The sequence below is a fragment of the Halalkalibacter sp. AB-rgal2 genome, assembly GCF_041821005.1.
Taxonomy (GTDB): Bacteria; Bacillota; Bacilli; order Bacillales; family Bacillaceae_D; genus Halalkalibacter.
The window spans coordinates 1-57,671 of sequence record NZ_JBGUAV010000027.1; the positions used below are offsets into that span (position 1 = coordinate 1).

At 37.6% G+C, this 57,671-nt stretch carries 50 protein-coding genes and 1 pseudogene (1 of these 51 running past the window's edge); 42 read left to right on the top strand and 9 right to left on the bottom strand.

The window, feature by feature from the left end; genetic code table 11:
• Positions 1–184: 184 nt before the first annotated feature.
• The 7 genes and pseudogenes from ACERJO_RS17180 (at position 185) to ACERJO_RS17210 (ending at position 6,451) form a co-directional block, all read left to right on the top strand.
• Positions 185–1,282 carry a GerAB/ArcD/ProY family transporter gene (locus ACERJO_RS17180; protein ID WP_373648271.1) on the top strand — a complete coding sequence of 366 codons (1,098 nt, stop codon included), beginning with the start codon at positions 185–187 and terminating at the stop codon, positions 1,280–1,282.
• Positions 1,266–2,783, top strand: coding sequence for a spore germination protein (locus ACERJO_RS17185; protein WP_373648272.1), 1,518 nt, complete (start codon positions 1,266–1,268; stop codon positions 2,781–2,783). Before ACERJO_RS17180 ends, ACERJO_RS17185 begins: the two co-directional genes overlap by 17 nt.
• Positions 2,784–2,785: 2 nt before the next feature.
• Positions 2,786–3,940: a Ger(x)C family spore germination protein gene (locus ACERJO_RS17190; protein ID WP_373648273.1), complete on the top strand. Its 1,155-nt coding sequence runs from the start codon at positions 2,786–2,788 to the stop codon at positions 3,938–3,940.
• Between the two features lie 201 nt (positions 3,941–4,141).
• Positions 4,142–4,463 (top strand): annotated as a pseudogene (locus ACERJO_RS17195) (YibE/F family protein); the annotation flags it as partial.
• Positions 4,464–4,644: 181 nt separating this feature from the next.
• Complete coding sequence (sufU, locus tag ACERJO_RS17200) at positions 4,645–5,067, top strand: Fe-S cluster assembly sulfur transfer protein SufU (protein WP_373648274.1); 423 nt, start codon at positions 4,645–4,647, stop codon at positions 5,065–5,067.
• A gap of 15 nt (positions 5,068–5,082) precedes the next feature.
• Entirely contained in the window at positions 5,083–6,012 is a 930-nt protein-coding gene (locus ACERJO_RS17205; RefSeq protein ID WP_373648275.1) for a CobW family GTP-binding protein, read from the top strand.
• A gap of 52 nt (positions 6,013–6,064) precedes the next feature.
• Positions 6,065–6,451, top strand: a complete 387-nt coding sequence (locus ACERJO_RS17210) for a (2Fe-2S) ferredoxin domain-containing protein (RefSeq protein WP_247106418.1) — start codon at positions 6,065–6,067, stop codon at positions 6,449–6,451.
• Between the two features lie 501 nt (positions 6,452–6,952).
• Here ACERJO_RS17210 and ACERJO_RS17215 read toward each other — a convergent pair.
• On the bottom strand, positions 6,953–8,134 hold the full coding sequence (locus ACERJO_RS17215) for a GTP-binding protein (RefSeq protein ID WP_373648276.1): 1,182 nt from the start codon (positions 8,132–8,134) through the stop codon (positions 6,953–6,955).
• Positions 8,135–8,294: 160 nt separating this feature from the next.
• Between ACERJO_RS17215 and ACERJO_RS17220 the strand changes: the two genes are divergently transcribed.
• The 10 genes from ACERJO_RS17220 to ACERJO_RS17265 all read left to right on the top strand — a co-directional run bounded on the left by ACERJO_RS17220 (position 8,295) and on the right by ACERJO_RS17265 (position 20,946).
• Entirely contained in the window at positions 8,295–9,500 is a 1,206-nt protein-coding gene (locus ACERJO_RS17220) for a GTP-binding protein (RefSeq protein ID WP_373648277.1), read from the top strand.
• Between the two features lie 13 nt (positions 9,501–9,513).
• The gene (gene dcd / locus ACERJO_RS17225; RefSeq protein WP_247106422.1) at positions 9,514–10,050 is read left to right on the top strand and encodes a dCTP deaminase; all 537 of its coding nucleotides are present in this window, start codon (positions 9,514–9,516) and stop codon (positions 10,048–10,050) included.
• Between the two features lie 865 nt (positions 10,051–10,915).
• Positions 10,916–12,955: a methyl-accepting chemotaxis protein gene (locus ACERJO_RS17230; RefSeq protein WP_373648278.1), complete on the top strand. Its 2,040-nt coding sequence runs from the start codon at positions 10,916–10,918 to the stop codon at positions 12,953–12,955.
• Between the two features lie 116 nt (positions 12,956–13,071).
• Positions 13,072–14,319 (top strand): MFS transporter, encoded by a 1,248-nt coding sequence (locus tag ACERJO_RS17235; RefSeq protein WP_373648279.1) that lies wholly within the window; start codon positions 13,072–13,074, stop codon positions 14,317–14,319.
• Positions 14,320–14,465: 146 nt separating this feature from the next.
• Positions 14,466–16,751 (top strand): glycoside hydrolase family 95 protein, encoded by a 2,286-nt coding sequence (locus tag ACERJO_RS17240; protein ID WP_373648280.1) that lies wholly within the window; start codon positions 14,466–14,468, stop codon positions 16,749–16,751.
• A 138-nt stretch (positions 16,752–16,889) separates the two neighbouring features.
• Positions 16,890–17,783 carry a fumarylacetoacetate hydrolase family protein gene (locus ACERJO_RS17245; RefSeq protein ID WP_247106429.1) on the top strand — a complete coding sequence of 298 codons (894 nt, stop codon included), beginning with the start codon at positions 16,890–16,892 and terminating at the stop codon, positions 17,781–17,783.
• Between the two features lie 262 nt (positions 17,784–18,045).
• Positions 18,046–18,552: a DUF2243 domain-containing protein gene (locus tag ACERJO_RS17250; protein ID WP_247106430.1), complete on the top strand. Its 507-nt coding sequence runs from the start codon at positions 18,046–18,048 to the stop codon at positions 18,550–18,552.
• Positions 18,552–19,367, top strand: coding sequence for a cytochrome c oxidase assembly protein (locus ACERJO_RS17255; protein WP_373648281.1), 816 nt, complete (start codon positions 18,552–18,554; stop codon positions 19,365–19,367). The genes ACERJO_RS17250 and ACERJO_RS17255 overlap by 1 nt, the downstream gene beginning before the upstream one ends.
• Positions 19,368–19,477: 110 nt before the next feature.
• The gene (locus ACERJO_RS17260; RefSeq protein ID WP_247106435.1) at positions 19,478–20,122 is read left to right on the top strand and encodes a helix-turn-helix transcriptional regulator; all 645 of its coding nucleotides are present in this window, start codon (positions 19,478–19,480) and stop codon (positions 20,120–20,122) included.
• 11 nt (positions 20,123–20,133) lie between these two features.
• Positions 20,134–20,946 carry a pyruvate, water dikinase regulatory protein gene (locus tag ACERJO_RS17265; protein ID WP_373648282.1) on the top strand — a complete coding sequence of 271 codons (813 nt, stop codon included), beginning with the start codon at positions 20,134–20,136 and terminating at the stop codon, positions 20,944–20,946.
• Between the two features lie 85 nt (positions 20,947–21,031).
• Here the strand turns inward: ACERJO_RS17265 and ACERJO_RS17270 are convergent, their stop codons facing one another.
• Complete coding sequence (locus tag ACERJO_RS17270; protein WP_373648283.1) at positions 21,032–21,169, bottom strand: hypothetical protein; 138 nt, start codon at positions 21,167–21,169, stop codon at positions 21,032–21,034.
• Positions 21,170–21,314: 145 nt separating this feature from the next.
• Here ACERJO_RS17270 and pdxR point away from each other — a divergent pair, with 145 nt between their 5' ends.
• The 3 genes from pdxR (at position 21,315) to ACERJO_RS17285 (ending at position 25,787) form a co-directional block, all read left to right on the top strand.
• Positions 21,315–22,775 carry a MocR-like pyridoxine biosynthesis transcription factor PdxR gene (pdxR, locus tag ACERJO_RS17275; protein ID WP_373648284.1) on the top strand — a complete coding sequence of 487 codons (1,461 nt, stop codon included), beginning with the start codon at positions 21,315–21,317 and terminating at the stop codon, positions 22,773–22,775.
• Positions 22,776–23,304: 529 nt separating this feature from the next.
• Positions 23,305–23,859 (top strand): glycerol-3-phosphate responsive antiterminator, encoded by a 555-nt coding sequence (locus ACERJO_RS17280; RefSeq protein WP_373648285.1) that lies wholly within the window; start codon positions 23,305–23,307, stop codon positions 23,857–23,859.
• A 275-nt stretch (positions 23,860–24,134) separates the two neighbouring features.
• Positions 24,135–25,787, top strand: coding sequence for a glycerol-3-phosphate dehydrogenase/oxidase (locus ACERJO_RS17285; protein WP_373648286.1), 1,653 nt, complete (start codon positions 24,135–24,137; stop codon positions 25,785–25,787).
• Between the two features lie 168 nt (positions 25,788–25,955).
• Here ACERJO_RS17285 and ACERJO_RS17290 read toward each other — a convergent pair whose 3' ends face one another.
• Positions 25,956–27,620, bottom strand: coding sequence for an L-lactate permease (locus ACERJO_RS17290; protein WP_373648287.1), 1,665 nt, complete (start codon positions 27,618–27,620; stop codon positions 25,956–25,958).
• Between the two features lie 184 nt (positions 27,621–27,804).
• Positions 27,805–28,608 (bottom strand): UTP--glucose-1-phosphate uridylyltransferase, encoded by an 804-nt coding sequence (locus ACERJO_RS17295; protein WP_373648288.1) that lies wholly within the window; start codon positions 28,606–28,608, stop codon positions 27,805–27,807.
• Between the two features lie 641 nt (positions 28,609–29,249).
• Here ACERJO_RS17295 and ACERJO_RS17300 point away from each other — a divergent pair.
• The 18 genes from ACERJO_RS17300 to ACERJO_RS17385 all read left to right on the top strand — a co-directional run bounded on the left by ACERJO_RS17300 (position 29,250) and on the right by ACERJO_RS17385 (position 49,706).
• Positions 29,250–31,331: a flagellar assembly protein A gene (locus ACERJO_RS17300; protein WP_373648289.1), complete on the top strand. Its 2,082-nt coding sequence runs from the start codon at positions 29,250–29,252 to the stop codon at positions 31,329–31,331.
• A 484-nt stretch (positions 31,332–31,815) separates the two neighbouring features.
• Positions 31,816–33,885 (top strand): bifunctional aldolase/short-chain dehydrogenase, encoded by a 2,070-nt coding sequence (locus ACERJO_RS17305; RefSeq protein ID WP_373648290.1) that lies wholly within the window; start codon positions 31,816–31,818, stop codon positions 33,883–33,885.
• 154 nt (positions 33,886–34,039) lie between these two features.
• The gene (rhaB, locus tag ACERJO_RS17310; protein ID WP_373648291.1) at positions 34,040–35,467 is read left to right on the top strand and encodes a rhamnulokinase; all 1,428 of its coding nucleotides are present in this window, start codon (positions 34,040–34,042) and stop codon (positions 35,465–35,467) included.
• On the top strand, positions 35,464–36,720 hold the full coding sequence (gene rhaA, locus ACERJO_RS17315) for an L-rhamnose isomerase (protein ID WP_373648292.1): 1,257 nt from the start codon (positions 35,464–35,466) through the stop codon (positions 36,718–36,720). Before rhaB ends, rhaA begins: the two co-directional genes overlap by 4 nt.
• 126 nt (positions 36,721–36,846) lie before the next feature.
• Positions 36,847–37,566 (top strand): (Fe-S)-binding protein, encoded by a 720-nt coding sequence (locus ACERJO_RS17320; protein WP_373648293.1) that lies wholly within the window; start codon positions 36,847–36,849, stop codon positions 37,564–37,566.
• A gap of 14 nt (positions 37,567–37,580) precedes the next feature.
• Entirely contained in the window at positions 37,581–39,008 is a 1,428-nt protein-coding gene (locus tag ACERJO_RS17325) for a LutB/LldF family L-lactate oxidation iron-sulfur protein (protein ID WP_373648294.1), read from the top strand.
• Entirely contained in the window at positions 39,008–39,718 is a 711-nt protein-coding gene (locus ACERJO_RS17330) for a LutC/YkgG family protein (RefSeq protein ID WP_373648295.1), read from the top strand. The genes ACERJO_RS17325 and ACERJO_RS17330 overlap by 1 nt, the downstream gene beginning before the upstream one ends.
• Before the next feature lie 272 nt (positions 39,719–39,990).
• Positions 39,991–40,779 carry an ABC transporter ATP-binding protein gene (locus ACERJO_RS17335; RefSeq protein WP_373648296.1) on the top strand — a complete coding sequence of 263 codons (789 nt, stop codon included), beginning with the start codon at positions 39,991–39,993 and terminating at the stop codon, positions 40,777–40,779.
• A gap of 72 nt (positions 40,780–40,851) precedes the next feature.
• Positions 40,852–41,169, top strand: a complete 318-nt coding sequence (locus ACERJO_RS17340) for a hypothetical protein (RefSeq protein ID WP_247106454.1) — start codon at positions 40,852–40,854, stop codon at positions 41,167–41,169.
• Positions 41,170–41,386: 217 nt separating this feature from the next.
• The gene (locus tag ACERJO_RS17345; protein WP_373648297.1) at positions 41,387–41,542 is read left to right on the top strand and encodes a DUF4025 domain-containing protein; all 156 of its coding nucleotides are present in this window, start codon (positions 41,387–41,389) and stop codon (positions 41,540–41,542) included.
• A 17-nt stretch (positions 41,543–41,559) separates the two neighbouring features.
• A complete protein-coding gene (locus ACERJO_RS17350; RefSeq protein ID WP_247106456.1) occupies positions 41,560–41,865 on the top strand; it encodes a YtxH domain-containing protein in 306 nt (101 codons plus the stop codon).
• Positions 41,866–42,045: 180 nt separating this feature from the next.
• Positions 42,046–43,137, top strand: coding sequence for a mechanosensitive ion channel family protein (locus ACERJO_RS17355; protein ID WP_373648298.1), 1,092 nt, complete (start codon positions 42,046–42,048; stop codon positions 43,135–43,137).
• A gap of 236 nt (positions 43,138–43,373) precedes the next feature.
• Entirely contained in the window at positions 43,374–44,876 is a 1,503-nt protein-coding gene (locus tag ACERJO_RS17360; RefSeq protein WP_373648299.1) for a glycine betaine uptake BCCT transporter, read from the top strand.
• 248 nt (positions 44,877–45,124) lie between these two features.
• The gene (locus ACERJO_RS17365; RefSeq protein WP_373648300.1) at positions 45,125–45,676 is read left to right on the top strand and encodes a DUF4309 domain-containing protein; all 552 of its coding nucleotides are present in this window, start codon (positions 45,125–45,127) and stop codon (positions 45,674–45,676) included.
• Positions 45,677–46,213: 537 nt separating this feature from the next.
• A complete protein-coding gene (dapD, locus tag ACERJO_RS17370; RefSeq protein WP_247106463.1) occupies positions 46,214–46,936 on the top strand; it encodes a 2,3,4,5-tetrahydropyridine-2,6-dicarboxylate N-acetyltransferase in 723 nt (240 codons plus the stop codon).
• 140 nt (positions 46,937–47,076) lie between these two features.
• Entirely contained in the window at positions 47,077–48,246 is a 1,170-nt protein-coding gene (locus tag ACERJO_RS17375; RefSeq protein WP_247106483.1) for an aspartate aminotransferase family protein, read from the top strand.
• Between the two features lie 2 nt (positions 48,247–48,248).
• On the top strand, positions 48,249–49,370 hold the full coding sequence (locus tag ACERJO_RS17380) for an N-acetyldiaminopimelate deacetylase (protein WP_247106465.1): 1,122 nt from the start codon (positions 48,249–48,251) through the stop codon (positions 49,368–49,370).
• Between the two features lie 90 nt (positions 49,371–49,460).
• On the top strand, positions 49,461–49,706 hold the full coding sequence (locus tag ACERJO_RS17385; protein WP_247106467.1) for a YkuS family protein: 246 nt from the start codon (positions 49,461–49,463) through the stop codon (positions 49,704–49,706).
• A 238-nt stretch (positions 49,707–49,944) separates the two neighbouring features.
• Here ACERJO_RS17385 and ACERJO_RS17390 read toward each other — a convergent pair whose 3' ends face one another.
• Positions 49,945–50,781 (bottom strand): mechanosensitive ion channel family protein, encoded by an 837-nt coding sequence (locus ACERJO_RS17390; protein WP_247106468.1) that lies wholly within the window; start codon positions 50,779–50,781, stop codon positions 49,945–49,947.
• A 119-nt stretch (positions 50,782–50,900) separates the two neighbouring features.
• On the opposite strand from ACERJO_RS17390, the gene ACERJO_RS17395 reads away from it, so the two are divergent.
• Together ACERJO_RS17395 and ACERJO_RS17400 are read left to right on the top strand one after the other, a co-directional pair.
• Positions 50,901–52,127, top strand: coding sequence for a peptidoglycan recognition protein family protein (locus ACERJO_RS17395; protein ID WP_247106470.1), 1,227 nt, complete (start codon positions 50,901–50,903; stop codon positions 52,125–52,127).
• Positions 52,128–52,469: 342 nt separating this feature from the next.
• Positions 52,470–52,868: an NUDIX hydrolase gene (locus ACERJO_RS17400; RefSeq protein WP_373648309.1), complete on the top strand. Its 399-nt coding sequence runs from the start codon at positions 52,470–52,472 to the stop codon at positions 52,866–52,868.
• 431 nt (positions 52,869–53,299) lie between these two features.
• Here ACERJO_RS17400 and ACERJO_RS17405 read toward each other — a convergent pair whose 3' ends face one another.
• The 4 genes from ACERJO_RS17405 to ACERJO_RS17420 form a co-directional block, all read right to left on the bottom strand.
• Entirely contained in the window at positions 53,300–53,500 is a 201-nt protein-coding gene (locus ACERJO_RS17405; RefSeq protein ID WP_247107600.1) for a hypothetical protein, read from the bottom strand.
• Between the two features lie 27 nt (positions 53,501–53,527).
• Positions 53,528–53,875 carry a hypothetical protein gene (locus tag ACERJO_RS17410; protein WP_373648301.1) on the bottom strand — a complete coding sequence of 116 codons (348 nt, stop codon included), beginning with the start codon at positions 53,873–53,875 and terminating at the stop codon, positions 53,528–53,530.
• Between the two features lie 107 nt (positions 53,876–53,982).
• Positions 53,983–54,180, bottom strand: a complete 198-nt coding sequence (locus ACERJO_RS17415; protein ID WP_373648302.1) for a hypothetical protein — start codon at positions 54,178–54,180, stop codon at positions 53,983–53,985.
• Positions 54,181–54,326: 146 nt separating this feature from the next.
• Positions 54,327–55,955 carry a GNAT family N-acetyltransferase gene (locus ACERJO_RS17420; protein WP_373648303.1) on the bottom strand — a complete coding sequence of 543 codons (1,629 nt, stop codon included), beginning with the start codon at positions 55,953–55,955 and terminating at the stop codon, positions 54,327–54,329.
• A 113-nt stretch (positions 55,956–56,068) separates the two neighbouring features.
• Here ACERJO_RS17420 and ACERJO_RS17425 point away from each other — a divergent pair, with 113 nt between their 5' ends.
• Together ACERJO_RS17425 and ACERJO_RS17430 are read left to right on the top strand one after the other, a co-directional pair.
• Complete coding sequence (locus ACERJO_RS17425; protein WP_373648304.1) at positions 56,069–56,836, top strand: helix-turn-helix domain-containing protein; 768 nt, start codon at positions 56,069–56,071, stop codon at positions 56,834–56,836.
• Between the two features lie 411 nt (positions 56,837–57,247).
• Positions 57,248–57,671 carry the 5' portion of a DUF6597 domain-containing transcriptional factor gene (locus tag ACERJO_RS17430; RefSeq protein ID WP_373648305.1) on the top strand. 2 nt of this gene lie beyond the right edge of the window, so the window shows 424 of its 426 coding nt (coding positions 1–424); it begins with the start codon at positions 57,248–57,250; the stop codon is cut by the window's right edge — 1 of its three bases falls inside, at position 57,671.

Below are 57,671 nucleotides of genomic sequence, written 5' to 3' on the forward strand. Positions count from 1 at the left end.
AAGACTTTGTCCGGGCTTTCTTTCACTCCTCACTATAACTTAAAAAAGAAATAGTGGGTAAGATCACCCGCCGATGACCTTACCCACTAATCTTAGTATGTTTTTTGTGTGAAATGATACAACTCAAAATAATTACATATTTTTCTTAAGTGAGTACATGATAAGGAGGTCAGGAGGCAAAGTTATGCAACATAGAGAAATAACTGTTTTTCACGTTATCCTTTTCTTGTTAATGTCAACCGGATTAAAAAATCATGTCATATTGATCCCATCATTACTTGAGGTAGCCAGAAGAGATGCATGGATTTCTATCATTATCACAGCATTGATCTATCCAATTTATATGTTGATGATATATGTCGTGATTCGAAATACAAATCAGCAAAATTTATATGGATGGTTTAAAGAGAGAGTTGGGGGAATATTGTCCAAAGTTATTGTTATGTTAATTGTCATTTATTTATTGACAACTAGCTTAATCACTTTGAAGGATTTAACGTTATGGACAAAAATTACATATTTACCTCAAACACCAGATAAAATCATTGCTTTTAGTTTTTTATTATTATGTATGAGTATGGCGATTACGTCGATACGAACGATTGCGATTGTGAATGGAGTTCTATTACCTATTGTCATATTTTTAGGTTTTTTTGTAATGTCAGCAAATTTCCCTAATAAAGACTATTCATTATTGTTTCCTATATTTGAAAACGGTCTGCTACCTACAATAAAAGGAATGGTATATGTTGGGGCAGGTATGATTGAGTTATTCATTATATTATTTATTCAGCATCGAGTTAAAACAAAGATTACATTTATGTCATTAGTAGTAATAGGGGCTTTATTAGTATGGATAACATTAGGACCTACGATGGGAACGATTGCTAATTTTGGTCCAGAAAAAGCAGGACAGTTACGCTTTCCTGCTTTTGAGCAATGGGCTCTCGTTTCTTTAGGACGTTTTGTCGAGCATATTGATTTTTTATCTATTTTTCAATGGTTGAGTGGAGCCTTTGTACGAATTTCGTTGTTATTATTTCTAATTATTGATTTATTACAAATAGAGAATCGAAAAAGAAGAATCAAAGTTATTCTAATATGTGGCAGTATTATAGCCCTAGCTCTTTCTATTCCGTTAGGCGATATACAATATGAAGAGTTAATGACGGTGTTTATATTACCCGGCCTATTGTTATTTGCGTCGCTATTATTTGTCGTCATATTTGTTTTAAGTATCTTAAGGAAAGGGAGCTCCGTACAATATGAAAAGGAAGGTTAAACACAAGCGTCAAATGTATGTGAAGTCGAATGAGGAACTTGATTTGAAAGTAAGGGAATTAAATGAAGGAGACATTTATAACCTGTTTACATTATCAGATGACATCTCGATTACGAATCTTCCATTTACATTTAAAAAACAAGAAGTAGATATCTTATTTTTGTATTGTAAAGGTCTTTGTCAAGAGGAAAAAATTAATGAAGAAGTCATCCCACAACTAGAAAATTTGGGAAGTGAATATGAAATAAACCAGATAGATATTCATGGCGTTCGTCAAGTTTGGAAGAATGATGCTGTGAAACAACCAGAATCAGTAGATGAGATTACTTCTGATGTGTTTGATGGCAAGTTATTTCTTTGGATTGAGCTATTAAAAGTTGGGTATGTTGTGGATATCGGTAAACACCCTCAACGTGACCCTGAAGAATCGAGTTCAGAACTATCAATTCGTGGAGCGAAAGATGGATTTATCGAAGAAATACGTGTCAATACGGCATTAATTCGCAAAAGAATAAGATCGACTTCATTAAAATATGAAGAGTTCACAATTGGAGAACGAAGTAAAACGAGGGTGGGACTGTTCTATATAATTGACATTGCTCCAAAGCAGGCAATTAAAGAGGTTAGAAAACAATTAAAGAATATCGAAATTGATGGATTACTAAACACGAATCAATTAGAAGAGCTACTGATCCCTAGTGGTTTTCGCTTATTCCCAATGTTTCATTATACTGGACGTCCAGATTTTGGATCTGATGCGTTACTGCGGGGACGTTTTATCATTTTAGTTGATGGGGCTCCAACGGTTTTAATAGCTCCGGTAAACTTAACGTTCTTAATTAAAGCTGCTGAGGATAATGAAGTTTACTTTATTTATAATTCATTGGAGCGGGTGATTCGTTTTGTTGGTTTATTAATAGCGGCATTACTCCCAGGGTTATGGGTTGCACTTGTTGCGTTTCACAATAATCAGCTTCCTTTTATTTTAGTTTCCAGTTTATCTCAAGTTCGTTTAGGTGTTCCTTTACCTACTGCATTAGAGGCGCTCATTATGGTTCTTATCTTTGAACTGTTTCGTGAGGCTGGATTGCGACTTCCCTCTGCGATTGGACAAATTCTGTCTGTTGTAGGAGGGTTAATTATTGGTGATGCTGCTATTCGAGCAGGATTAACAAACCCGGCAATGGTAGTCGTTGTTGCAACCTCTGCAGTTGCAACATTTTCATTAGGCAACCAATCATTTGCCGGTACAATTAGTGTCATACGTATTATCATTTTAATCCTTTCTTCATTTCTTGGATTATTTGGTTTATTTACAGCTACATTTGCTATTCTTTTATATGCTGCCAACATACGTTCTTATGGTGTCCCTTATTTATCACCTATCGCTCCTTATGAGGGACAAGATTTAATTAAGGCTGTCTTTCGTCCATCATGGAAGATAGGAAGAGAAAGACCTGCAATTCTTGATCTTGACGATGATAGGAAGTCACGGAGTTAATAATGCGAAAGAAGAATGTGTTTATAAGTATTTTTTTAACTTGTGTTGTTTTGACTGGATGCTGGGATTCAAATAGCCTAGAGTTGCAATATTATGTGAATTCGATCGGGTTTGATTATACAGAAGGTCAATACGAAGTGTTTATTCAAATTTTAAATTTCCAAGCAATGCCAAGAGGAGGGGAAGGTGTCCAACAAAGTGGTTCGCCACTTTATGTTGGACATGCTAAGGGAAGGACAGTTGTCGAAGCTTTACATAAGTTATATAGTGAAACAGATCGTAAAATTTATTGGGGGCATTTATCAAGTTTTATTGTGACTAAAAGTATTTTAGAACGAAATGAAGGAATGGAAGAAATTATAGAGGGATTAAGCCGTTATGAAGAAAATCGGCATACGATGTGGGTATTTGCAACAGATTCTCAATTAAAAGAGTTACTTACTACGCCTGTATTATTGGAAATGAGTCCGATTTTCTCGGTGTTAGGTGAACCAACTGAAAGTTATGAGCAGAGCTCATTTGTTGAGCCAATTCGGTTGCATAGACTCTTTTCATTAATGTATGAGCCTGGTCAAACAACTATTTTTCCGATATTAGATACGAGAGAAGATCGTTGGTCAATGGAACTACAGCAGCCTGAAACAACATTAACGAAGGATGGAGCTGCTTTACTTCATCATTCTCAGTTTAAAGGGTTTATTATGAACGGAGATATGTTAGGCATGCGTTGGATGCAAGAATCGACTGTTCGAGCATCGATTGTTTTGAATCAAAGCGGAGATATAGTTGGAACGGTCATTGGTCGTAAACCAACAGTGAAAATTAAGCCAGTTATTCAAAATGACAATATTGTGTTTTCCATTACGATTGATATACTGGCAAATCCAATGGAATTGTATAAAGATGTTTCTTCTGAGGAAATTAAGGAAATGGTATCAAAACAAATTGAAAATGAAGTTCGACATACGTTCATGAAGGCTCTTGAAATTCAGGGGGACATTTATCAGTTATCTCATGTGTTATATAAAAAAGATCGAGATCTTTGGCGAAAGTATACAATTGATGGTTATGTTCCTCTAAATGAACAATCAATTGAAAAGATCCAAGTGAATGTGAAGTTGTTTAAATCGGGTAAAGATAAGTTGGAACCAATTTAATTGGAAGTCATAGAAATGAATTCAATGATAGGATAACGTGGATTTGAAAACGTTTGGACTACATTCTCGATATACTTTTTTTGAGATCGACGTTTAAAACGGCTCAAATCGTATAGGCTTCATGCGACACTTCTAAAAAAGATAGTGTCGCTACATCTTTTAAAAAGTCTTGAGGTGAGCGATTTTCATAGGCGCAACACCTTTATATACGGTTTCAGTATTATTTTATTTACTGTGTATTTCTCTCTTACTCGTTAACGGGTTTTAATGAAAAAACATTTTCAGCGATTGTAGCTACCCTATTTGCTACTTTTATCTCGCTGTTCATTACGTATGTTGTTATTCAATTAACGGCAGAAAATGGACTTAGGTATGAGGGGATGCAGTTTATAACTCGACCTTATCAAATGGTCTTTATGGCAGGATTGTTCCTCGGTTCTTTTGGAGCAGTTATGGACGTAGCGATAACAATGTCCTCTTCTATATTTGGGTATATGAAAAGAATAAAAACATTGCAGTAAAAGAGGTTGTTTAAAAAGGTTGAAAAACGACCTTTTGAACACGCTCTTATAAAAAAATTAATTTGTTTAAGAGTGTCTATTATAGAAAAGAACTCTCTCTTATTCCATTTGCTAAATTCGAAATAATCCTATAAACTATTAAATAAATCGTAATAATTACGATTTAAGGAAAGGAGAGATAAAATGCTTAGTGACCTTTACCGAAAAGTGGTAATGGATCATGCGAGGTATAAGAGAAACTATGGACAGCTCACAGGTTCAACAGTCAAACACATTCATTATAAGAATCCGACTTGTGGTGATGTCATCACACTTTATATTCAAATTGAACAAGAAACAGTTGAAAATGTAGCCTTTGAAGGAGAAGGATGCAGTATTAGTATGGCATCTTCATCAATGATGACGGAGTTAATTAAAGGTGAGAAGTTAAATACAGTTTATGCACTAATGAATGAGTTTGAAGCATTGATCAAAAAAGGCGAAAGACAAAACAGTCAGCTCGATTTAGGAGATGCAGAGTCGTTAGAAGGTGTTCACAAGTTACGTGCTCGTCATAACTGTGCATTAATGAGTTGGCAAGCTTTGAATAAGGTATTACGGCAATAAGGAAGTGGGAAATAATTGAAAAATAAAACGGAACTCATTATATTAACGGGATTTTTAGGAAGTGGCAAAAGTACATTGTTAAAGCGATTATTGAAAGAAGAACAGCAAAAAGGAAGACGCATTGCTGTGATTATGAATGAAGTAGGGAAGGTGAGTGTGGATTCAGCTACTATTCCTGAAAAAACCCCTATAAGAGAAATGTTAAATGGGTGTATATGCTGTTCCATTCAAGGTGACCTTACGGTGCAAATAAAAGGTTTATTAGAACAATATGAACTAGATACGATTTATATTGAAGCAACAGGAGTCGCTCATCCGTTAGAAATCATGAATGCGTGTACCCATCCCCAGCTTATAGGAACGTCCTACTTGAAATCTGTTATTACAACTGTTCATGCTAAGCAGTGGTTTGAGAAAAAAATGTCTATCAAAATGAGAAAGCTGATGAATGAGCAAATACGCTTTGCTGATTTGGTCATTATCAATCATACTGACCGAGTGGATTCAAGCACCATAAGAGAAGTAGAAGCAGGAATCAAACATATTAATGAAAATGCGCATGTTTATGATACTTCTTTTGCTTCTATTCAACTTCCATCTAATGAACTAGATAAACAGAAGAGTCATTTGACTAATGAAGAAGCAGAATTTGACGCCCATATCCATCACAGTCTACACATTAGAACGGTAACCTTACCAATTCTCTCAGCGATGGAAAGAGTGGCTTTTACAAATTGGTTATGTCAAAAAGATCAGCTATATCGAGCAAAAGGTTTTATTCAATTACATGAGACACCAGGTATGTTTCTTTTTAACCTTTCCTATGGTGATGTTGCTTTTGAGCGTTTAAAAAAAGTAAGACAGCAACAACCAATTCTTGTTTTAATTGGAGAACGGTTAGACCGGGAGATGATTGAAAGTGAATTAAGCAGGATGTACGTGTGAAACTGGAATGAAAAAGAAGAGAAACGAACATTAATTTGAATGGAGGATGAGAATGGCAACATGGAATTTGGAAGAAACGACGCATCATATTTTAATTTGTAATGGAAGTAGTTGCAATAAAGCTGGTGCAGAATCGTTAACGTCAGCAATACGAAGAGAGATAACAAATCAAGATGTAAATAACATCATTCATACTTCTAGAACATTGTGTAACGGAAGGTGTCATGATAAATGCGTCGTGATTGAATATCCGCATGGACGTTGGTATAAAGAGATGACGGATGAAGACGCTTATGCTTTTGTTCAATCTGTAGTTGAGAATAAACCGTTAATTGAGAAGATCAGCCACACGTATGAAGAGACGTTTGTCCGTACAGGTGGTACTGTTAAGGGTGTTACAAAAACAGAAGAAGTTGTTAATAAAGTTTCAAAGCTTTGACTTGAGTCGCTGAATAAATGAAGAGGCTGTGACAAAACAAAAGTGTTTAGCCCGAGAATGCGAACATTTAGATAATGTAGCGAAGTATATTTCAGGAGCGGTGAAGGTGCTCCACTCTAGATTTGTTCGGTATCTCTCTTATGAAAATACTTTTGTCCCAGCCTCTTCATGATTTTGGGGTTCTTCAGTATCTTTTTACGGAATATGTCGCCCTTACCTCTATTTCCAGTAGGAGCCGAGTGAATTCCTCTCCATTTCACTATGTGAAATATCCACCGTTCAGACTCATCATCTTTATAAAAAATAGCTTGTTTTTACAAGGATATGAACCAAGTTATCGTACATTGATCAATCCCGTGTAGAATCGGAAGTAAAGGCATTCATTCGCTACTATTTTACTCAATTCCGTTGCCGAATAGTCGATGATAAGCTCATTGATCAAGAATCGATATTTCTAGAAAGAATAGTTATACAACTATCTGCTCGGACTCTTCATTGATATTAAGCTTCTACAAACTCTGGTAATGGGTCATAGAATGATGACCAGTCCTGGTTCATTTCTTCGTCAGTTAATGTACACAAATCAAGGGAGTGTTTCACTGCTTCATGATCCATATCGACACCAATAAGGACAAGCTCTGTTAACCGATCTCCGAAGGTAGGGTCCCATTTTTGTTGGAGCTCTACTTCTTCAGCTAGGGCTTTCTCTCGTTCTTCATCGCTATAGGCCGCAACCCATTCTCCCGCACCTTGTAATGTTACGGTGGATCCAGTTTGAGAAATAAGACCAGCCATAGAGTTTCTGGTCGCTACCCAAATAAACCCTTTTGCTCGAACGACATCCTCAGGCCATTTCTCTAACCACGACATAAACCGTTTTGGGTGGAAAGGGCGCCGTTTTCGATAAACAAAGGAGGAAATTCCATATTCTTCAGTTTCTGGGATGTGCTCTTCATTTAGCTCTTTGATCCATCCTGCCGCTTGGCTTGACTTTTCGAAGTCGAATTTACCAGTGTGTAGTACTTCTTGTAAATCAACTTCTGAATAGGAGGTTGGAATTATCGTCGCATCAGCGTTTAATTTTTTCATGAAATCAATGAGCTCTCCTTTGTCAATGTCGTTTAACGTTTCAATATGATTAACAAGTATAACGTTAGCAAATTCAATTTGATCAATGAGCAAATCAGAGATATCACGTGTGTCATTTTCATCGGTTGCTTGTTTACGGTCTAAAAGTGTTTCTCCTGAAGCGTAATCCTCCCAAAATTGAGCAGCATTTACGACTGTTACCATTGTATCTAATTGACATTTATTCGTTAAATCGATATTAAACTCTTCATCTATATAAGTAAAGGTTTGTGCGACAGGGATAGGCTCGCTAATTCCCGATGATTCAATGACAATATAATCAATTCCTCCCTCATCGATGATTCGTTCTACTTCTTTCATTAAATCTTCACGTAATGTACAGCAAATACAGCCATTTTGTAATTCGACTAACTTTTCATCTGTTCGTGAAAAGCGTTGGTTTTTTACTAAGGTAGCGTCGATATTGATTTCGCTCATATCGTTTACTATGACAGCTACTTTTAATCCTTGACGATTTTTTAGTATATGAGTAAGTAATGTTGTTTTTCCTGCTCCTAAATAACCGCTTAAAACTGTTATCGGAATTTTTTTCATAGTAAGTTCCTCCTAGTAGATAAATAGTAATTATTACGATTTAAATTGTAGACTTAATTGTTTTAATTGTAAATAGATAAGAAAAAAGTTTTGACAAAAGCTATATAATTAAGGTAGAGTTATGTAAATAGTAATCATTACGATTTACAAGGAGGAAAATATGGAAAAGCAAATTCCAGTAACGGTACTAAGTGGATATCTAGGATCTGGCAAGACAACTTTGTTAAATCATTTGTTGAATAATCGTGATGGATTAAAAATCGCCGTTATTGTCAATGACATGAGTGAAGTGAACATTGATGCTGATCTAGTACGTCAAGGTGGTGGGCTATCGCGAACAGATGAGAAGCTAGTAGAAATGTCGAATGGGTGTATTTGCTGCACGTTACGCGAGGATTTATTAATGGAGGTAGAGCGTTTAGCGAAAGCAGGAGATATTGATTATATTGTGATTGAGTCGACTGGTATTAGTGAGCCAACACCTGTTGCTCAAACTTTTTCTTACATAGATGAAGAATTAAATATTGATTTGTCAACCTATTGTCGCCTAGATACTATGGTGACCGTAGTGGATGCGAATCGATTTTGGCATGATTTTCGTTCAGGGGAAAGATTACTTGATCGAAAGGAAGCAGTTGGAGAAGACGATACACGAGAGATTGCTGACTTGTTAATAGAACAAATTGAATTTTGTAATGTGCTTATTTTAAATAAATGTGATTTAGTTGATGAAGAAGATTTAAATAAGCTTGAATCTGTATTGAGAACATTACAGCCAAAAGCGAAAATGATAAGAACAGAGCATTCGAAGGTGGATCCAAAAGAGATCTTACATACACATTCATTTAATTTTCAGGAGGCAAGTCAATCGGCTGGTTGGATTCGCGAGTTGACGCAAGGTCACAAACACCATACACCAGAAACAGAGGAGTACGGTATATCTTCATTTGTTTATCGAAGTCGGTTGCCCTTTCATTCTGAACGGTTTCAAAACTATATGAGTCAACTTCCTCATAATATTGTGCGTGCAAAAGGCATTGCATGGTGTGCGACAGAAAATGACCTTGCTTTACTCGTTTCTCAAGCAGGTCCTGCTGTTTCTATTGAACCTGTTTCTTATTGGGTCGCTAGCTTGCCGAAAGCTGAGAGGGAGAGAATTTTACTAGACAATCCGCACATTATGGAAGAGTGGGATCAAGTGTATGGAGATCGACATACGAAGCTAGTCTTTATCGGAACTGAATTAGATCCGGATGAAATTAAGAGAGAAGTGGATCAATGTTTATTAACCGATTCTGAACTGGAGACGGACTGGAGTACCTTTGATAACCCATTTAATTGGGATATTCAACGGGCACACTCATAAGGAGTGAGAGAATTTGATATTATCAGGTAAAAGTATTCAAGAAAGGTGGGAGAAGAGAGAAATATCTATATCTCCCTTTGAACGTACAAGACAAATTCAACCTGCATCGGTTGATTTAAGGCTAGGAAATGAGTTTAAAATCGTTGATCAAGATAAAGTTGAATTATTAAAAATGGATCAGCCTTCAATATATAAAAATATAGAGGTTATTCGTAATCGTATTGTTATACCACCACACTCGTTTATGCTTGCGACAACACTAGAAACCATTAAACTACCCAATCATTTGACAGCATTTGTTGAAGGAAGAAGTTCTATTGGAAGATTAGGGTTATTCATTCAAAATGCTGGTTGGGTTGATCCGGGATTTTCTGGTCAAATTACGTTGGAATTGTACAATTCGAATCAAGTACCAATTGAGGTGCAGGTCGGTCGGAGGATTTGTCAACTTGTTATAGCAGAATTAGACGAAAAGACTTTCCCATATAAGGGCAAGTATGCCGGACAATCAGGGGCAATGGAAAGCAAAGTTTATATGGATGTCGAATAAGAGGGGGGAAATGAATTTTGCACTTTTCAACATCAAATAAGTATCGGACTCGTGGATTCGTATCTTTCCCTTTTCGTTCATCATATTTTTTGTGAGCAGCCATATGTCAAGCTTTACAAACATACATCCCGGCATCTTTATTAAATTTGAATTCACCTGATATCATTCGATTCCCCTGCATCTATGTACGACCTAAATGATAAAATAAAATGACAGGGTAGTGTTTGATAAAATGAAACTTCAAACTGTAGATAAAAGTCCTTTGAGTCTCATTTCTCAAAGGCCTTTTTAGGCTATTTCTCTTATTTTTTTATCGTTGAAGAGTAGGGAATGTCTATCTTACCTCTCAACAAAGCGTGCCCCCCATCCCGGGAGCGAGGGAAAAGCTCTCCTTCAAGTCCGAAGTAAACGATCCCTTTTTCAGCGGCCTCCATATGTGGCCTTTGGAGATAACCTCCTCTTATTTTCGTATTCTGAACATAATAAACATTCTAGCGTCCATTTGGGGAATAGTGTTAATCGTTTGTTAAGGAAGTGAAGAAGTTTAAAACCTTCTACATGTATGTTTTATTTCTATTGTTAGTTAATTAATTCAAGTTATAATTTTTGCCCCTTTAGCAAGCCATATCTTCCCGAGCGTATGTTGGTGAATCGTCTTTAGATGGACTATTTTGTTGTTTGAGGATTATTGAATTGTAAATGTTAATGAATATTAGAGGATAAATAAAATGAGTAAATAGTCATATGTTTTATGAAAAATAAGATGAAACTAAATAAATATACCAAAAATATTAAATTGATACTATACATTGTTAAGAAAATCTACCTATAATGAAGCTTGAACTGAACATGTGGAGGGATTTTTTTGTCAATTAAAGTAAAATTAATGATTTTATTTACCTCACTCATAGTATTTATCGCAGCTGGAGTTGGAGGACTTTCGATTTGGAATAGCTCAAATACGATTGAAGGTGAAGCGGAGTTAAATCTTTCAAGTGTTGCAGTGGAAAGTGCCTCGTTAGTTAATGCAACCTTAAGGCAGCACACGAACTTTTTAGAAGCTTTAGCAGAGAATTCAATCATTACAAATGGAGAAGATCGGATAGGGTATTTTAATGAAATAGCGAATAAATATGAGTACATTGACTTTTCATTTGCGGGCTCATCAGGTCAAGTTGAATCTTTAACGAATCATAGTGAATGGACAGATGTAAGTGGGGAAGCTTTTTTTGAAAGAGCGATAACAGGTGAACCGGCTACGTCTGACGTTTTTTTAAGTGTAGAAAACCAAGCTCCTCTTGTATCATATGCAGTTCCTGTCTATGAAAATAATCAAATTTCTGGTGTACTTATAGGTACAAAGGATGCTAGTCACTTAACTGATATCATTTATGAAATTAAATATGGGAACTATGAATCGACGCGAGGGTTTATTGCTAACAAGGCTGGAACATTTCAAGCACATCCAGAGTATATGCTAGTCGAGTGGCAACTAAATTTAATTGAAATGGCTAATATGCGAGAGATGGTCGAGCAAGGCTTTATTGATGAAGAAGAAGCTGATTTTTCAGTTGAACCTTTAGGTCAATTGTTCGAGCAAAGAATTAGTCAAGGTGAAGTAGGCTTTGGTGAACATTCCTTTGACGGTATTCGTACATTAGTTGGATATGCTCCTGTCACAGGAACAGATTGGGTCATTGTTGTTGAGGTAGATGATCATGAAATCTTCCAATCTTTAAACGAATTGGTTATTTCATTAATTATTTTTATCGTTATCTTTATCATTATTGGAGTAGCAAGTACATATTGGGTTAGTCATTCAATGAGTAAACCTATTAAAGCTGTAACGACTGAACTAAATAAGCTTGCTAATTTTGATTTGCAATCTAAAGATGCACTTCAAAAGTTCGAGAAAAGAAAAGACGAAATTGGTAAAATGATTGCTGCGCTAAGCAAAATGCAATTAAATTTTGTTGATTTAATTAAGGCTTCTAGAACGCTTTCTGGAAGAGTCTTAACTTCTTCTGAAGTTCTAACTGAAAGAAGTCTACTTACAGAAAGAGCCTCTACTGAAGTATCACAAGCAATTGACGGTATCGCTTCTGGTGCAGTAGAACAGGCGGAGGATACGGAAAAAGGATCGAGTCAAGTGCAAGAATTAAGCGATCATATGAATAACAATTTGAAGCAACTGATTGTATTAACAAAGGCGATCAAAGAGGTTACGTCGTTAAAGGAGCATGGTGAAAAGAATTTACATGAATTAATGGACAAAACAGAGGCTAACTCTAAATCGATCCAAGATATAAAAAAAATTATCGTCAATACGGATGAGAGCGCAGAGAAAATTGAAGCAGCGAGTCATATGATACGGAGTATTTCAGAACAGACCAATCTACTTGCATTAAATGCTGCGATTGAGGCAGCTCGTGCAGGGGAAGCAGGAAAAGGTTTTGCTGTTGTAGCAGATGAAGTTCGTAAGCTTGCCGAACAATCCAATACGTTTACAGAAGAGATTGTTCAGATTATTCAAGAGTTAATTAGTAAGACAGACCACGCTGTTTCGACAGTTGGATTAGTAGAAGAGCATGCCGTTATTCAAACTAGAAGCATAGAAGAAACGCGTCAACAATTTGGTGAAATGGCAAATGTTATCGAGAATATGCAAAACTCTGCTAATCAAATTACGAACTCTAGTGATCAAATGCAGATGAAAAAAGAAGAAATAATAGGGTTAATTAATAACCTATCGGCGATTTCAGAGGAAAATGCAGCAACGACAGAGGAAGCTACGGCCTCCGTAGATGAACAAACTTCATCGATTAAAGAAATTGCCCGAGCGAGTGAAGAGTTAGCAGAGCTAGCAACAGAAATGACTAAAAGTATTGAGCAGTTTAAAATTTAAGTTTTATAGGCCATAGGAGAAGGTACTTCTTTTCCTATGGCCTTATTCATTTTTTAATAATGAATAACATGATACAATGTGAAGGATGCGTTTTCATAAAAGGAGAAGTTCTATTGATGCAATCAAGTTCACTATTAAAGCTGCACGAAGAAGGTCGATCACAAACGCTAGCAACGAAAAAAGATCATGTTATTTTTTCTTGTGTGATATTTTGTTTTTGGTTTTGTACATATGTTTATATTCCGGTATTTTCTCTTTATTTAGAATCGATTCATTTTACTTACTCAATGATTGGAGTCATTTTAGGAAGCTATGGTTTAACACAAATCTTATTACGCTTTCCACTCGGCGTGCTTTCTGACAAGCTCTTTGGTATTCGTAAGCATCTATTGACATTTGGTTTTTTAGCTGGGATTGCAAGTGGTCTAATTCTTATATTCTCTGAATCATTTATTTCGATTTTCATTGCGCGCTTGTTAGCTGGAGTGACGGCGGCAATGTGGGTAATGGCAACCGTTTTATATTCTCATTATGTGAAAGAGCAATTTGCAGCTAAAGCGATGAGTCGTATTCAATTTTTAACCGTGTTTGCTCAATTTATCAGTATGATGATAAGCGGCTACCTCGTTTATTATTTTGGTTGGAAGGCACCGTTTTGGGTGGCGACAGTAGCTGCTGTTATTGGAACGATCCTTGTATTACAAGTGAAAGATTTCTCAGTAAAAAGAGAGAATGCTTTACCGCTAAGTTATTATTTTAAACAAACGTTTCGAATAAGAGGGTTACTTTTCATTACATTCCTTTCATTAGGAGCACATTCTATATTGTTTATTACGATATTTGGTTTTTCACCTATGTATGTTTCACAGCTCACAGAATCGTCATATGCTGTGACGGTGTTAGTGTGTGCTTTCTTCATACCGCATGCTCTGGCAGCTATTTGGCTCATGTTTCGTACCATTAAACAGCAAAGTCAAATGAAAATCTTAATCATCAGCTTTATTCTAACAGCTTTTTTTGTTTTACTTGTTCCATTTGTTCAAGCGTGGATATTTGTCGTGCTTTTACATGCTGGCTTGGGGCTATCGCTTGGCTTTATTTTCCCGTTGCTTCTAACGATAGTCATACAAGTAAGTGATGAAAAATTGAAGAATTCAGCAATGGGCTTTTATCAATCCTTTTATGCGCTAGGTATTATGGTTGGGCCACTTATAGCTGGAGAGGTAGCTGAATTAACGAATTTACTAAGTATATTCTATCTTTGCGGAATCATTGCTATTTTCTGCACCATTGTTGTTGTACTAACTCAGAAAAGTCGTGTTGTTTATAAGAAGAGGGAGGTTAAAGAGGCTAAAGAACAGTGACATTCGGATGTAAGGCTCTTTTATTGTTTGCTAAAAAATATTGACAGATAAACGTGTGTTCTATCATTGTTTGCCTTTAGGAGAAGGTTGGAAAGAATGATGCTTCAAATAAAAGCTAATCAAATCGATTTTTGGAGGAGATTAAGATGAATCAATCGTTATGGTATAAGCAAGCTGCCAATGATTGGAACGAAGCTTTACCAGTTGGCAATGGACGTTTAGGGGGGATGGTTTTTGGTACGGTTCAACAGGAGCACATCCAATTAAATGAAGACTCTATTTGGTATGGTGGTCCCATAGATCGAAATAATCGTGATGCTAGAAGGAACCTAGATCAAGTAAGAAGACGATTAAGAGAAGGCAGGTTGAAGGAAGCTGAAGAGCTAACAGAATTGGCATTTATGGGAACGCCTGAATCACAACGACATTATGAACCATTAGGAGATCTCTATTTCCAGTTTAAAGATCACGATGATTTCGAGGGATATGAAAGGTCTTTGGATCTGCAACAAGGGATTGCAAATGTACAATATCAACTAAAGGGAGAATCTTATCATCGAGAAATATTCACTAGTTATCCCGATCAAGTGATGGTTATTCGATTAACAACTTCAAAGAAAGAAGGTCTATCTTTTAGGACATATTTGGATCGAGGGAACGCAAAGAATTTCGATGGAATGAAAGCGATTACTAATAATCGATTAATGCTAAATGGAAAGACTGGCGGTGTTGATGGAATTGGATTTGTGATGATGATCGATGTGAGAGCGGATAGTGGATCAATTGAAACGATTGGTAATCGCTTGATGGTCGAAAATGCACATGCGGTGACCATTTGTTTAGCTGCTGCAACAACGTATCGTTTTACAGATCCTACAGAGCAATGTAAGCAATTGCTAGACGTTGCAACGAAAACAAGTTACGAGACATTAAGAGAAAGACATATAGGTGATTATCAATCTTTGTACAAACGTGTTCAGTTTAAATTACACGAAAATGAAGACTTAGACACGTTGGCAACGGATGAACGTCTCGAACGTATGAAGAACGGTGATGACGACTTTGGCTTGATCACAACGTATTTTCATTTCGGACGATATTTATTAATCGCTTCTAGTAGAGTGGGATCGTTGCCAGCAACGTTACAAGGTATTTGGAATGACCAAATGAATCCCCCATGGGATAGCAAATATACGATTAATATTAATACCGAAATGAATTATTGGCCTGCAGAGGTTTGTCATTTACAAGAATGTCATCAGCCACTATTTGATCATATTGAAAAAGTACGGATTAATGGAAGTGTAACAGCAGCTAAAATGTATGGGTGTCGAGGCTTTGTTGCTCATCATAATACTGATATTTGGGGAGATACTGCTCCGCAAGATCGATATATGCCAGCTAGTATTTGGCCATTAGGTGCAGCTTGGCTGAGCCTACATATTTGGGAGCATTATGAGTATAACTTAAATGAAGACTTTCTTGCCACATATTACGATATATTAAAAGAAGCAGCATTATTCTTTGTCGATTTTTTAGTCGAAACGGAAGATGGCTATTTGATCACGTCGCCATCGGTTTCTCCCGAAAATACGTACTTATTACCAAATGGTGAGAAAGGTGTCTTATGCGAAGCGCCATCGATGGATAGTCAGATCATCTTTTCATTATTCAGCGCTGTTGTTGAGGCAAGTGCTATTTTAAACAAAGATGAAGACTATCGTCAGCAATTAATAGACTTAAGAAGTAAGCTACCTCGACCACAAATAGGTAAACACGGTCAAGTTCAAGAATGGCTGGAAGATTATGATGAACTAGAACCCGGACATCGTCATATTTCTCACCTTTTTGCTCTTCATCCAAGTAATCAAATTGCTCCTAGAAAAACTCCAGAATTGGCTCATGCAGCGAAAGCCACATTGCAACGGAGATTAAAGTATGGCGGCGGACATACGGGATGGAGTCGTGCGTGGATTATTAACATGTGGTCACGATTAGAAGAGGGTGAGAAGGCCTATGAAAATATTGTACAACTACTAACACAATCAACACTGCCAAACCTTTTTGATAATCATCCTCCTTTTCAAATTGATGGGAACTTTGGTGGGACAGCCGGAATCGCTGAGATGATCGTTCAAAGTCATCTGAACGAAATTCATCTACTACCTTCCCTCCCTGAAAAATGGGAAGCTGGTTATGTAAAAGGTTTACGAGCAAAAGGTGGGTTTGAAGTGGACATTCTGTGGGAAAGAAATACACTTGTAAAGGCAGAAATACTCTCATCAAAAGGGCAACGCTGTATAGTGCGAACCAATAGAAAAGTACACATCACAAATCAACAGAAGCAGGTGAGATATATTGAGGTTGAACCTAACGTCTACCAATTTGCGACAAGTGTGAATGGAAGGTATGAGATTGTAGGAGTTGGATAACAGGAAAAAAATAAATAGCTTACATTCATTTCTTAAGTGAGTGTAGGCTTGTTCTATTACCTAGCGTGAATTGAAGCTAGAACATAAAAGTATAGGAATGATAAATAAGTATTTAATCGATATAATGGAGGGATTTAAATGAAACTCTTGTCTATGAAGAAAAATGGACAACTTAATTTAGGTGTGAAAGTGGAGCAAGGGATTGTAAATATTAATGAAGCATTACGACATGTAAAAGGAGAAGTAGGTACGTCGGTAATGGAAATTTTACGTGGAGGAGAAAAAGCTTTAGCTGACTTACAGGTGTATATTAATTCCTTACCTTTATCTGAACAGCCTCCCTACATTGTCCCTGAAGAAGAAGTTGAATGGGGAGCGTGTGTGCCTAAACCAAATAAAATTATTTGTGTTGGTTTAAATTATCGAAAACATGCCGATGAAACAAATGCACCATATCCGGAAGTCCCTATTCTTTTTAATAAATTTAACAATACGTTAACAGGTCATCAATGCGATATCGCAGTTCCGAAAGTGACAAATAAGCTAGATTATGAAGTTGAGCTAGCCGTTGTCATTGGGAAAAACGCTAAAAATGTAAGAAAGGATGAAGCACTGAATTATGTTGCAGGATATTGTACAGCAAATGATTTATCAGCACGGGATCTTCAATTTTTAACTCCTCAATGGTTGCTTGGAAAGACGTGTGATGATTTTTCCCCATTAGGTCCTTATTTAGTAACAGCAGATGAAGTTGGCGATCCTAACCAATTAGCGTTAAAAACCTTTGTGAATGGAGAAATCCGTCAAGATTCACATACATCAGATATGATTTTCTATGTGGATGAAATCGTCAGTTACATTTCTAAACATATGACATTAACACCAGGTGATATCATTTTAACAGGAACACCTGAAGGCGTCGCGCTTGGTTTGCCAGAAAACGAACAAGTATACATTAAACCTAGTGATGAAGTAACTGTGGAGGTTGAAAAGCTTGGTGCTTTAACAAATCGTTTTGTAGCAGAAAAGTAGATGTTCATTTAAGCTATTGTAAGAGCAAGATGCTAGCTCTTACAGGGGATATATTTTGATTTGCAACATTCGAACGATATTATGCGGTTAGGATAATTGGATGATTCGCGTAAAAATACAATCATGTATAAATGATGACGGATGCCTAAAGGCTAGCATGTACCTTTAGGCATCTTTTTTATTTAAGTTTCTGGATAAAAAAGGATTAATATACAAATGGTAATAGATGGTGAACGTAAACTAATTTAGAAAGGTGTTAAAAATGAAGACTGTGAAGCAAACAAATGAAAGAACACCTCGTCTCAATTCAAAACGAGTTTATCGCAAACGAAATTTTTGGTCAGGCTTTCTGTTTGGAATAGGGTTAATTGCTTTTATTGATGAAATGATTTTTCATCAATTACTCCATTGGCATCATTTTTATGACTTAGCGACGACCAATATTGGACTTATTTCCGACGGACTGTTTCATGCCTTTAGTTGGTTCGCGACAATTGCCGGGCTATTTTTATTTGCTGATTTACAACGTCGTGGTGGAATTTGGATGAGGAGATGGTGGAGTGGCGTTTTGATTGGAGCGGGCTTATTTCAATTATATGATGGTACGATTCAGCATAAAGTAATGGGTATCCATCAAATACGTTATGTGGAAGATGTGTTTGTTTATGATGTGACGTGGAACTTATTAGCTACATTACTTATTGTTATCGGAACCATTATATTTTTGGGATCGAACTATGAAATAAATCGTTCAGGGGCAGCAATTTAATGACAGGTCATCAGTACGATCCAATTACAGAAAGCCTGCTTGCAATGCCTTTTGTTGTTGCTTGCTTTATATATTTGGTCTGTGTGTTTATTTCAAATCGTCGTTTCAAAAAGTGGAGTGTGCTACGTACTTTATGTTGGAGTACAGGTTGTATATGTGCGCTTTTTTCACTTTATGGACCAATAGTACATTGGGCTCATGTTGACTTCAAAGGGCATATGGTCGCTCATTTATTATTAGGGATGCTTGCTCCGTTGTTAATGGTATTGGCGGCTCCGATCACATTACTATTACGAACTTTACCAGTAACAAACGCAAGAATACTTGCAAAATGGTTAAAGATTAAACCGATTCATTTCATGATGAATCCGATCGTTGCCTCTCTTATAAATATGGGTGGCTTGTGGTTATTGTATAATACAGAATTATTTATGTTGATGCATCACAATTCAGTCATTTATATGATTATCCATGTCCATATCTTTTTGGCTGGTTATGTGTTTACAGCCTCGATGCTACAAATAGATCCATCACCGCAACGGACAAGCTATTTGTTTCGTTCCATAACTTTAATTGTTGCTCTAGCAGCTCATGGTATTTTAGCAAAGGTTATCTACGTATTTCCACCAAAAGGGGTTGATCGTATACTAGCTGAAAAAGGGGCAATGCTGATGTACTACGGTGGAGATCTTATTGATGCTGTAATTATTTTTATTTTATGCTATCAGTGGTATCGACACTCAAGACCGAGAGGAGTAGATAGCGTAGGCTCTACTATGAATGAAGGAAATTCTATCAAAGTGATGAATCAGTGAGCTTCAAGTATGATAAGTATTAATTAATGTACATAAATAAATCAATATGATACACTTTAAAGCGATAAAAGATAGATAAAGGATGTCCTTTATGCCGTAAGAGTCAGGGGATGGTCAAAATAGAGCTTTCCAATCGCCAACTGGAGATTATCGAAATATTAAAAAAGCATGAGCCTATTACAGCAGAGCAAATAGCAGAGATGTTAGGAGTAAGTCGTGCAACATTAAGATCAGATTTAGCGGTTCTCGTCATGACCGGCTATTTAAATGCTAAACCTAAGGTCGGCTATTTCCTTGGAACAACTGCCAAAAGCGATGGAAATATTAAAAATCGCTTAAAGGAGATCAAGGTTAAAGATATACAAGGACTACCCGTTGTCATTCAGAAAACGACGACGGTACAGGATGCTGTTGTTTCATTATTTATTGAAAATGTTGGCTCGCTGTTAGTCGTAGATGAAGATGGGTTATTAGAAGGGATTGTAAGCCGGAAAGACTTATTAAAAGTCACACTAGGAAATGCTAATGCGTTAACGATACCGGTAGATATGGTAATGACTCGTCATTCGAAAGTTGTGATCGTTACACCAGAGGAATCATTAATTGAAGCAGCACGAAAAATGATTCATACCGAGGTTGATGGTTTACCGGTTGTTCAATTTAAAGATGGAGACAAAGAAAGAAAGCAAGTTGTTGGGAGAATTACTAAGACCAATCTGACTAAGGTATTATTAGAAATAGCGACTGAAGCCTAGGGGGATTCATAGTGGGAGAGAATCAGCAAAAACCAATTATATATGTTTGTTCAGATGCTGTTGGAGAAACAGCAGAAGCTGTCGCAAGAGCAACGATTCGTCAATTTTCTAGTAATGTAATTGAAATTAAACGGTTCGGTCATATTCAATCTGACGAGGAGATTGTGAAAATAGTTAACCAAGCAGTTGCAGCTAAGGGTATTATTGCCTATACGCTCGTACAGCCGGAATTGCGTGAAGTCATGAAGCAAGAGGCGATTGCTAATGGAGTTCGAGCTGTTGATGTAATGGGTCCGCTTATGCAAGCGTATATTGATACATATAACGATTCACCAAAACAAGAACCAGGCTTGCGACAAGTGCTCGATGATGAATATTTTAGACGCATAGAAGCAGTTGAATTTGCTGTCAAGTATGATGATGGGAAGGATGTTCGTGGGCTCTTGTTGGCAGATGTTGTACTAATTGGTGTTTCACGAACATCTAAAACACCCCTTAGTATTTTCATGGCTCATAAAGGATACAAGGTAGCAAATTTACCGATTTTGCCAACTGTACAATTACCCAATGAAATATATGAAGCAACAATGAGTAAGCTAGTTGTTGGCTTAACGATTGATCCTGAACATTTATTGAAAATCCGCAAAGAGCGCTTAAAGTCTTTAGGGCTGCCAAATGAATCCTCCTATGCTGCCTTAGACCATATTAAAGAAGAGCTTAGACGTGCTGATTCGATTATGCGCCAGTTGAAATGCCCTGTTATTAACGTATCCGATCGATCGATTGAAGAAACAGCTAGTATTATTATGGAATATTTAACTTAATAAGGGGATCTGTTCCAAGAGGTCAAATTTCACCTTTGGAGCAGATCTATTTTGATTGATCAAGCGTAGTTATAAAGTGCTGTTATTAAGGTGCACCATGAATGCTTGGTAATTTTTGATTATTTCCTCCTGGCCCATTTGGTCCTTCTACAATTGTCATTACGGCTAATCCAATTAAAATTAAAATAGAACCCACCAATAAAACAGTTTTTGTTTTTTTCATTTTTAACTTTCCTCCTTAATAAGATGCTATGCTTAAGGAAATGATGACTACCATTTCTGAAGCAAAGGCATTGAATTTTTTCAAGTGTAGATGTCTACTTGTATAACAGTAAAGGTTGATTTATAACAGTTGGTGAGGGATTCATATGCACATTCATTTAAAAAGGACGAGTCAATCGACATTAACTGATCAAATTGTACAAGCATTCGAAGATCGAATACGCTCGGGGTTGTTGAAGCCTCATACTAAAATGCCATCATTACGAAATTTGTCTAAACAGTTAGGCGTTAGTTTAGTTACGTGTAGTAAGGCTTACGAAAGATTGGAACGGAAACGACTAATTACTCGAATTCATGGCAAAGGATGCTATGTATTAGTGGAGTCAACTAAGAAAATAGAAGATAACTCCGACCTAAATTGGCAACTAACAATAGTTGATTATTTACCAAGAGCTCAAATGCTTAAGAATTTCCAAGCGGGATTTCAAGAAGCTGACAGTTCGATTCGTTTTCCTTTTCATGTATCAGCTATTAACGAGAAGCTGTTACCAACGTATGAAATCGTTCGAGAAATTAAAAAAACTGATCAAACGGCCTTATCTAAGTACAGTCCGTTCCAAGGTGATTTGGATCTGAGAAGTGAATTTGTCAATTACTTCAAACGAGAGGGTATGAATGTAGCGGTTGATCAAGTTTTAACGGTTAGTGGTTCTCAGCAAGGGATTGATTTAGTAGCGAGGACGTTTATTGGTGCAGGTGATGTTGTTTATGTTGAAGCACCTACTTATGCTGGAGCTATTGATATTTTTTTGAGTCGTGGAGCAAAAATCATAACAGTTCCAGTGAATGAGGAAGGATTAAGATTGGATTTATTAACAAAACTATGTGATCAACATCCACCAAAGTTAATTTATACAGTTCCAACCTTTCAAAACCCTACAGGGGCTGTGATGAGTATGCCTAAGCGAAAGCAGTTATTAGAAATTGCAGAGGCATATCATACAATTATTCTGGAGGATGACACATTTAGTGATATGTATTTTACAGAAAAGCCTCCGAAGTCGATATATTCATTGGATACTGCGGGACATGTCATTCACTCTAAAACATTTAGCAAAGTGTTAGCACCGTCATGTCGGATTTCAGCCTTGATAGCTAAAGGCTCGTTTATGAATCGATTACTAGCAGCGAAATCTATAACGGATTTAGGGAGTCCGTTATTAACGCAGAGAGCGGTTTTGCCTTACTTAAAGTCTAATAGAATGGAAAAACAACTAGAAGAATTACGTTTGAATTTGAAAAAAAGGTGTGAATTAGTACAGACCATGTTAGAGAAATATGCGCCTCCAAATATTTCATGGACACACCCATCTGGAGGATTAAACATTTGGGTAACATTACCGAAATGGGTTGATACAGATGAACTATTGAAATTAGCTGTGAGAAAAAAACTTGCTTTTTTACCTGGGTCTGTAAGTTATGCGGCAGAGGCAAACTATAATGAACTAAGGATTTGTTTTGCTTTTTTGCATGATTCCTTGATTGAAGAAGGGATTATGATCCTTTGTGAATTAATTAGTCAATATTTAGAGAGCAGACCATTTTAGAGTGGAATTCCGATACACTAAAAACATATACTAATAACGTATTTTTGAATGGATAAATGTACAGTACTATTTTTGTAAGACTAGTTGTATTTGTTGATGTTTGCAATTATAATAATGTACAAAGTTAATAGTAGTGTTGAGATTAAGAGAAGTATAATAAGGGCACTGAAAAGTTTGTTTTTCAACTTTTTCGGTGCCCTTTAAGCAATGTACTATCTTATCTATTTTGAAAAGCTTGATACGAGTGGTTTTTCAGTGTCAAGCGAGCAGCGAGTGAAGCAATTGATAGCCTAATTAAAGGTACAGAACAAGTTGATTTATCCTTTTTTAGTGTCTTCGGCGTAGTCCTTTTCTCCGTGCTTTCTTAAAGCGCAATCATTTATAAGTGGCGCAGAAATCTAATCAAGAAAGACGGAAGAGGATTTAGAGAAGAACGACGTCCTTCTTATGTTTCACGTTTCACTTTCATCATAGATCAAACCTTTTGTAATTGCTCAGCACGACTCATAAAAGAAAGGATGTGGATGTCTTGTTTGAAAATCAAAAAATCCTTCCCGCCGTTCGTAATATGAAAGACTTTGAAACATTTTTAAAAAGTAAATATGATTATGGCGTGTTTTTGGAGCTCCATATGTCGCAAATTAAAGCGGTGTTTGAAATGGCGAAGATGAAAGAGAAAAAAATGTTTCTTCATGCGGACTTAATACAAGGATTGAAAAATGATGAATACGCAGCTGAATATTTATGTCAAGAAGTGGGGCCGTATGGTCTCATATCCACGAAGGCCAATGTCATATTAAAAGCGAGGCAAAAAGGGGTGAAAGCGATCCAACGTATTTTCATCCTTGACTCTAATGCGCTGAAGCGGAATATTATGTTAATACAGAAGGCACAGCCCGATTATGTCGAGGTTCTTCCTGGTTTAATTCCGAAAGTGATTAAAGAAATTCACGAAAAGACAGCTCGCGACGTTTTCGCAGGTGGGCTAATTGATACGGTGGATGAAGTGGAAGAGGCATTGAATGCTGGAGCAAAGGCTGTAACAACGTCTAATACGAGCTTATGGCGTCGCTTGTATTGTTAGATTACTTTCTTTAAATGATTGCTTATGTATGGTATACTCATTAATAAGTTAATAGATTCGGTTGGAGACAAGGAGAGACCACACTCACAATGGAAGAAATTCCTTTGTGTTTGTAGTGGTCTCTCCTTTTTTCGTTGAACGATAGAAGTTTAGTCAAGGAGGGTGTCGGTTCCGTACGTTACACGTCGATCGGAAAGTGCTCTTCTTTCTGGTCGACGAAATTAAGGGAGAGCCTGCTGCACAGGCTTTCTTATAAAAAAAGAGGAGTGGTTTAAATGCGGGTAGATTTTTCTAGTAAGAAGCGCCAAGAAATGATTCATACAATGGGGAATAAAGAATATGATTTGTTTATAATTGGAGGAGGAATTACAGGTGCTGGTATTGCACTTGATGCTGCAGCACGTGGTCTGTCAGTTGCTTTAATAGACATGCAAGACTTCGCAGCAGGAACATCAAGTCGTTCCACGAAGCTTGTGCATGGTGGATTACGTTATTTAAAGAATTTTGAAATAGGTCTCGTTGCAGAAGTGGGGAAAGAAAGAGAAATTGTCTATGAAAATGGTCCACATGTTACATCACCAGAGTGGATGCTTCTTCCTATTTATAAGGGAGGTACTTTTGGCAAGTTTGCAACGTCGGTTGGCCTAAGGGCGTATGATTTCCTAGCCGGAGTGAAAAAGCATGAACGGCGTAAAATGCTAACAACAAAAGAAACATTACAAAAGGAGCCGTTGCTCAACCAAGAAGGACTTCTTGGTGGCGGCTATTATGTTGAATACAAGACAGATGATGCTCGATTAACGATTGAAGTATTAAAGGAAGCTGTCGCATTTGGAGCATGTGCGATTTCGTATGCTCGGGTATCGAGGCTACTGTATGATAATGGAAAAGTCATTGGGGGAGAGGTTAAGGATTTGCTGCATGCTGATCACACTTTTCAAGTGAAAGCAAAAAAAACGATTAATGCTACAGGCCCGTGGGTCGATTCAATCAGAGAGATGGATCAATCAAAAAAAGGCAAAGTGTTACGGTTAACAAAAGGAGTCCATTTAGTTATCGATCAAGCGCATTTTCCATTAAAACAGGCCGTTTATTTTGATACTTCAGATGGTCGTATGGTGTTTGCCATTCCTCGTGATGGGAAAGCATATGTCGGTACAACGGATACATTTTTTAATAAGGATACGAGTAATCCATATATGACGGATGAAGATCGAGAATACATCATTCGAGCGATCAATGGTATGTTTCCTAATGTTCATATAACAGCTGAAGAAATAGAATCAAGCTGGGCAGGGGTAAGGCCTCTTATTTATGAAGAAGGAAAAGATCCTTCTGAAATTTCACGTAAGGATGAGGTTTGGCATGCTGAATCAGGCTTAATGACGATCGCAGGTGGAAAGCTAACAGGTTATCGAAAGATGGCGGAAACAGTAGTGGATCAGGCAATAAAAGATTTGGATCAAGATTATCCACGATCTAATACGAAGAAGCTGCCGATTTCTGGTGGACATGTGGGTGGTTCTAAAGGTTTTGAGGATTTTATAAAGGAAGCGAATAATGATGCTCTAAATGAAGGGTTGACGAAGCAGCAAGCAAGATATTTAGTCCGATTATTCGGTTCAAACGTGACGACAGCACTTGACCTTAAGAAAGCTCTCAAAAATGAAGACCGTTTTGGTTTACCAGATGAATTATTTCTTGCTCTCCATTATGCAATGAATTATGAAATGGTCGTAAAACCTGAGGATTTTTTTATAAGACGTTCAGGGCTGCTCTATTTTAATTTGCGCTTAGTTGAACAATGGAAAGAGGGTGTGATTGAGTGTATGGCTCATACGTTACGATGGACACCAGATCAAAAGGAAAACTATGCGCATGGTCTGATGAAGCATATTCACCAGGCAATGACACCGATGAAGGAATAATTGTATAAACGAGGCTGGGACATAACTAAAGTGTCTATCTGGAAACCCGAACAAAAGATGAACGTAGCGAAGTATATGTCAGGAGCGGTACGTCGACCATCTATCATTGTACGGCTTTTCTTTTAGTTAAACCACTTTTGTCCCAGCCTCACACTTCCATTCTTTTGATTAGAAAATAAGAATATAAAGAAAACCAATCACTCCAGCTAAGCTCGCATAAAAGAGCATAGGTAAAATTGTTAGTCGAATAATGGTTCCTTCTTTTCCGATTAATCCTACAACGGAAGCTGCTGCGACTACATTTAATACACAAATCATATTACCAGCATTAGAGCCTAACACTTGAAGAGCAAGAATTCGCTCAGGAGGCAGTGCTAATTGATCAGCAACTGAAAACTGTAAAAGGGAAAACATCATATTACTGAATGTGGCACTTCCTGAAATAAAAGAGCCGAGTGCGCCAATAAAAGGAGCTACAAGTGGCCAACTGTTACCTAAATAATGTGCAGCTTGATTAGCAAGTTCTATCGGCATACTAACTAACTCCGCATTATTAACACCCGAGTTTATAAAAATTCTAACCATAGGAACAGCAGTGAAAAGTGTAACAGCACTCCCAATTAACATACCACTTGATTGTTTAACGGCTCGAGCTATCATCATTCCATTCATTTGATGAAAAAAGAATGTCAAAATTACAACGATAAGAAAAATAGTACCTGGTAAATAGAGTGGCGAGAATGTCGCACTAATAGACGTCCCAAAAATGTTCGTCCAGCCTATAACAACTCCTTCAAGCCAAGATTTAAAAGGTAACACTTCAAGTCTTGTCAGAACGAGTAAGAAACCGAGAGCTAAATAAGGAATCCAAGCTAACCATAAAGGAAGTGACCTGGAATGACCTTCCTCTGTTTTTAATATAATGGAACCAAGCCACTCTTTATTCCAATGTTCTTTTTTATCAAAATCCCAATTTTCCTCTGGGAGAAACCAGCTTTTTTTTATTGCTAATAACACAATGAACAATCCGATAAGCCCACCAAAGATGGAAGGGAATTCAGGACCAATAAACGTCGCAACTAGTAATGCAGGTAATGTAAAACTAATACCTGCAAATAATGCAAACTTCCACACTTTAAGTCCTTCTAGCCAGGATTGATTTTTTCCAAAAAAACGGGTTAACATCATTACTAATACAACTGGCATTAACGTACCGATAATAACGTCAATTTGCATGACCTGTGAAGCGATTATTCGCAAATAACTAGAGAGAGAAGCTTCGGTCATATAATTGTTAGTAATCGCGGCTAACTGCGATCCCTCTTGTAAACCTTGACCGATACCTACAATAACAGGCGTGCCAACTGCACCAAAAGAAACTGGACTGCTATCAGCAATTAGTGCAAGTGAAACAGCTGCCAATGGAGGGAACCCAAGTGCAACAAGAAGTGGAGCACCAATTGCTGCAGGAGTACCAAATCCGGCTGCTCCCTCAATGAAAGCTCCGAATAGCCAAGCAATTAGTATAAGTTGAATTCTGCGATCTTGACTTATGTCAAAAAAGCTATTTCGAATCGCATTAATCGCTTTGCTTTCTTTAAGAGTATTAAGTAGTAAAATAGCTCCAAAAATAATATATAAGATTGATAGGCCGATTAAAACCCCTTCTACGGATGATGCTACTAGTTGCACGAAAGGAACTTTCCAATAATAATAAGCAATGACAGCTGTAAAAAGTAAACTAATTGGCATAGCCTTTATTGCCGGCATTCTCAATACAATTAATAATAATAATACGATTGCAATTGGAGATAGTGCTATTAAAGTAGTCATTTTTCATCACCTTTCAGTTAACATCATCATCTGTTCCATTTAGTATACTATAGTTTGCTCAGTATTTCACAATATTATTTATAAAAAAAAGGCTAAATGGTGACGAAGTATACACTTCTTTTGTTTATACGAATTTAATGATGATTAGAAAGGATACTAAGTAACTAGCATCCTTTATGATGGATCATGAGTTGTGTAATAATTGAATTAATTGTATATAATCTTCTTCTAACCCGATATCAAATCGTTTCCCAGTTAACTCGTTAGCAAGTAGGGGATTATTGGTAAGAAAGGCTTTAAGAGCATCTGTTAATTGAATTTCACCAGAGGGATCAGGCTGTACAGTATCTAAATGCTTAAAAATAGTAGGTTGTAAAACGTAACGCCCAACTATTGCTAAATTTGTAGAAATTGGTGAACGAGGCTTTTCTACTAAATGGTTAATTTGATGTAGCTTATGTTGTAAAGGCTGACTCATTACAACTCCGTATTGGTGTAGGCGTTCTTTTGGTACTTGCATTACTCCTATAACAGATGCTTGTTTTTCAACATACGTATCGGTAAGGGCTTTTAAAGCAGGCTGATCACTAATGATTAAGTCATCAGGCAATAAAACGGCAAATGGTTCATCTTGAACAAATCGTTTAGCGAGTGAAAGCGCATGTCCTAATCCCTTTGCCTCTTGTTGTCGGACATATTCAATGTGAACATTTGGTAATGTCAATTTACTTAACAGGTGTGATTTTTGTTGTGCTTGTAAAAAAGCTTCAAGCTCTAACGAACGATCGAAATAGTCAATAATCGTATGCTTATTTCTTGAGACAATCATTAAAATTTCTTCAATGCCACAACTTATCGCTTCCTCTACAACATATTGAATGGCAGGCTTAGATTGAATAGGAAACATTTCCTTAGGTATAACTTTGGTTACTGGGAGTCTTCTCGTTCCGTAGCCTGCTGCTGGGATGACTGCTTTTTTTATTTTCAATGATATCCTCTCCCATAAATGATCATCGTTAAAAGTAGTTTATTCTCATTCAAATGACAAGTAAGTTGTCCGACTGAAAACAGGCTTTTTTGTATGAAAGCGTTAAATAAATAGACGCTTGAGGAAGAAAAGCGAAAGAAAAAGTAGAGTCCCGCAATGTACTAAAATGTTCTTATAAATGCTCTCTTAGAAGCTGAATGAAACGGATTGAACATGTAACGGTTTTATTAAGTGCACTTGTCATCATTTAGTAAGAGAAAACGACGACCAAATATTACTAGTAAATTGCAATCGGTACAAGGTGTGTTGACGCATTCCGAGTAAATGAGCTCTTCTATTGAGAATATATTGCTTCTGTTTCAGAAGAGTCTGTAGCGGGTATAGAAGAAGTATTAGCAACAGCTTAGCATTCAAATACGTCAGTGGGTCAGGCTTCAAATAGTGTGAAGAAATTAGATGAGGAAGTAATGAATTTAAATAAGTTAATACAGTAACTAAAGCTTGCATAACTAATTTGAACTGGTTATTCGGTGACATAGTTGATAAGTAGAGTGAGGAAGAGTGGTTGATACGAACGAATGAGTTTGTTGAAGCACTCTTCTTTTTTAAAACAGCATTGTAAAGTAGAAAGGGGGATTGTCATGAACAGTATAGTATCAAAAGCTAGGTCAGTTGAGGAAGCGATTGATATCGGCTTACAAATGCTAAATGCCAAAGAAAAACAAGTTGATATTGAAATTTTGCAAAATGGATCTGAAGGATTTGCTGGTATGAAAAAAAAGAAAGCCGTTGTTAAGTTGTCCATACGTCAACCTATGAAAACTGAAGTGGTTGACCCCCTTGTAGAAATGGAAGCGTTCTTTAAGCAAATTCAAAATGAAAGAGTAATTACGGATGAAGATAGTCAAAGTCAACAATTAAATAAGGAAGATACAAGTGCTCAACTACTTACTAGTAAACGATCAGGACCAGAGGTGTGGGTGGAGAATGGTCAGTTTTTTGTTAAAGGCAGTATTGATTGCTACGCAAGTGTTTCGCTAAGTGAAGAAATTATACTCTTAAAAAATGGTGAACGTATGACTGAAAAGAAGGTGTTCGTTTCGGAACATGATGTGATTGACATTCAAATCGTTAACGAATATGAGCAAGTAGACACAGAGTGGTTCTTTATGGTGGACGAACAAAAGTTAAGTGCAAAGTTAATCGTACACCCAGGTTATAAAATCCATCGATACTTAAAAGATGCTCCTCCGAATAAACATATTTATTTACAAATCAATGAGAAAAAAGAAGTAACAAATACTTTAACCTTCGAGCAAATCATTCGAGAATTAGAAACGTTGAAAATCGTTTATGGTATCAATTATAAAGAAATATCAAAGGCCATTCAATCAATGGTCCCTTGTGAATATGATGTAGCTTTAGGAAAAGAGTCAAAAGATGGACAAGATGGCTCGTTTGAAATCAAGGTTGAAACAGAAACAAAGAAACAGTTGGTCGAAGATGATCAAGGAAATATTGATTATCGTCAATCAATGAACATTCCTACTGTTAAAGGAGGACAAGTTATTGGGATTGTTCATCCACCTACCGAAGGGTTCGATGGAAGGACCATATTTAATGAAGTGATTCAAGCCAAGGAAGGTCAGTCCGTGAACATGAAATTAGGAGAAGGAGTCGAGTGCTTAGCAACTGGGAGTGTAATCGCATTACGTGAAGGTAGACCACAAATTGACAAACATGATCTATCTGTGAAGGTAAATGTTTACCCAAAACTTACGTATCAAGAGGATGTCACGATTCGAACAGGGAATATAGCATTTGATGGTGACATAGAGATATTAGGTCATGTAGTTGAAAAAATGAAGGTTAAAGCAGGGGGAGATATTTACATTTATAAGTCGGTAACTGAAGCGCAAATCATTTCACATAAATCCATTACAGTAAGAGGAAATGTAATCGGTTCTGAACTATCTGCAGGAAAGAACAGTAAGATAGCTGGTGAGTTAGGTCTTTTATTAAAAGTGATACTAGAGCAGGTTAATAGAATGATTGATTTATTAAAGCAGTTATCCGTGTCTCCATCGTTTCAAACAATTGATTTGAGGGCAAATGGGATTCAACCAATTGTCATTATGTTATTAGAAAAGAAATTTACTAGATTAAAAACAGTCATTGGTACGTTTATGAAAAAGGTTTACAACGATTATCAGTATATTGAGGATCGTAAATGGGGCGAAATTTCACATGAGCTTCGGAGAAATTTTTTAACGTTAACAAATAAGAAAGTGACGATTAAAGATTTACAAAAATTAGCACGACGTATGGAAAAAGTCATTTCCAACACGATCATAGCTGAAAAGGTTCAAACTATTACGGTTTCAGATGCTATCAATAGTCATTTATTTAGTAACGGAGCTATTCATGTCGTTGGTAAGGGTTGTGTCAATACAAAAATTTATGCGAACGGAAAAGTTGACATACTCGGTAAGTTTAGAGGAGGTTCGATTTATTCAGAAGAGGGAGTAAAGGTAAAGGAATTAGGCACATATGTAGGTACAAGAACAGTCGTTACTGTGCCAAGAGATAAACAGATAAAAGTAGGAAATGCCTATGAGGGAACGATTTTAAAGATAGGTGAGCAAGTATTTAGAGTGACTGATAAGCAATCCGACTTTATCGCAAGCTTCAATGGTGAGAGAATCATTTTGGACTATGAGTAATGTCGTAATATTTTTGCTTTGATTGGAATGGTTTTGATTAATAGGAAATGTAAAGGACACTGAAAAAGACAAGTCAACTTTTTCAATGTCCTTAACCAAAATGGGAGTTACACTCATGATTTGATGTTCCCGAACAATGATAGATGGAGGACGTAAACCGCTCCTGAAATATACTTCGCTTTCCGCAGGAAGCCGGTGAGCCTCCTCGTGCTTCGCACTGCGGGGTCTCACCCTTGGCTTTTCATCCCGCAGGAGTCTACGTATATTTCATCCGCTACGTTCATCTTTTGTTCGGGTTTCCAGATAGACACTTTAGTTATGTCCCAGCCTCTTGTAATGCTTAGACAAGAACAAAAATTATTATTTTTACGCAGATCTGTGCTTTTAAGTTAATAAAAAAACAAAAATAAACAAACATATATACAAGGCAAAACAAAGGTGTTATACTTTATTCAGAAGAAAAAACAACTAATCGGAGGTAATTATGGTACAAAATCTTTGGGATGAAGCAAATGCAGAAACGTTGAAGCCAGGATTAGATGAACTTGTATATCGCTCTAACTTAATCGGTACTGACCGAGCTGTGTGTAACTGGGGTGGCGGTAATACGTCAATGAAGACGACGGTTAAGGATTTCCGTGGGCGTGATGTTGAAGTGATGTGGGTTAAAGGTAGTGGGTCTGATTTAGCAACAATGGGAGCGAAGAATTTCACTGGTTTAAACCTTGAAGATATTCGTCCTTTAATCGAACGTGATGAAATGTCCGATGAAGAAATGGTTGCTTATTTAACACATTGTATGATTGATCATACACATCCACGTGCATCGATTGAGACGTTATTACATGCTTTTTTACCATTTAAGCATGTAGATCACACGCATCCTGATGCGATCATTAGTCTATGCTGTGCTCATAATGGGAAAGAGTTAGCAAAAGAGATTTTTGGTGATCGGTTTGTATGGGTACCATATGTAAGACCAGGGTTTACTTTATCAAAAATGATTGCAGAAGGTGTGGAGCTAAATCCGAATGCTGAACTTGTTTTAATGGAGAAGCATGGCTTAGTCGTGTGGGGAGATACTGCTCAGGAAAGCTATGATAAGACGATTTCTGTCATTAATGAAGCAGAGGCATTTATTAATAAACAAGCAAAAGGAAAGCAACCATTTGGTGGTCAGAAATATCAATCATTAACTGGTGAAGAGCAGCAAGAGTTGCTAGCACAAGTTATGCCAGTCATTCGTGGAGCCGTTAGTGATGAGAAGAAGATGCTTTTAACGTATGATACGGGTGATAAGATTGTAGAGTTCGTTAATAGCTATGATGCAGCTGAACTATCACAAGTAGGAGCAGCTTGCCCTGATCATCTCGTTCATACGAAAATGAAGCCATTGTTTGTTGATTGGGATCCATCATCGAAAAATGTGGAAAGTTTGACCGAAGCAATTAAAACGGGTGTTGAAACATTTAAGAGTGAATATCAAAACTATTTCAATGAAAATAAAAATGAAGGCGATGTTATGTTTGAACCAGCACCAAGAGTCATATTAATTCCAGGAATCGGTATGGTGAATACAGGGAAAAATGTCACAATGGCTAACGTAAGTGGAGCTCTTTATCACCGCGCAATTTCGGTTATGAAAGGTACGACTGCATTAGGAACATTTGTCTCTTTAAATGAAAACGAGTCTTATAACATAGAGTATTGGCCATTAGAGCTTTATAAACTATCATTGGCACCAGCAGAAGCAGAGTTTTCTAGACAGGTGGCATTTGTTACAGGTGGAGCTGGTGGAATCGGAAGTGAAACATGCCGCCAGTTTGTTGAACAAGGAGCCCATGTTGTTATAGCAGATTTAAACCTTGAAGGTGCTGAAAAAGTTGCGTCAGAGATTAATGAACAGTATGGTGACAAACGAGCTCTAGCTGTTAAAATGGATGTAACGAGCGAAGAACAAGTACAAGCAGCTTTAAAACAAGCAACTCTTGCATACGGTGGAATAGATATCATCGTTAATAATGCGGGACTAGCTACTTCTAGCCCTATTGAAGAAACAACTTTAAAAGAGTGGAATTTAAATATGGATGTTCTCGGTACAGGATATTTCCTTGTCGCACGTGAAGCATTCAAGGTGATGAAAGATCAAGGGATTGGCGGAAGTATGGTGTTTATCGGTTCAAAAAATTCAGTCTATGCTGGAAAAAATGCGTCTGCATATAGCTCTGTTAAAGCATTAGAGGTTCATTTAGCTAGATGTATTGCAGCTGAAGGTGGTCAATACGGTATTCGCGTGAACTCTGTATTACCAGATGCAGTCTTGCAAGGATCAGCTATTTGGGGCTCTAGATGGCGTGAAGAACGTGCTGCAGCTTATGGAATCGAACCAGATCAATTGGAGGAGCATTATCGTAAACGTACTACGTTACTTGTTAATATTTATCCAAAGGATATTGCTGAATCGATACTTTTCTTCTCCTCATCAAAAGCAGCTAAGACAACAGGTTGTATGATTACTGTTGATGGTGGTGTACCAGCAGCCTTTACTCGCTAAATAAAAGAATGGATGACTTGCCTCTGTAAGTAAACTTAAGAGGGCACTGAAAAGTTTGATCTTTAATTTTTCAGTGCCCCTTCATTGAAAAGGAGCATCGTCTGTCACAGTGGACTAACATATATAAAGCGCTTACTATTTATGGGGGGATAACATGAGTCAAAGTTGTCTAGCGGTCGATATTGGAGCTTCTAGCGGAAGAGTGATGCTTGGCCAATTGGCTAATGAGCAGCTTCAGCTAGATGAGATCCATCGTTTTAAGAATGAAATGATGGAAAAAAACGGGCACTTCTGTTGGGATATTGATACGCTTTTTTCAGAAATCAAAGCTGGATTAAAGAAATGTCGTGATTTTGACAGTAAACCAGTAAGTATCGGAATTGATACGTGGGCGGTCGACTTTGTTCTTTTAGATGAAAATGATCAGCTTATAACAGATGCTGTTGCATATCGTGATCCGCGTACCGATGGGATGATGGAAGAAGTTACAGAGATTATAAAAAAGGAACGTCTCTATTTAGATACCGGTATTCAATTTCAAAAGTTTAATACGATTTATCAGTTATATGCATTAAAGAAGCAGCAGCCTGAATTGTTAGAAAAAGCGAAAACGTTTTTAATGATTCCAGATTATTTTCATTTCTTACTAACGGGTAAAAAGGCTAATGAGTATACAAATGCAACAACGACACAACTAGTGAATGCTTTTACGAAAAAATGGGACAAAGAATTGGTTGATGCTCTAGGGTTACCTTTTAATATCTTTCAGCCAATCATTCTTCCGAAAGAAAAGCTTGGATCATTAAAGGAAGAATTAGTCGAGGAGCTTGGATTTTCTTTAGATGTTTATGTGCCTGCAACACATGATACTGGTTCGGCGGTATTGGCTGTCCCAGAAAACAATGAAACGATTTACATTAGCTCTGGAACTTGGTCTTTAATTGGAATAGAAAATTCATTTCCTATTTGTATTACGAAGGCATTAGATTATAATTTTACAAATGAAGGCGGAGTAGATTATCGCTTTAGGTTTTTAAAGAACATTATGGGACTTTGGATGATCCAAGAAGTGAAGCGCTTGTACGATGATGCGTATTCGTTTGCTGAGCTTGTCCAGTTATCTAAACAATACAGTTCGTTTACTTCTATTGTTAATGTCGATGATCAACGTTTCTTAAAGCCTGATGATATGATAAAAGAAATACAAGCATATTGTAAGGAGACAAAGCAGCAGGTTCCTCATCAACCTGGTGAAGTAGCTAAGTGTGTATTTGATAGCTTGGCTGAAAGCTATCAAAAGGCAATTGTGGAAATTGAAGAAATGATCGAAAAAGAATATGAAACAATACATGTTATCGGTGGAGGAAGTCAGAATGAGCAATTAAATCAGCTGATTGCTGATAAAACGAAAAAGGTTGTATGTGCAGGACCTGTTGAAGCAACGGCAATTGGGAATGTGGTTGCTCAATTAATGGCTTTAAGAGAATTAAATGAAATCGCAGATGCACGCAAGGTCATTGCGAATTCATTCGAGTTAAAGCGTTATCGTGCAATGACTAGTATCGAGGAGGGAATGGAATGAGTGACAATCAGGCATTTGAAAGTGCAAAAAAGGAATACGAGCAATGGGGTATTAATATTGATGAAGTATTTAAAACGTTAAAAAATATCCCGGTTTCGATTCATTGCTGGCAAGGTGATGATGTCGGTGGGTTTGAAGTGAATCGTGGTGAATTGTCTGGTGGGATTGACGTTACAGGGAACTATCCTGGTAAAGCACGGACACCTGAAGAGCTTCGTGCTGATATTGAAAAGGCGCTTTCTCTTATCCCAGGTAAGCATCGAATTAATCTTCATGCGATTTATGCTGAAACCGATGGTCAAGTAGTCGAAAGAGATAGGCTTGAGCCGAAGCATTTTGAGAAATGGGTCGCGTGGGCAAAGGAGCAGGGGCTAGGTCTTGATTTTAATCCGACGTTGTTTTCACATGAAAAGGCCGCAGATGGTCTTACATTAGCTCACCCTGATCCAAAAATCCGTCAATATTGGATCGATCATTGTAAAGCGAGCCGAAAAATAGGTGAATACTTTGGTCGAGAATTAGGAACATCTTGTTTAACGAACATTTGGATTCCTGATGGCTATAAAGATACGCCAAGTGACCGTTTAACCCCTAGACGTCGTTTAATGGAATCACTTGACGAAATCTTTGCTGAAGAAATAGACAAAAATTATTTAGTCGATGCTGTTGAGAGTAAGTTATTCGGAATCGGTTCAGAAGCATTTGTTGTTGGCTCACATGAATTTTATTTGAGCTATGCGCTTAAAAATGATGTAAATTGTTTATTGGATACGGGGCATTACCATCCAACTGAAATGGTTTCAAATAAAATTTCCGCAATGCTACTGTTCTTTGACCAGCTTGCATTACACGTATCTCGTCCAGTTCGATGGGACAGTGACCATGTCGTCACGTTCGATGATGAACTAAAAGAGATTGCAATGGAAATTGTTCGTAATGATGCACTAGATAAAGTGATGATTGGCCTTGATTTCTTTGATGCAAGTATTAATCGTGTGGCAGCATGGACGATCGGTACGCGAAATATGATCAAAGCATTGCTCTTTGCCTTGTTACTTCCTCATCGTCAATTAAAGGAACTCCAAGATAATGGAGATTTCACTAGACGTTTAGCTCTGTTAGAAGAGTTTAAAACGTATCCATTTGGAGTCATTTGGAATCAATATTGCCAGGAAATGAATGTACCTACAAAGGAAAATTGGCTGCAAGATGTAGAGGAGTATGAAGAGCAAGTTCTATCAAAACGTTCGTAAGTGTAGATGCAGTCAGGCACGTTTGCTTGTCTGCATTTCGCCTTTAGGTGAGAACGTTTCTCTTCAAACATTAACAAATGATATAGGTTAAAATAGAGATGATGTTAATAGAAATGAGGGATGAGGATGAAGGTTTCCTTATATATCACCTGTCTAGCAGATGTGTTTTATCCGAATGTAGGAAAGCATGTTGTTGAATTGTTAGAGCGAAATGGTTGCGAGGTCGATGTTCCTCAGCAACAAACATGCTGTGGACAGCCTGCTTATAATAGTGGCTATCATAAAGAAACGAGCGAGGTCGCTAAACATACGATTCGAACGTTTGAGGGAGCTGATTATGTTGTCATTCCTTCAGGCTCGTGTGGCGCGATGATACATGAATACCCACATCTGTTTAATGAAGAACTAGAATGGAAAATGCGTGCTGAATCATTAGCAAAAAAGACGTTCGAATTTACTCAATTCATTATGGACGTGTTAGGAATGGAGGATTTGGGGGCTGTTTTTCCTAAGAAGGTTACGTACCACACGTCCTGCCATATGACACGATTATTAGGAGTGAAGGATGCTCCTATAAAGTTGCTAAATCGTGTTGAAGGACTTGAATTTACGTCGCTACCTAATAAAGAGACGTGCTGTGGCTTTGGTGGGACATTCTCTGTCAAAATGGTGCCAATTTCTGAACAGATGGTCAATGAAAAGATTGAACATATAGAAGAGACAGATGCGGAAGTATTAGTAGGGGCGGATTGTGGTTGTTTAATGAACATTGGAGGAAGAATAAACCGTCAAGGCAAACCAATCAAAGTCATGCATATTGCAGAAGTGCTAAATACTCGCTCTTAAAGGAGGGGAATACAATGGCCATGAAAATCAGCGACGATCCATTTTTTGAGCGTGTTGATAAAGGGATTAATAATGACTTTATGCGCAAAGCGATGGTATCAGCGCAAGATCGTTTAAAGGATCGAAAATTAACGGCTCAAGAGGAGTTAGGGAACTGGGAGGACTGGCGTGAATTGTCTGAGGAAATTCGCCAGCATACACTTGAGCATTTGGATTATTATTTGGAGCAGTTGGCAGATAATGTTGTCAGTCGCGGTGGGCATGTTTTTTTTGCGGAGACAGCAGAGGAAGCCAATGAGTATATATCAAATGTTGTAAAGGAAAAAGAAGCGAAGAAAATTATTAAATCGAAGTCGATGGTCACTGAAGAAATTAATATGAATGAAGCACTTGAGAATCTCGGCTGTGAAGTGATTGAATCTGATTTAGGTGAATACATTTTGCAAATTGACGACCATGATCCTCCTTCACATATCGTTGCACCAGCACTTCATAAAAATAAAGAGCAAATTCGTGATACGTTTCATGAGAAGCTACAATATACGAAATCATCGAAGCCTGAAGAGTTAGCTTTATTTGCCCGCGAGCAATTAAGACAAGATTTTGTTCATGCCGATATTGGCATTACTGGCTGTAACTTTGCTGTGGCAGAATCAGGTGCAATTTCGCTTGTGACAAATGAAGGAAATGCTAGACTTGCAACGACACTACCAAAAACACAAATTACGGTAATGGGTATGGAGCGAATTGTTCCAACGTGGGAAGAACTAGACATTTTGGTTAGTATGCTTTGTCGAAGCGCTGTTGGGCAAAAGCTGACTAGCTATATTACAGGTTTAACAGGTCCAAAAGAAGAGGGTGATGTAGATGGACCAGAAGAATTTCACCTTGTCGTCGTTGATAATGGACGTTCGAATATATTAGGTACAGAATTCCAGTCTGTATTACAATGTATTCGTTGTGCTGCTTGTATTAACGTTTGTCCAATTTATCGACATGTTGGAGGACATTCGTATGGCTCAATTTACCCTGGTCCAATCGGAGCTGTTCTTTCGCCATTGTTAGGTGGTTACGACGATTACAAAGAGTTACCATATGCATCGAGCTTGTGTGCCGCTTGTACGGAGGCTTGTCCTGTTAAGATTCCGCTTCATGATTTGCTAGTCAAGCATCGTCGTAATATTGTAGAGGAGCAAAAAAAGGGAGGATTTGGTGAAAAACTAGCGATGAGAGGGTTCTCATTAGCAGCAAGTAACCCAGCGATTTTTAATTCTGCTACAAAATCAGCTCCTTTAATGATGAGTCCTTTTACAAAGGAAGGGAAGATTTCCAAAGGACCGGGACCAATTAAACCGTGGACCGATATACGTGATTTTCCTGAACCGAGTAAACAATCATTTAAGAAATGGTTTAAAGAGCGGGAGAAAGGAGGACACGAATAATGGTTAAAGGCAGTGTTCACCATAAAGAGCGCTTTTTAAACAATATTGCGAAAAGTCTAGGGAGAAATCGGATTCAAAAGGAGGTGAATCGTCCGAAATGGCGTAAGCAGCCTCAGTATGATGTGTTCAAAGGAGAAAGCCAGGATGAATTAGTTGAACGGTTAAAAGCTCACTGTACACATATTCATACAGATGTGATTCAAGTTCCACAACGACATTTAAACGAGAGTCTTGATAAAATTGTTAACGAATTACAAGGAGAATCAATCGTTTATTGGGATGATCCACGATTTGATGAATATGGTTTAACGGACTATTTAAATGATTCTACGTCTTCTGTGCATAGATGGGACCCTGAGCTTGGGCAAAAAAATGTTCAAATTGCTGAGCAAGCTCATATAGGGATTACTTTTTCTGATATTACGCTAGCAGAATCAGGAACGGTTGTTTTATTGAGTGATCAAGGTAAAGGTCGGTCTGTAAGCTTGCTACCGACGTATTATGTTGCGATTATTCCTAAAAGTACGATTGTACCAAGAATGACACAAGCAACTGAAATGCTCCACAACATGCAACAAGAAAAGGGATATGTTCCGTCTTGTGTAAACTTTATTTCTGGACCTAGTAATAGCGCTGATATTGAGATGAACTTAGTCGTAGGTGTTCATGGGCCTATTCGTGCTTATTATATGATTGTTGAAGATCGATAAAAGGGATGTCCTAACAGGTATTAAACGTACCTTATGGACATCTTTTTTAGAAGGAAATGATCGAAACGTTGTCGAATATAGTTTAAGGAAGAACAAAAAAGGAGGACACTGAAAAAGTACAAATCAACTTTTTCAGTCCCTTTAATTTGAATAGCAATGTCTTCACGCGTTGCTCACTTGATACGAATAACCCATTCTTATCAAGCCTTTCAAAACAGGCAACGGTTGCGTTCATTGCTTAAAGGGCACCAAAAAAGAAGGGGTTTGCATGTATGTCAGAAACGATTGTTTCATTAGAAAAAGTGAGTTGGAGACAAGAAGGCCGTATAATTTTAGATGAAATTACATGGCGCGTTCAACGAAATCAACATTGGGTTATTTTAGGTTTAAATGGTTCTGGTAAAACGTCCCTTTTAAATATGATTACAGGATACCTTTGGCCTTCAAAAGGTAACGTTTGTGTATTAGGTCATGAGTATGGCAAAGTAAATATTCCAGAATTGCGAAAATCGATTGGTTGGGTCAGTTCAGCATTAGATCAGCAAGTAGCCAATCGATTAGATGATGTGTTAGATGTTGTCATTAGCGGAAAGTATGCTTCGATTGGCCTGTATGAAAAATCATCCATGGAAGATAAGTTGAAAGCAAGCGACATCGTTGAAACATTAGGAATATCACATTTGCAAAATAGCTACTTTTATAAGCTATCTCAAGGGGAAAAGAGGCGTGTGTTAATTGGAAGAGCATTAATGGCTAACCCAGACATATTAATATTAGATGAGCCTTGCAATGGATTGGATTTATATGCGAAAGAACAGTTCCTTTTCATGCTTAAGCAATTTGCCGGTGATAAAGGAGGTCCCACGATTATTTATGTCACACATCACATTGAAGAAATGATTTCAGCATTTACGCATGTATTATTATTACGCGATGGAAAGGTTGTTGCAGCAGGAGAAAAACGTGATGTACTAACAAAAGAAACATTAACTAAAGTATACAACCTATCAGTAGATATAACGTGGAAGCATGATCGCCCTTGGTTACACGTGAGCGAGTAAGCAAATCAGTCGACCAACAATGAATCATTCTGTACAATAATGTTATGAATGAGAAGAAATGAGGAGATGCGAATGTTTAATGATTCTTCGATGGATTGGAAGGATCTAGATCAAGATGAGTTTCGTATTCTTGTATATAAAACGATTTATGATTTAGAAAGGCAAAATGCAAGTCGGCTGCTGCCACAATTTTTGCGTCATGTATACGAGGAGTACCGAATGGTGGAAATGGCTAAGAAAATTGGCTTATATCCGTCAAGTTCATCTGTGACGGTGATTGCAGCTGAGCAGCTAAAAATGCCTGTTGGTACGTATGAAGCTTTTTTGGATCAAGCGCATACGAGAATTGAATTACTGCTGCAAAAGGACAATGATGAAAATGAGCAATAAAAAAATGACGAGGGTATGACCAAACGAAGGATGATTTGGTTATACCTTTTTATATTATTTGAATTGACAAGCTGAATGGAACGAATCAAGGTGGAAGTGGATTCTAGGAACAGCTGCTGAGCGCTTTTCTTACATAATTAACTTTTTACCGTCAATACTAATGCTAGAAGGGAGTTGATGATGTTGGATAAATCAGACAAGCAGCATGCAGATCACATTGCAACGAAATCATATCAACCAAGTTATTATAAAAGTGAAAAAGAGGCGAAAAAAGGGTATAGCTGTCACTCATGAGCAAGTTTCAGATACATTAACAGAGGGTACGATTGAATATGAGAATGAAGCACAACCATTTAATAAGAAGGATAAATAACGAAGGGAGGAGCTTATATGTTCCAAAAGCGTTCAAATAAAGGGGTTATTACGAGTTCGATCATTGGTGGTGTAGTAGGTGCTGCTAGTGTAATGATGTTTACAACAGATACGGGAAAACAAGTTATGAAAAGAGCAAAAAAAGCGTACCCGTCTTTGTCACGTACTTTATTAGAGCTTGGAGAGGAATGGAAAGAAGAAGTTGATGACATCATGAATCAATCAAAAAGTAAACCGAATCGTTCTGATGATGTGAATGAAAAAAGTGATATTGGTTCTTTAATCGAGCAAGTTGTTGAAAGAGATGAAAAAGCAAATGAATAGAAGATGCTATAAAAAGTGGGATCGTTTAAATTGATCTCGCTTTTTTTTATTTATGATTGAATATAACATTTTAACGAAAGATAGGTTATTCATTTTTCCATCAAATGATCTATGATAAAATGGGATGAACTCACTCAAATGAATGAGTGTATTGGAATGATGGTTAAGGTGGGAGTTATCGTGGAATTTCATTGGAATGCTTTCGTTAATTCATTAAATCGAATTGAATGGTATGATATAGGAATTGCTTTGCTTATTTTCTTAGTATTTTTGCTTTTCCGTAAACTATTTACTAAGTATATCTTCAGATTAATAGTAGCTTTGTTAAAGAAGACGCCAACCGCAGTGTTCTCGAATTTGTTACTTTCATTTGAGCAGCCATTAAGAGTGTTTTGGGCGGTTTTAGGTACATATTTAGCGCTCGTCTACTTGCCTTTTAATATTACAACAATTGAATTTGTCGCTCATGTGTATCGCTCGATTATCATCATATTAGTTGGCTGGGGATTATTTAATTACACGTCTTCTCACTCATTGTCTCTTATAAAAGTTATTAGTAAAATAGATGATGATGAAGATAGTATGCTCATTCCGTTTATATCGAAGGTGTTACAAGCGGCTGTCTTAGCACTCATTATCATCGTGGTCATTAGTGAGTGGGGCTTTGATATTAGTGGATTTATTGCAGGTCTTGGATTAGGAGGACTGGCCTTTGCGCTAGCGGCTCAAGATACAGTTGGCAATTTTTTTGGTGGTGTCGTGATTATTACAGAGAAACCGTTTAAGAAAGGTGAATGGATTCAGACTCCGACCGTTGAAGGAATTGTTGAGGATATTACGTTTAGAAGTACACGTATCCGGACTTTTGCTGATTCTGTTATTACGGTTCCTAACTCGACATTAGCAAATGAGCCGATTACGAACTGGTCACAAATGGGGAAACGACGAATTACCTTTAATTTAGGAGTAACCTATTCTACTCCAAGGGAAAAGCTGGAGCGCTGTGTGAAAAAAATTGAGCAGCTTTTATATGATCATGAAGAGGTTGATAAGGAATTAATTATCGTTCGCTTTAGTGAATTTAACGATTCTAGCTTAGACATTTATATTTATTTTTTCACCAAATCAATCGTTTGGTTGGAATGGTTTGCCACGAAGGAAGACATTAACTTCAAAATAATGAATATTTTGAAGGAGGAAGGCGTTTCCGTTGCATTCCCGTCACGAAGTATTTATATGGAAAGGTCTGATGGTGATCGTACGGAAGGATAGAAGGAAAGTAAGACAGTATGATGAGAGCGAGTGTGCTCTTATTGTACTGTTTTTTTAGTTAGAACGGCTACATGTGTGGAAGGAGCAATCATGTAGTGGAAGTCGTGCAAAATCAAGATTGCTTCATATGTCCGATTTATAGTGGTTACGTGATAGTAAGTTTCATTTCATAATTAGAGTCATTTAGTAAATGCTATGAGGAGAGTGAATTTTAGACGCATAGGAGTCATGCCATCATGAAAAATTTAACCGCTACGTATAAAATATCGATTGTTGTTGCCCTTGTTTTTGTGTTATGGGGGGCTTTATTCCCGAACCATTTAGAACGAATCATGAATGACGCGCAAGCTTTTTTTCTTAATGCTTTTGGTTGGTTTTATAATTTAACCGCTTCGTTTTTCTTAATTTTTGCTCTGGCATTAATTTTTAGTCGATATGGCAAAATCAAGTTAGGAAAAGATACGGATCAGCCTGAGTTTAGTCGACCTACATGGTTTGCGATGTTATTTAGTGCAGGAATGGGAATCGGTTTATTATTTTATGGTGTTTCCGAGCCGATTTCTCACTTTGCAGCACCACCAATGGGAGAAGGAGGTACACAAGATGCTGCGTTATTAAGTTTAAGGTATACGTATTTACATTGGGGATTTCATGCGTGGGCTATTTATGCAGTTGTCGCTCTTTCTTTAGCTTTTTTTAAGTTTCGCAAGGATGCACCTGGATTAATGAGTGCGACGTTAAGACCTGTTTTCGGAAATCGCGTGAGGGGACCGCTCGGTTATACAGTCGATATATTTGCTGTCTTTGCGACCTTGTTTGGGGTATGTGCATCACTAGGGCTAGGGGCGCAACAGATTAATGCAGGACTAAATTATTTAATCGACATTCCTGTTTCATTCATGATTCAACTAATCATTATCGGAGTTATTACCGTCTTATTTATTATTTCTGCTAGCACAGGTATTAAAAAAGGAATTCGCTATTTAAGTAATACGAACATGGTGCTTGCTGTATTGTTATTAATCATGATGGTCATTGTTGGACCTACTTTGTTTTTGCTAAATTTATTTACCCATACTTTAGGCGAGTATGTTCAACATTTACCACAAATGGGCTTACGCCTCTCACCTTTCAATGAGGAACGAGCAGCGTGGACGCAAGGGTGGACAATTTTTTATTGGGCTTGGTGGATTTCGTGGTCTCCTTTCGTAGGAATGTTTATCGCGCGTGTCTCAAGAGGCCGTACCGTACGTGAGTTTACGATTGCAGTCTTAATTGTACCGACACTTGTTTGTGCATTTTGGTTTGCGATGTTTGGAGGTACGGGTATTTACTTGGATTTAATTGAGGGTATTGATGTGTCAAGTAAAAGCTTGGAAACTGCTTTATTTTTTGTATATGAACAGCTGCCAGGTGGTGGGTTACTTTCCATCGTAACGGTGCTTTTAATAACGACTTTCTTTATTACATCTGCAGACTCTGCCACATTTGTTTTAGGGATGCAAACAACAGACGGGCAGATTGAACCACCGATTTTTATCAAAATTTCGTGGGGGGTTATATTATCCGCTTCTGCTGTTGTTCTTATGGCTACTGGAGGATTAAATGCCCTTCAAACAGCAATCATTGTAAGTGCCTTTCCACTTACCATTATTTTGTTAATAATGAGCATTGGTATGCTACGTGCTTTCAAGTCAGAAGTAGAACCGAAACGTAAAAGGATAAAGCACAAACAGTAATGATAATTGTGAGAGCTTGGGCAAAAATGTAGTGAAAATGAGTTGCGAACACATATACACCGGGCACGTAAGTCGCTCGTGTAATACCCTTCGGTTTCCGTAAGAAGCTCTCGCATTTTTCTTAAACACAAAAAATAATTAAATTCATCGTTCTTGTTTATTCACGTATAAAGGTGGGAATGGATACATATATAAGAGAATAGTACAAGAAAGGTTATTAACAATAGCTACTATAGAGGTGAAAGAATATGAGAGGGAAAATGATTGTTGCCATTGCTGTACTACTCATGCTACTAACTGGCTGTGGACAAGTATCGGGAGACGTGAACCAGCATGCAAATGCCGCCGTTAAGATAAATTATGATTCTGTTGAAAGGGAAATTGCTGAGCAGCATGAACCTGAATCTGTAAGCTTTGATTGGATTGAAAAAGGCTATAGTGGTATCTTTGCTCCGACTAATGACCGGCTTGGTGAAACATTTGATCAAATCACTGAACGTGAAGGTGAGCCAATTGAAACGGGTTATTATGAAGGTGGAGTATATTTACAATTTGAACGAGTAACGTTTTTTATAAATCCTCAAACGCAAAGAAGCGTAGCGATTGCTTTGCAAATTGAAGAGGAAGCATTAACAGAAAAAGAGTTGAAGAAAGCTCTTGGAACACCTGATGTAAGTGAAATGAATCATATGGATGGGTATTGGATGTTTAGCTATGATTTGGATGAGTATGAGTTAATGTTCGAAGCAAAATCTAAAGATGATATCATAGAGTATGTATGGTTACGAGAAATATTATAGAAATACAAATTCAGGCGACTAAATGAGTATCAAAGAGGATTATGGAGGGCATCGAATATATTTAAAAAACAAACTTTTTCGGTGCCCTTGATTATAAGTGCTAGATTGAGACTCTTTAGACCGTAGACAAAACGCCTTTGAGAAAAAAATCTCAAAGGCGTTTTTACGTTGTTTTTAGTTATATTATTGAGATAGAAAAACGGTCTGTTTTTCCTCTATTCAAAGAGGACGGGATGGGAGGGCCGACTCTTGCAGCCGGTTCGTTCAACGCCCGCCTGCGGAAAGAGTGCCCCCCATCCCGGGAGCGAGAGCAAAGCTCCCTTTCAAGTCCGAAGTAAACGAGCACTTTTTCAGTGGACTCAGGAAAGGGCAGGCTGAAGAGCCTTTTTGATGCTCTTTTTTCTCGTAATGAGCGTAATTGTAGTGTGTTACTAGAAGTCTGCTCATAAATGTATACTTTTTTAAGGGTTATGATTGCATTTTTGATAGTAAATCATTATCATTATGAAGAGATTGTTATTACAGGAGGATTTGAAAATGAAAATGATGGACGCAAATGAGATTATTCAATTTATCTCACAAAGTGAAAAGAAAACACCTGTTAAGGTACATATTAAAGGTCAATTAGATTCAATTGATTTTGGAGCAGACACGAAGGCTTTCGTAACGGGGAATGTAGGGATATTATTCGGTGAATGGAGCCAAATTGAATCTGCTTTAAAAGAAAATGAACAGCTTATAGAAGATGTAGTTGTTGAAAATGATCGTCGTAATTCAGCGATTCCACTTCTTGATATGAAAAACATTCAAGCTCGTATTGAACCAGGTGCAATTATCCGTGACCAAGTTGAAATTGGTAAAAATGCTGTAATCATGATGGGAGCAAGCATTAATATCGGTTCTGTGGTTGGTGCAGGTACGATGATCGATATGAATGTAGTCATGGGTGGACGAGCTACTGTAGGGGACAATTGTCATATTGGAGCTGGCTCCGTGTTAGCAGGAGTAATCGAACCACCTTCTGCCAAGCCTGTAGTTGTCGAAGATGATGTAGTCGTTGGTGCCAATTGTGTCATTTTAGAGGGAGTAACAGTTGGAAAAGGTGCTGTTGTTGCAGCTGGCGCGATCGTAACAGAAGATGTCCCTCCTAATACAGTTGTTGCTGGTACACCGGCTCGTGTTATTAAGGAAATCGACGAAAAGACTAAAGGGAAGACTGAAATTAAGCAAGAGCTTCGACGCTTGAATGAGGATGACTAAGAAGTTTGTGATGAAAGTAGCTTTGTCGAATTCGACAAAGCTCTTTTCATAGAGGTACAGATTTGAGCAACACAATGCTATTTAGAAAGAAGGGTATATAGTTGTCTACGAACTGGATAGAACGAGATCAACGAGCGATTATGTCAACGTATGGACGCCTTCCGATCGTCATTAATCGTGGCGAAGGAAACTACGTTTATGACGAAGAAAACAAAAAATATTTAGATTTATTTACTGGACTAGCTGTAAATATTTTAGGGCATTCTCATCCAACCGTTTTAGAAGCTTTGCAAGAACAAGCAGGGAGATTTATGCACATTTCTAATTATTTTTATAATAAGCCGGCCATTACACTAGCCGAGAAACTGATTGAATTATCGGTAGAAGGGAAAGTATTCTTTACTAATTCAGGAGCGGAGGCGACTGAAGCAGCTTTGAAGCTTATCCATAAATGGTCTAAGAAGCAAAATTCAGCGAGGAATGGTGTAGTTGTTTTGAAAAGAAGCTTCCATGGGAGAACGTTAGGTGCTCTGAAGCTCACTAGGCAGCAAGGTGTATATCAAGATTTTCCTGTTACTTCAATGCCTGTATACGAAGTAGAGCCAAATGATTGCGAGGCGTTATCCAACATTTTTGAAACGGAGCGTCCCGCCGCTGTTATTGTCGAACCTGTACTTGGCTCAGGTGGGATTGTGACTTTAACGGCAGAATATTTACAACATATGGAGCAGATGTGCAAGAAGCATCAAGCGCTTTGCTGTATGGATGAAATTCAAACTGGAGTGGGTAGAACGGGCACGTTCTTTGCTTATGAGCATGCAAGTATTACTCCTGATGTTATATTGTTTGCAAAAGGAATGGGTGGTGGCTTGCCTTTAGGTGGAGTGATTGTGGCTGATTCTTATACAGACTTATTACAGCCTGGAGATCATGGAACGACCTTCGCTCCGGCTCCTTTAAGTTCAGCGCTTGGGAATGCGGTGATTGAAGTGTTAATCGATCGAGGTCAGATGGAGAAAGGGAGGAAAGTGGCCGATGAGCTTCATGATCAACTACAATCCTTAAAGAATCGAAACGGTGAACTCATTAATGACATTCGTGGAAAAGGAATGATGATAGGGATTGTTCTGTCATTAACTGCGTTTGAAGTGAAAACGATCCAGAAGAATTTATTAGAAAAAGGTTTAATGGTTGATGTTACTCAGCAAACGATTATACGTTTATTACCGCCGATGACTTTAACGAAAGTAGAAGTTGAACATTTTATGAAAGAGCTTGAATACGAGCTTCTACACATAAGGGGAATGTGATCATGTTAAGCGAGCAAGAATTAATCCAAATTCGAAGAGAATTACACCAAATACCTGAGCTTGGATTCCAAGAAATCAAAACACAAGCATATTTGCTTGAAAGAATAAAGAGGTTGCCACAAAAGTACTTAACAGTTGAAACGTGGAAAACAGGTATTTTTGTTTATGTGAATGGTATAAATCATGACAAAACGATTGCCTACCGCGCGGATATGGATGGATTACCGATTGAAGAGCAAACAAGTTATGATTTTAAGTCACAACATTCAGGACATATGCATGCGTGTGGACATGACTTTCATATGACTATTGCTTTCGGTGTTTTAGCTCATGCTGCCTTTAAGCAACCTTCAAGCAATTTATTATTCATTTTCCAACCGGCAGAAGAAGGTCCTGGCGCTGCTCAAGATATGCTTAAATTACCACAATTAACGAAATGGAAGCCTGATTCAATAGTTGCCCTGCATATAGCTCCAGAATATCCGGTTGGCTCAATTGCCATAAAGCCCGGCTTATTATTTGCTAATACATCAGAGTTATTTATTACATTAAAAGGGAAAGGTGGACACGCTGCTTACCCGCATACAGCTAATGATATGGTTGTTTCAGCGAGTTACTTAGTGACGCAATTGCAATCAATTGTCGCACGTAATGTCGATCCACTTGATGCTGGTGTTGTCACTATTGGAGTCATTAAAGGGGGGACTAAGCAAAATATAATCGCCGAACAAGCCGTTATTGAAGGTACTATTCGTACACGCTCGATTGAAACGATGACACGAATCAAACAACGAATAGAGAATCTTGTCAAAGGTATTGAAATTGGCTTTGAATGCGAAGCTACTATTGATTATGGTGCGAACTATTGCCAAGTTTACAATGATCCGAAGGAAACGGAGCCATTTATAGAATGGTTAAAATCAAAAGAAAACATCAATGTCATCATCTGTTCAGAAGCGATGACGGGTGAAGACTTTGGTTATTTCTTAGAGGAAATTCCAGGCTTCATGTTTTGGTTAGGAGTTGATACACCTTATGGTTTACACGACGCCAAAATTGAACCAAATGAACAGGCTATTCCTTTTGCTGTAAAAGCGATAATCGACTTTTTGTATAGAAGATGAAAAAGCTTGGATGAAGGGCAATTGCATAGCATTCCATAAATAGGGGATAGTAATGTTGATCAATTTAAAAACTATTCTGGAGGGATAGCTATGGCGAAAATAGGTGTAGAGCAGTCATTAACAGATGTTCAACATGAATTGCAAGCGAAAGGATATGATGTAGTACCTTTGAAAGAGGAGCAGGATGCTGCTGGTTGTGATTGTTGTGTCATTACCGGTCAGGATCAAAATATGATGGGAATTCAGGATGCTATTACACAAGGTTCTGTTATTAATGCTCATGGGTTAACAGCTCAAGAGATTTGCCAACAAATTGAGCAACGAGTGAATCAATAGTACGATAATGAGGATGGGCTATAAATAGCTTTAAGTCATGAAAAAGATGAATTTGAGTTCGCTCAAATTCATCTTTTTCTATTTTGCGAGTAAGTTCTTCTGCTACATTAGTAGTTTGGCAGTGAATTTTCTTACATTCACTGCCATTAGCGCAACACCCATTTCGTTTTCTACCGACAATTTTCCTCTTACAGAAAATCGAGTGAAACGCAAATTAGGCTGCAAATATCCATACAAGTTAATGGCTCTTTTCGATATAAACTTGATGTGGAAATGGAATTTCGATGTTGTTCGCATCAAGTGCTTCTTTAATGGCTTTTCGTAATTTTCTTTCCACTGCCCATTGGAGCATGTTTTCTGTTTTGGCGATTATACGAATAACAACATCTGAATCACCGAGTCCTTGTACTCCGATGACATCAGGTCCTTCTATGATCGTCTCATCTTCATTTGCTACCTTTTCGCAAGCAGATTGCATGATGGCAATCGCTTCATCAATATTCTCATCGTAAGAAATGCTAATATCAACTAACGCTCTCATATTTCCACGTGAATGATTGCTGACACTTCCGATTTCACGATTAGGTATGTAATGAAGAGTTCCATCAAATCCTCTCATTTGCGTATTACGAAGTCCAACCTCTTCAACAATACCATCTATTCCACCAGCTGTCACATAATCCCCTACGTCAATTTGCTTTTCTAACAGGATAAAAAATCCTGTGACGACATCACTAACAAGTCCTTGAGCACCAAAACCAATCGCTAAACCGATAACACCAGCACCGGCAATTAATCCAGTAGCATCAAGACCAAAAATACTAATAATGATAGTGATGAAAATGAAAATGAGTACATATGAAAAAGCATTGACACTTAGTTTCTCTAATGTTTTGACTCTGCCGACACTCATGTCCTTTTCCGATTGCATTTTCGTAAACGCACTCGTAATTAGTCGCTTACCAATTGAGCGAGCGATTAGAAAGGCTAGAATTGCTAAAACCATTTGACCTAATATTGTTAGAATACCAAGTAAAAATCCTTCTTCCGTTAGTTGATTCAACCACTGTTCCATAAAAATCTCCTCCCATATTAACTATAACCGATTCTTATCATATTAAACGTTAAGTTCTGCGTCAATTAATCACCAATAAATAGACCAACCGATATATATAAATAATGAGGTGATGATTAATGGAAATCGTTGATAAAAGGAATACTCTCTTACGAAGCCAAACAAGTTCGTACCGGAGAAGGCCAAGAAGTACAATTCGTAACATAGCGATTCATCATAGTGCAACAACTTCCGGTAGTGCAGAAGCCTTTGCAAGGTATCACGTCAATGAGCTAGGTTGGCCCGGTATTGGTTACCATTATGTCGTAGATCGTAATGGTCAGATTAGCCATTGTCATGATATCGAGGTTGTTAGCTACCATGTTGGTAATAGCAATAGGTATGCGATTGGGATATGTATGGTAGGTGACTTTCGGACACAAACATTAACTAAGGAACAACGGCAAGCAACACTTCGACTTACAAGGAAATTAATGGATGACTTAGCCATTTCAGTAGATAATGTTTGGGGACATGATGAATTTCCTGGATATGCTTGGAAACCATGTCCGTCAATTAATATGCAAAACTTTCGAAATCGTCTTACTAGAAGAGGTGGTTCATACGAGGAAATAGAAGTAGATAAAAGTTTTACAAATGATCAGCAACAACGAACGATTCTTTCTATAGGAGATCGAGGGAGCGATGTAAAGGAAATACAGCAACGATTAGATGAACTAGGCTTTAATCCAGGCCCTCTTGATGGTATATATGGTTCACAAACAGAGGATGCGGTTATTCGTTTCCAGCGGACTGCTGCCATTACAGTTGATGGAGTTGTCGGTCCACAAACGAGGGAACAATTAGATCGCTTTGAACATAATGATGAACGAGAACTTGCTTCGCCCACTGATGAACCAGATGAAAATAGTACTATGTATGAAGAAGAATCAAGAAGGCTGCTAAGACTGTTACGACCTATGATGAGAGGTGAGGATGTTCGAGAGGTGCAAGAGAAAGTAGGGGCTGTACCAGATGGGTTATACGGTCCAGAAACAGAGAGGAGAGTGCAAGCATTTCAAAGAGATCAAAACATTGTTGTGGATGGGATCGTTGGACCGCAGACGTGGAGAGCCTTAGATCGCATTAGTGAGAATGGAGTTGGTTATGAGCGGTTGTTATCTATTCAATCACCGTATATGAGAGGGCAAGATGTTAGAAGAGTTCAGAGAGAGTTAGGTATAACGGCCGATGGTTTATTTGGACCTCAAACTGAGACAGCCGTTCGAGATTTTCAAAGAGCTGAAGGTATAACGGTGGATGGGATTGTCGGTCCGCAAACGTGGGCTAGACTGTTGTGGCTTTGAAATAAAGTTGCGATGTTTATAAAAAAGATGCGATGTTTTGAAGAAAGTCACGATGTTTTAAAGAAAGTTGCGAAGCTTTACCTCTTTAGATATGATTATCTAAAGGGGTAGATTTTAAATAAAGTCGTACCGTTTATAAAAAAGATATACCGTTTGTAAAAAAGTTGTACCGTTTTCCCCCTTTAGATTTTATCTAGAGGGGTTTTCTTGATGTAACAGTTAACATAATTAAATAGTTCACTGTATACTGAATCATATAAAAACGAGATTATTGTGAATAAATTCACTTAAACTAACGAAGCAGCATTCTTTAATAAGACTTTATTGATTAGGGGGGTTAAGATATTGCGAAATAGAGCCTCGGTAGTAATTGTAGAAAATAATAGGGTTGGACTAATCAAAAGAATTAGAGAGGGAAATGTTTATTATGTTTTTCCCGGTGGTGGAATAGAAAATGGCGAGACACCAGTAGATGGGGCTAAACGAGAAGCACTGGAAGAACTGGGTGTAGAAGTTAAGGTGAATGACTGCATTGCAGAGGTCGAATTCAACGGAACCCAATACTTTTTCTTATCTGAAATAATTGATGGGGAATTCGGAACCGGACAAGGTGAAGAGTACATAGACGAAAATAGAGACAGAGGAACATATTTACCTATGTGGATTGATTTAAATAACTTATCGTCTATTGATGTTAAACCTAAAGAAGTTGCTGAAAAGGTTCAAGGCTTATTCAAGTAAAGGGTTGCTTTAGTTGAAGAACGGTCGGAGAAAATGATTAAACTTTCTTTCATACAATGTGCAATGTTTTATAATTGAAGAACCCGTTTTGATCAATCTTTTTTCAAAACGGGTTCTTAAATTTAACGTAAATATATGGGTTTGGAAGGTGTTTTTGATTAAACTTTATTTTAAACTTACACTTGTTTGATATATCATACTTTTTAAAGAGCACATATTTCTTTAAAACATATCCCCATGGGACTGCGAGAATTGGTAAAATCACAAGGAGAAATGGAAACAACATACCATCAGTAGCTTGATCTGAAAGATTGCCAGATTGATAAAGAGGAAGGGCAACTAAAATGAGCCAAATGGACTTATAAAGTATTTCTAGTAGCATAACTGGGATCATTTCCACAGTCCGAAAAAGTTCAATGAATGCCAGCAAACTAAACGCCCCCCCATACACTCCAGTTCATTGCTGAATCGATCTCCCAAACACCATCATAACTGAGAATATATCTCCAAGCATCACTACCCATCAAAAAGAACATTAACCCATATATGGATCTCATGGCATAAATATTAATTGGTCGTATGCCATCATACTTATCGTATTGAGGTGTAAATAGTAATTTTATTATTCTCATAGAATTGTCTCCTTTTAGTTTCTAAAGTTAGTGTTTTAGCAACAAAACACCCAACCATATAAACCAGATAAGCTGCAACAAACCAAATGCGTCTTTTAAGTAAGGCACGATATGCATAACCGTCAAGATGCCTATGCAACCAATCAGAAGCCCTAACAGATGCAGTGTTTTCGGTAACCAGTTTTGTTTAAGACCTGCAATACTAAGTAATAGCACCCAGAGCCCACCGACTAACTCAATTCCTCCACCCAACGCCTCGGTTATCAGCCCTAAGCTATGGTAGAGGGCCTGTGCCTGTACTGGATCAATGCTGACGAGATGAATTAGCCTATCCATGCCAATCAAGTAAGTCATGCCTGATGCCATCATCAACATAACCCAGATGCTTCCAAATCTATCTGCCAAACTCGCTAACGCAGAATTTTCAACTGGCAATGAGTGTTGTAACGATTGCAATGTTATCGCTAATAGTACGCCAAACACTAGATAACCAAGGCTATAGTATAGCTTATGGCAAACAACAATTGACCTTCCTGAAGAAATTCTATCATGCCTAAGGTATCAAGCCCTGCCGGAACCGATATCAGAACAAAGAAAATGATAAACATACTAAGATAGCACAGCGTCATACCGAGAGTGGCATAGCCTCCTAGACGTGTGACTTTGGTTAAATTTGACATAATTATATCCTCCTCTGCAAATTTTTTTTAGTATTAGGTACTCTAATTTTTCGATATTAAGTGCCGATGTTTACAATCTAGTGTAATGACATGTATTCTGAAATACCTTAATTACTATATCTAACGCACCTCTATGCCATGCGTCACTAAAACTGGCTGAGGAATTCTAGAATCCACTCAATCGCATTTGCTGCGTAGATTTTATCACCGATTAAAAAGGCATCTAAGGTCAGACGATGTCGTTTTTGATTGTACCTTTCATTGAGAAGCTCATGGTTCGCGCTTGGAACCATATAAAGTTTTGTATGAGTATGCCCCGTTTGCTCGAAAATAGCTCTATAGGTCTCGTAACTTTCACGGCTGTCTACATTGAGATCATTTTCGCCAAATAGTCCTAAAAAGGGAACATCAATGGCGTATATTCCATTTATAGCGTTAGCCTCTTGGTTAAGCAAGGCAAACTCAAAACGGTCTTTGCTCATCGGTGTGCCATAGGCATGATTTTCAACCCATTGGCGATATGAATCATAATCGCCAATGGCTATAAAGCGATTGCCTGTTTCAATGTAAGCCAGGTATTCCTCGGTTTCCGCTTCACTATAACCTCGCTTAATAGCTTGTTGCGTGGAATAGTATAGATGTTGATCTGACCAATCAATGGCCCCTCCAATAACCACATAATAATCCACAGGTGCATCTACAAGTGCCAGTTCAGAAACAACCCACCCACCTTGTGAAAAAGCCATTACACCAATCTTATTGATTTCAACATTCTCCTTTATGACATGAATCGCTTCCAAGACTTCGGTTGATCGATCGGTCATATTTTGTTTCAACCAGTTTCCTTCCGATGCACCAACACCTGCTTTATCGTATGAAAAACAAGCGTAGCCTTCGCGGAGCAAAGCATTCATGATAAAGTGGTACTCGCCAGCTCCCGTGCGATCTTGCGGTCCATCGCCATGGACGAAAAAAACGATGTTATATGGGCCTTCATTTTTCGGAAGATATAACGTACCATAAAGCTGATTTTCCTGCGATTCAAAAGAGATTTCAACATGTTTATGAGCATGTAAATCCATTGTATCAAAACGCCATAGAACAAAAGCTCCGACTAGGATGAAGAGAACTACTAGCGCCTTGATTCCCATCAGTTTGGCTGGTACTTTGATAGGAATGAAGCTGTGTACCATGTGCGTGACGCCGGTCACCCCAATTAGACTAGAAATCGGCCAGGGAATGCGCGTGTATTGATTGGCCTTAAAGTCTAAGTGTAAATACAGTGCTTTGGCCTTTGGGTTTTCATCGATAACATCAAGGGCAATCGATGAAAATCCCCTTTCTTTGGCTAAATCAAAGAGGCCTTGAAATAAGAGGGTCCCAACGCCAGTGCCCCTTGCTGTTTCTTCGACGGCAATCCCATCCATCAACAACTCCTGCTTACTTTTAGCGGCTCTGTGAAAAAGTATACCGGCTAAAAGAGCCTTTGCTACGCCTTTTACTGGTCCGAATACAGTGATAAAATCACTTAGCGATAAATCAATGAGTGCCTTTTTCCCGATGTGGAATCCTGCTATGCCCAGAAGGTGATGATTTTCATCATAAGCGCATAGACAATAGTCCGGATTGAGGCCTCTTTCGAGTAAGGCAACTACCTCTTGTGGTTTTCCAATCACTTTCTCAAATTTCCGAAAAAAAGCCTGGGCGTAAAGGATGGCCACCGCATTTCGGTCTCTTTCATGGAAACCTAAACGAATTTCAATATTACGCTTCATTATGCTCTCCTTTTATAATCAACCTTTCAATTAACTTGATTAAACTTACATGTAATTGTACTCTAAGTATGAAGCTTAGGTCTGACCCAATGTCAATAGGAGAAGTGAAAAATATGAAAAAAGATATTACCATCGGTGAATTTGCAAATCTAATGGATGTCTCTACTCATCAGATTCGATATTTTGAGGAAAAAGGCATTTTACTTCCAAGCTATATTGATGAAAATGGATATCGTATGTATGGGATCAATCAAATCTACACCCTCTCTCACATTTTGTTGTTAAGACGCTTAAACATTTCTGTTTCTGATATTAAAAAGCAGTTTACTACTTATTCTCCAGATGATTATATGGAGGCATTAGAAAAATCGGTAACAGAAATTGAAAAGCAAATTCGAGACCTACAAATTATTAAAGATGTAACGGAAAGGATAATAACGAAAGCAAAGTCTAGTCAAGAGTATTTGAATAATTTTACCATGAAAAGCATCCCTGAAAGACATGTATCTCTTTTACAAAAAAACGATTTAACTTTCTCTTTTGATGCTAGAAATATCTACAACCTGTTATATAAATCAAATAAACTAGATAATATTTATAGTAATGATTTTATTACTTTAATAGATGAAGAGCATTGGTATTTCTGCTTAGAATCTTGTAATCCGGGGGATTTTATCCTTAAAAAAGGATCATACCTCTCTTATCACATTTTAATTAAAGATAAAAATGAGTTAGGAAATGCGATTGAGTATTTTTTTGAATATGCCCAAAGTAACAAAATAAAGTTGGAGGGTCAATTGATCAGAATAGAAAATTCTGATATAGCTATGTTTTACAATGACCAGCTATCTATAGAATTACAAATGCTAATTAGGGATTGATGAAAGAAATTAAAACAATTATGGTAAGCGATCACTAATTATGCGTATTGAGTTAATAAAAGTTGCAGAGAGTTTAGGAATGACTTCGATTGAAGAAGGGGACTGTTTTTTAGAGAATCAATTACCTTAAGATTTGAAAGAAAAGTCGAAAGTGAGTTAAAGGGACAATGGAAGATTATTTACGATGAATTAGTAAAAAAATTGGATTAACTACGACGCTGCAAATTTTTTATTGAAATCAAATTTTTATGTCTAGAAAATAGAGGTGTATGTTCTAGAAGGCTTGATATAAGCTTTTCAGAGTTTTTAGTGATAAAATTTTCAGTTAGAAAAACGATGATTATTTGCTCTGCGGGAACTAGTCCATAAGGCCTTATGCCCCCGTACAGAGTGAATTAGAAGGAGCGATTAATGAACTATCAAACTTTTAGACCTCATCTGGATTTAGAATCTTTGGTTAATTTTTATTGGACTTTAGAAGCATCTGCTGAAGAAAATTCGCAAAAACAACGGATTATACCCGATGGTTGTATTGAAATGGCTTTCATTCTAGGGGATGATATTAAACGATACACCTCGAAAGATGATTTTATTATACACCCTCGAGCTATGGTACTTGGACAAACAATTGAACCTTTTTATAATCAACCGATAGGATATGTCAATACATTTGCAGTAAGTTTTTACCCTTATGGTTTTGCAAATTTCATTTCAGAACCCATAAAAGAATTAGTTAACAAAGAAACCCCTTTAGGGGAGGCCACTGAAAAAGTCCCTAAAATTACAAAGGCATATCCTCTACAAAAAAATGTAGGGGTTATGCCGTTTTTATTGT

Coding starts and splice junctions, on each gene's coding strand:
- ACERJO_RS17180 (WP_373648271.1), top strand. CDS start 185: ATGCAACATAGAGAAATAACTGTTTTTCACGTTATCCTTTTCTTGTTA.
- ACERJO_RS17220 (WP_373648277.1), top strand. CDS start 8,295: ATGGAAAAGCAAATTCCAGTAACGGTACTAAGTGGATATCTAGGATCT.
- ACERJO_RS17365 (WP_373648300.1), top strand. CDS start 45,125: ATGAGAGGGAAAATGATTGTTGCCATTGCTGTACTACTCATGCTACTA.
- ACERJO_RS17380 (WP_247106465.1), top strand. CDS start 48,249: ATGTTAAGCGAGCAAGAATTAATCCAAATTCGAAGAGAATTACACCAA.
- ACERJO_RS17425 (WP_373648304.1), top strand. CDS start 56,069: ATGAAAAAAGATATTACCATCGGTGAATTTGCAAATCTAATGGATGTC.
- ACERJO_RS17260 (WP_247106435.1), top strand. CDS start 19,478: ATGGTCAAAATAGAGCTTTCCAATCGCCAACTGGAGATTATCGAAATA.
- ACERJO_RS17410 (WP_373648301.1), bottom strand. CDS start 53,875: ATGTTGATGATGGCATCAGGCATGACTTACTTGATTGGCATGGATAGG.
- ACERJO_RS17245 (WP_247106429.1), top strand. CDS start 16,890: ATGAAACTCTTGTCTATGAAGAAAAATGGACAACTTAATTTAGGTGTG.
- ACERJO_RS17420 (WP_373648303.1), bottom strand. CDS start 55,955: ATGAAGCGTAATATTGAAATTCGTTTAGGTTTCCATGAAAGAGACCGA.
- ACERJO_RS17210 (WP_247106418.1), top strand. CDS start 6,065: ATGGCAACATGGAATTTGGAAGAAACGACGCATCATATTTTAATTTGT.
- ACERJO_RS17385 (WP_247106467.1), top strand. CDS start 49,461: ATGGCGAAAATAGGTGTAGAGCAGTCATTAACAGATGTTCAACATGAA.
- ACERJO_RS17255 (WP_373648281.1), top strand. CDS start 18,552: ATGACAGGTCATCAGTACGATCCAATTACAGAAAGCCTGCTTGCAATG.
- ACERJO_RS17190 (WP_373648273.1), top strand. CDS start 2,786: ATGCGAAAGAAGAATGTGTTTATAAGTATTTTTTTAACTTGTGTTGTT.
- ACERJO_RS17250 (WP_247106430.1), top strand. CDS start 18,046: ATGAAGACTGTGAAGCAAACAAATGAAAGAACACCTCGTCTCAATTCA.
- ACERJO_RS17415 (WP_373648302.1), bottom strand. CDS start 54,180: ATGTCAAATTTAACCAAAGTCACACGTCTAGGAGGCTATGCCACTCTC.
- ACERJO_RS17405 (WP_247107600.1), bottom strand. CDS start 53,500: ATGAGAATAATAAAATTACTATTTACACCTCAATACGATAAGTATGAT.
- ACERJO_RS17375 (WP_247106483.1), top strand. CDS start 47,077: ATGTCAACGTATGGACGCCTTCCGATCGTCATTAATCGTGGCGAAGGA.
- ACERJO_RS17330 (WP_373648295.1), top strand. CDS start 39,008: ATGGTTAAAGGCAGTGTTCACCATAAAGAGCGCTTTTTAAACAATATT.
- dapD (WP_247106463.1), top strand. CDS start 46,214: ATGAAAATGATGGACGCAAATGAGATTATTCAATTTATCTCACAAAGT.
- ACERJO_RS17215 (WP_373648276.1), bottom strand. CDS start 8,134: ATGAAAAAAATTCCGATAACAGTTTTAAGCGGTTATTTAGGAGCAGGA.
- ACERJO_RS17325 (WP_373648294.1), top strand. CDS start 37,581: ATGGCCATGAAAATCAGCGACGATCCATTTTTTGAGCGTGTTGATAAA.
- rhaA (WP_373648292.1), top strand. CDS start 35,464: ATGAGTGACAATCAGGCATTTGAAAGTGCAAAAAAGGAATACGAGCAA.
- ACERJO_RS17290 (WP_373648287.1), bottom strand. CDS start 27,620: ATGACTACTTTAATAGCACTATCTCCAATTGCAATCGTATTATTATTA.
- ACERJO_RS17285 (WP_373648286.1), top strand. CDS start 24,135: ATGCGGGTAGATTTTTCTAGTAAGAAGCGCCAAGAAATGATTCATACA.
- ACERJO_RS17240 (WP_373648280.1), top strand. CDS start 14,466: ATGAATCAATCGTTATGGTATAAGCAAGCTGCCAATGATTGGAACGAA.
- ACERJO_RS17185 (WP_373648272.1), top strand. CDS start 1,266: ATGAAAAGGAAGGTTAAACACAAGCGTCAAATGTATGTGAAGTCGAAT.
- sufU (WP_373648274.1), top strand. CDS start 4,645: ATGCTTAGTGACCTTTACCGAAAAGTGGTAATGGATCATGCGAGGTAT.
- pdxR (WP_373648284.1), top strand. CDS start 21,315: ATGCACATTCATTTAAAAAGGACGAGTCAATCGACATTAACTGATCAA.
- ACERJO_RS17340 (WP_247106454.1), top strand. CDS start 40,852: ATGTTTAATGATTCTTCGATGGATTGGAAGGATCTAGATCAAGATGAG.
- ACERJO_RS17270 (WP_373648283.1), bottom strand. CDS start 21,169: ATGAAAAAAACAAAAACTGTTTTATTGGTGGGTTCTATTTTAATTTTA.
- ACERJO_RS17300 (WP_373648289.1), top strand. CDS start 29,250: ATGAACAGTATAGTATCAAAAGCTAGGTCAGTTGAGGAAGCGATTGAT.
- ACERJO_RS17390 (WP_247106468.1), bottom strand. CDS start 50,781: ATGGAACAGTGGTTGAATCAACTAACGGAAGAAGGATTTTTACTTGGT.
- ACERJO_RS17360 (WP_373648299.1), top strand. CDS start 43,374: ATGAAAAATTTAACCGCTACGTATAAAATATCGATTGTTGTTGCCCTT.
- rhaB (WP_373648291.1), top strand. CDS start 34,040: ATGAGTCAAAGTTGTCTAGCGGTCGATATTGGAGCTTCTAGCGGAAGA.
- ACERJO_RS17305 (WP_373648290.1), top strand. CDS start 31,816: ATGGTACAAAATCTTTGGGATGAAGCAAATGCAGAAACGTTGAAGCCA.
- ACERJO_RS17235 (WP_373648279.1), top strand. CDS start 13,072: ATGCAATCAAGTTCACTATTAAAGCTGCACGAAGAAGGTCGATCACAA.
- ACERJO_RS17320 (WP_373648293.1), top strand. CDS start 36,847: ATGAAGGTTTCCTTATATATCACCTGTCTAGCAGATGTGTTTTATCCG.
- ACERJO_RS17350 (WP_247106456.1), top strand. CDS start 41,560: ATGTTCCAAAAGCGTTCAAATAAAGGGGTTATTACGAGTTCGATCATT.
- ACERJO_RS17335 (WP_373648296.1), top strand. CDS start 39,991: ATGTCAGAAACGATTGTTTCATTAGAAAAAGTGAGTTGGAGACAAGAA.
- ACERJO_RS17395 (WP_247106470.1), top strand. CDS start 50,901: ATGGAAATCGTTGATAAAAGGAATACTCTCTTACGAAGCCAAACAAGT.